The sequence below is a fragment of the Dechloromonas sp. HYN0024 genome (genome assembly GCF_003441615.1).
GTDB lineage: Bacteria > Pseudomonadota > Gammaproteobacteria > Burkholderiales > Rhodocyclaceae > Azonexus.
In genome coordinates this window covers 398,832-456,502 of the sequence record NZ_CP031842.1, presented here as the reverse complement: position 1 = coordinate 456,502, position 57,671 = coordinate 398,832, and the positions used below count along the sequence as shown (strand labels likewise).

The following is a 57,671-nucleotide window of genomic DNA, read 5'->3' as shown; positions in this document are numbered from 1 at the left end:
GGCCGGTCTGCTTCATCGCCTTCAGCGACTTCTTGACCAGCACCTCAACAATGGCTTCCTGAAAGGCCCGCGCCGCATCGGCCTTGAATTCGTCGCTCATGGCATCGGCGTGTTCGCGGACCAGCGTCAGCACCGCTGTCTTCAAGCCGGAAAAACTGAAACTCAGGTCGCCGGAATGCAGCATCGGGCGAGGCAGTTCGTAAACACCTGAATTTCCCTGCTCGGCCAGTTTCGACAGGAGCGCGCCACCCGGATAGGGCAGGCCGAGCAATTTGGCGCTCTTGTCGAAGGCTTCGCCGGCTGCATCGTCGAGCGTTTCGCCCAGCAATTCGTACTCGCCGACGGCGGTAACCCGCATCAGTTGGGTATGCCCGCCCGAGACGAGTAGCGCAACGAACGGAAAGCTCGGCGGCGTCGACGACAACAACGGCGATAGCAGATGCCCCTCAAGGTGATGGACCGGGATGGTCGGCTTGTCGATGGCCAGTGCCAGCGCCTCGGCAAAGGCACAGCCGACAAGGAGCGCGCCGGCGAGGCCGGGGCCGCGCGTGTAGGCAACCGCATCGACATCGTCCAGGCGGCGCCCCCCTTGAGCCAGGGTCTCGCGCAACAGCGGCACGACACGCCGGATGTGATCGCGCGAAGCGAGTTCGGGGACGACGCCGCCGTACTCGGCATGCATCACCACCTGCGAATGCAGGGCATGGGATAACAGACCGGCTTCGCTGTCGTAGAGCGCAATACCGGTTTCGTCGCAGGAGGATTCGATGCCAAGAACTAACATGGGCACGAATTTTAACACTTGGAACGATAAGGTTTTTTCGCTTATACTATTTGGCTACCCGCAAAATCTGCGGAACAAAATTTGCGCGCACTGCCTTTTACTTGACCTGGCAGGCGCCTAACGGAAGGGGGTGATTTATATGCCGAACATTCGTGTCAAGGAAAATGAGCCGTTCGAAGTTGCTATCCGCCGCTTCAAGCGCACGGTCGAAAAGACTGGTTTGCTGACCGAGCTGCGTGCCCGTGAGTTTTACGAAAAGCCCACCGCCGAACGCAAGCGTAAGGCTGCCGCTGCTGTCAAACGCCAGCACAAGCGCCTCCGTAGCCTGACCCTGCCGCCGAAACTTTTCTAATTCAGAAAATTTCGCTGCACAAAAGAGCCGCCCGCCTCAACAGCCGGCGGCTTTTTTCTTTGAATTTCTGAAAAGATCGACCATGAGCCTCAAAGCACGCATCACCGAAGACATGAAAACGGCCATGAAGGCCAAAGAGACCGCCAAGCTGAACGCGATTCGTCTGCTGCTCGCGGCGCTCAAGCAGAAGGAAGTTGACGAGCGGATCGAACTCGATGACAACGCCGTCATCGCCGTTATCGAGAAGCTGACCAAGCAGCGCAAGGACAGCGTCACCCAGTACGAAGCCGCCGGGCGCCAGGAGCTGGCCGATGCCGAAAAATTCGAAATCGCCGTCCTCGCCGTCTACCTGCCGGAAAAAATGAGCGCCGCCGATACGGTTGCCGCCGTCGCAGCGGCCGTTGCCGAAACTGGCGCCAAGGGCCCGGCCGACATGGGCAAGCTGATGGCCGTCCTCAAGCCACGACTGGCCGGCAAGGCCGACATGGCGGAAGTCTCGAAACTGGTCAAGGCTGCGCTGGCTGGTTAAACAGGCATGATCCCGGATTCGTTTATCCAGGATTTGCTCGCCCGGGTCGACATCGTCGAGCTGGTGGATGGCTACGTTCCGCTCAAGAAAGCCGGGGCCAACTACGCCGCCTGCTGCCCCTTCCACAACGAAAAGTCCCCGTCCTTTACGGTCAGCCCGACCAAACAGTTCTATCACTGCTTCGGTTGCGGCGCCCATGGCACGGCGATCAGCTTCGTCATGGAATACCAGGGGCTGGGCTTCGTTGATGCCGTCAAGGATCTCGCCATGCGCGCCGGCATGCAGGTGCCGGAAAGCGAAGGACGCGGCTTCAAGGATGAAAAGCCGGGCCAGACCAGAACGCTGATCGAGATCATGGCGCGCGCCGCCCAGTACTACAAGGATCAGCTCAAGGCTTCACCGCGGGCCATCGAATACTGCAAGAAACGAGGCCTGACCGGGGAAGTCGCGGCCCGCTTTGGCATGGGCTACGCCCCGGACGGCTGGCAGAATCTGCAGGAAGTTTTCCCCGACTACAACGCCGAAGAACTCAAGCTGGCCGGACTGGTCATTGAAAACGAGGCAGGTCGGCGCTACGACCGATTCCGTGATCGCCTGATGATTCCCATCATCAATCCCAAGGGCGACATCATCGCCTTCGGCGGGCGCATCATCGACCAGGGCGAACCGAAATATCTCAATTCGCCGGAAACCCCTCTTTTCGAAAAGGGCCGCGAACTGTTTGGCCTGCCACAGGCCCGCCAGGCCCTGCGCGAGACCGACACGGCCATTGTCACTGAAGGCTACATGGACGTCATCGCCCTGTCCCAGAACGGTGTCGGCAATGCCGTCGCGACGCTGGGCACGGCGACAACAGCGACCCACGTTACCAAACTGCTGCGCCAGGTTGACCGCATCGTCTTCTGTTTTGACGGCGACAACGCCGGGCGCAAGGCGGCGTGGCGGGCGCTCGAAAACTCCCTCGAGGCCCTCGCCGACAACAAGCGTCTCGGCTTCATCTTCCTGCCCCAGGAGGACGACCCGGACAGCTATATCCGCGCCCACGGCAAGGAAGCCTTCGACCGCCTGGTGGTCCAGGCCATGCCGCTTTCCGACTTCCTTCTGCGCGAACTGGCTCAACGCTGCGACCTGACCAGTTCCGAAGGCAAGGCACAATTGATCTACGAAGCCAAGCCGCTACTGATCAAGCTGCCAACGCCACTGCTCCGCCTGCAGCTGGTCAAGCGCCTGGCCGAAGCCAGTGGCTTTGCCCAGGGCGAAGTCGAGCGCCTGTGCGAGTTGCGCTCCTACACGCCGGCCGCGCCAGCCCGGGCGAAACGCACGGCACCGTCGCTGACCCGCAACCTGCTGCGCATCGTGTTGCACAAACCGCAACTGGCCAGCCAGCTCCCCATCGAACTGCTGCCCGATACGCCGGAACGCCCAGCCCTGCTGATCCTGCACCAGCTCGTCAGCACCAACCCCGACGCCAGCAGCTATGCCGGCCTGCGCGAACAGCTGCGCGGCCAGCCGGAGGAAAGCATGATTGAAAACGCCGCCTCGGAACTTCTCGGCCAACCGTTTGACGAAGATGAAGCCGACGAAGAGTTTCGCGACACGCTGGAAAAGTTGCAGGAAGGCGGCCAGAAACGCGCCTTTGCCGAGCTACAGACGAAAGCCCAGCAATTCGGCGTAGCCGGACTCAGCGCGGCAGAAAAACTGGCCTACATACAGCTGCTCAGCAAACAAGCTGGACGTAGCTAAGTTGTGGTAAAATCTACGGTTTTCTCGAATTCTATGGATCGTGTTCATGGCTAAGGCAAAAGACCCCGTCAAGGAAGCCCCGAAGGCTCGCACCAGCAAGGCCAAGGAAAAGGCAGCCGAAAAGGCGCTACTGCAAGGCCAGATGGCAGAAACGCCGGAACCCCTTGATGCCGAAGCGCGCAAGATGCGTCTCAAGGCCCTGATCAAGCTGGGCAAGGAGCGTGGCTACCTGACCTACGCCGAAATCAACGACCACCTGCCGGACGACGTCGTCGACGCGGAAAGTATCGAAGCGATCATTTCCACCTTCAGCGAAATGAGCATCCAGGTTTTCGACGAAGCCCCGGCTGCCGAAGACCTGCTGATGTCGGACACCGCCGCCGTTGCCGCCGACGACGAAGAAGTCGAAGCGCAGGCCGAGCAGGCGCTGTCCACCGTCGACTCCGAATTTGGCCGGACGACCGACCCGGTGCGCATGTACATGCGCGAAATGGGCACGGTTGAACTCCTCACCCGCGAAGGCGAAATCGAGATCGCCAAGCGTATCGAGGAAGGCCTGAAGCACATGATCCAGGCGATCTCCGCCTGCCCGACGACGATCACCGACATCCTCGACATGGCCGCCAAGGTCGAGACTGACGAAATGCGCATCGACGAACTGGTCGACGGCCTGATCGATCCGAACGCCACCGAAGTGGTTGCCGCCGCCCCGGAAATGCCGGAAGCCGAGGAAGAGGACGAGGATGACGAGGGCGAAGATGAAGAGGGTGGCGCTGCCGGCGCAGCCTCCGCTTCGCTGCTCCAACTTAAGACCGACGCCCTGGAGCGCTTCAAGACCATCAAGGGCATTCATGCCAAGATGCAGAAGCTGCTCTCAAGCAAGGGTCCGCACGACAAGGCCTACCTCAAGCTGCAACAGCAGATTTCCGACGAGCTGCTCAATATTCGCTTCACCTCGCGCTCCATCGAGCGCCTGTGCGACAGCGTACGTGGCATGGTCGAACAGGTCCGTGGCTCCGAGCGCAAGATTCAGCAAATCTGTGTCGAACGCGTCAAGATGCCGCGTCCGCACTTCATCCAGTCCTTCCCCGGCAAGGAAACGACGCTGGAATGGGTCGATGGCGAAATCGCCGCCGCGCCCAAGACCTACCTCGCCATCCTGACCCGCTGCGCGCCGGACATCAAGGAAGAGCAGAAGAAGCTGATCGCCCTCCAGGATCGCATCGGCATTCCGCTCAAGGATCTCAAGGACATCAACAAGCAGATGTCGACCGGCGAAGCCAAGGCCCGTCGCGCCAAACGCGAAATGACCGAAGCCAACCTGCGTCTCGTCATCTCCATCGCCAAGAAATACACCAACCGCGGCCTGCAGTTCCTCGACCTCATCCAGGAAGGCAACATCGGCCTCATGAAGGCCGTGGACAAGTTCGAATACCGCCGTGGCTACAAGTTCTCCACCTACGCCACGTGGTGGATCCGTCAGGCCATCACCCGCTCCATCGCCGACCAGGCGCGGACCATCCGCATCCCGGTTCACATGATCGAAACGATCAACAAGATGAACCGGATCAGCCGCCAGATCCTGCAGGAAACCGGCCTCGAGCCGGATCCCGCCACCCTGGCCAAGAAGATGGACATGCCGGAAGACAAGATCCGCAAGATCATGAAGATTTCCAAGGAGCCGATCTCCATGGAAACCCCGATCGGCGACGACGACGACTCTCACCTCGGCGACTTCATTGAAGACCAGCTCACCCTGGCCCCGGCCGATGCCGCCATGTACTCCAGCCTGCGCGGCGTCACAAAGGAAATTCTCGACACCCTGACGACGAGGGAAGCCAAGGTCCTGCGCATGCGCTTCGGTATCGAAATGAACACCGATCACACGCTGGAAGAAGTCGGCAAGCAGTTCGACGTCACCCGCGAGCGCATTCGACAGATAGAAGCCAAGGCGCTGCGCAAGCTGCGTCACCCGACACGCTCCGACAAGCTGCGCAGCTTCCTGGACCAGAACGGCAACTAAGGTTTCCGGGCCCGTAGCTCAGTTGGTTAGAGCAGAGGACTCATAATCCTTTGGTCCACGGTTCAAGTCCGTGCGGGCCCACCAATTTGGCAGTTTGGCGACCGACCCTCCAGGGTTGGACGCATGATTTTTGCAGCACCTGGTAAGCACTTCAATGAAGGCATCGTTGCCGACTTGAAGTGGCAGCTTAATTTTTAGGCATTTTTTGTAAAGGCATTCGACATGAATACAGAATCCATCCTCACGCACCTGAAGAAGCACGGCCAATTGCTCGATGCCGATATTGCCAAGGGCACGGGCATTGCGTTGGCGGATGTTCGTACGTCACTGCTCGAACTATCCGCACAAAAAGCCATTTCGATGTGCAGCATGACCACCTTCAAGAACGGTACGCCGGTCGAAGGCATGTTCTGCCGCGTTTCCGGTTACATGCCATCCGCTGCGCCGGGCCGCAAGCCGGGCGTCAAGACCTGAGACCTGGCCCGGTCACGAGTGACCGGGCGCATTGAAGCTATTCGCTGACGCGGCCGCGTTGTAGTTTGACCTGGCCGCGTTTTATTTTGCTCTCGATACGTTTGCGCTGAGCGCTTCGACTCGGCTTGGTCGGACGTCGAATGGCCGGCACAAAAGCAGCAGCGGCAATCAGTTCGCTCAGGCGAACCAGCCCATCCTCCCGATTGCGCTCCAGGCTGCGATGTTTTTGCGCCTTGATGACGATAATGCCGTCACTGTTGATGCGCTGGTCACGCATCGCGCACAACTTTTCCTTGATGTCATCGGGCAGGCTCGAAGCAGCGACGTCAAAACGCAGATGCACGGCATTCGACACCTTGTTGACGTTCTGCCCACCTGCTCCCTGGGCGCGGATGGCGGTAAATTCAACTTCGCTTTCGTTGAGAATCAGATGGCTCATGATGAAGCTGTATTGACCAGCGAATCGTCCGGAGTATTAGGCTATCCGGGCATCTTACCCTCCGACAACGGCATGCGCTGCTTTCCCGGAAAATCACTGCCAGACGGCTCTCCACACTGTTGATTTGAAATACAAATTTATTTTGTGTATAATTTTGGCCTAATTTGGCAAACCCGTGCGAAAGCCGGGGACGCAAAGCCACCGGGCTCAGTGATGAACAGATTTTAACCATCACTTGCTAGCGGGGTTGCCGGGCAGCAGTTCCTGCGCCTGACCGTCTCCTGACTTGCGTGCGATCGTACTCCGGAGACTCGTAATGCAATGCAAAACCCTGAATCACCCACAGCTTTTCAAGCATGCCTCGATGACCCTGCTCGTCGCCATGGCCTGCGCAACCTATAGCCACCAGTCCTCGGCGCAGACCTACGCCCCCTGGCTGCGTCAGATCGGCATCACCAGCACCATCGAGTCAGCCGCCAATTGGGGCAAGGGTCAGCTCCTTGGTGTGGTCGACACCGGCATCAACGCCACCCACCCGCAATTCGCCGTTGGCCAAGTTTCCCAAGCACTAAGCTCCTGCGCCGCCGTATCCTTCGGCTGCAGCAGCGGCTACGCCGATGATAACGGCCACGGCACAGCGGTTGCCAGCATTGCGGCAGGCAACCGGACCTCCCAATTCAGCACCATCACGGCAGGCGGATATACGACAGTTGCCGGCAATTTCATCGGCGTCGCACCGAGTGCCAACATTTTCTCGGAAAAAGTCCTGAACGCCGCCGGCTCGGGCTATTCGACCGACGTCGCCAATGGCGTCAAGAAAGCCGCCGATGCCGGCGCAGGCGTCATCAACGTCTCGATCACCTACGGCAATGATGCCGCCACTGTCGCTGCCATCAATTACGCCACTGCCAAGGGTGCCTTCATTGTATGGGCCGGTGGCAACAGCGCGCAGAACCTGTTGAACAATCTCAATACCACCGGCCTGACACAATCCGCCATCCAGCATCTGGTATTTGCCGGCTCGGTGAATAGCGTCAATGTTGCCTCCAGCTTCACCAACAAGCCGGGCACCGGTTCTCTGGTCAATACCGCAGCGGCCAAAACAAGCTACGCCACGCGCTGGATCATGGCTCCGGGTGAAGCCATCCTGGCGCCGCAGACAACCGCCGGGAACGGCGCCTACGCCCTGTGGTCGGGCACCTCGATGGCGGCACCGGTCATCAGCGGTTCCCTGATGCTGTTGCAGAATGCCTGGCCTATCCTGAAAACCAAGGGAACCACCGCTGATCTTCTCCTCGCCACAACCACCGACCTCGGTACCGCTGGCGTCGATGCCACCTATGGTCGCGGACTGGCCAACCTGACGACGGCCTTCGCCCCCTACGGCACCTTGATGGTGACCAAACCGAACGGCCAGACAATTGCTGTCAGTTCGCTGACCGGCAGCCTGCTGTCGAGTGGTGCGCTCGGTTCTCTTAGCTCGATCCAGTCACTGCTCGCCAATTACACCGCCTTTGACGGCTACGCCCGCAACTTCACGGTCAACCTTTCCGGCCTGATTAAGGCCCCCACCAGCAAGGCCACCCTAAACCCCCTGCCGACCAATACCTATTCCGGCCCCAAAGTCATGAAGTTCGCCGGTGGCGAACTGGCCTATGCTCTCGAATCGACCGGCAGTAGCCTTCAGCATCTCGGCGACTTCGCCTACAACGCGGAGCAGTCGCCCAATCTGATGACCGGCTACACACTGTTCACCACCCAGACCGGAGGCGTCTCCGCCTTCGGTTACGGCACGTCGTCCTCCTACCCCTTCGCTAAGGCGCTGTACAACGATGACCTGATCGCCCGCCAAATGAGCGACTTTGACAGCAGCAACACCGGTAGCCTGGCCCAGGGCGGCTACCAGTTCAGTTACGGTGCCAATATCTCGCCGAACCTGCGTCTCGCCGCGTCTTATACCGCTACCACTGGCGCTACGGCGATGGCGCCAGAAGCGCCGCAGACCAGCCAGATCAAGATTGGCGCGGCCTACCGCTTCAACAATCGCCTGACGGCTGGCGCCACCTATAGCAATGTCGCCGAACGCAACTCCCTGCTTGGTGCAGCCTATAACAATGGCAGCGTGCTGGCCCTCGGCAGCAATGCCAGCGATGTCATCGGACTCTCCCTCGCCCTGCGCATGGACCGCGACAGCAGCCTGCTCTTCAATGGCGAACTGGCCTACACCAAAGCCAACAACAGCAATGCCGGCAGCCTGTTGAGTGCCACCTCCAACCTTCAGTCTCAATCCTGGGGGATGACCTACCTGCGCCAGAATATCTGGAAGAACAACGACCAGTTCGCCGCATCGGTAAAGCAACCGCTGCGCTTGAGTTCGGGCAGTGCCGCACTGAGCCTGGCCAGCGTCGATGAGCAGGGTTACGCCGTGTATGAAAAGCACTGGGCCAGCCTGGTGCCGAATGCCCGGGAAATCGATGTCACCCTGAGCTACAGGATGCCGACCAGCAAGACAGATGCGCTCACCGTGCAGGCTGCCTACCAGAAAGATGCCGCCAATCTGGCCGGCAACAACAACGCCCAGCTCGGCCTGATCTGGAGCAAATCCTTCTAAGTTTTCAGCAGGCGGGACACACCCCCTGGACCCGCCCTGCGATGAGCGCCCCGGCTAAAGCCGGTGGCGCTCATTTTTTTGCTTCGAGCTGATCGTAGACGGCCGTCGCCACTTTCGCCAATTCGCTCTTGTCCACCCCTGCCGACAGGGCATAGCCAAATTTCCCGTCGATCCAGTAGAAAACATTGACCGCCCCTTCGCGGGCGAAACGGAAACCGGTTTCCATCTTCTCTGCGTTGTCGGTCGTGACATACAGCGTCAGGCGCTGGCCACTAGCATCCTGATACATGAACTGGGCAACCGGCCCGACGTTACCGGGGAGCAGTCGACCGCCGACCAGCTCAAAGCCAAGCGTGCCGAGTTTGGGCGGACTGACCGGCGTACCGAGACGCTTGGTCAGCCATTTGACCAGCGCCTCCTCCTGATCGGCAGCAACCTCGACCGGACGGCGGGCATCCGGGCTGTATACGACATGGGCGACTGCGGCTTGCCGGAACAGCGGCACCGGCTGGGCCAAACGTTCGGCTGCCTGGTACTGGCCATGTCCGAACCACCCGCCAATCCCGCCCAGAACGGCAACCAGGAGGCCTGCGGCGATTCGTTGCAGCGACCAAAGATTGAACCTCGCTGCCTCCCCCTCTGCTTCAATACGTGCCATATGCAAAGGGTGCACCGCCAGTGCTTGCAAGCTATCCGGCAGCGGTTCGTCAAGCACCGGATTGAACAGCGCCTTGAGTGCCTGGTTTTGCCTCTGATAGACCGCAACGCGCTCGGCATCTTCCGAAGATTCGGCCAGCCAGGCCTCAATTTCCAGCCGACGCGACGGGGTAAGCGCACCGTCGACATAAGCGTGCAGTTCATTTTCAGTCATATTGAGCGGGCTCATCGGACGACCCTCAATGTTGAAGCTGGCTGCCGGCCATCCATGATCAGGCGCAAGCGTCCACGTCCGCGCGACAGGCGGGACATGACGGTACCGATCGGAATGCCCAAGGCAGCGGCGATTTCGGCATAAGTCATTTCTTCGAGCGCAACCAGCAGGAGGACCTCTCGCATCTCATCCGGCAATTGGCGAAGGGCGGATTCAATATCCATCACTTCCAGCCGGTCGCTTTGGGTTGGGCGCGTCGGCACCTCATAGGCATCGTCATCCAGTGAATGCGTGGACAAACTGCCACGCCGCAATTGATCGACGCGCAGGTTGTGCATGATGCCGAACAGCCACGCCCGCAGGTCACTACCGGCCCGCCATTGGGCAAAACGACTCCAGGCACGCTCCAGGGTGTCCTGCACAAGGTCATCCGCCGCCGCCCGGTCGCCCAGCATCGCCCGCGCATAGCGGCGCAGGCGAGGCATTTCGGCGAGAATGGCTTGGCTGTCCACTGGCTGATCAGGGTTTGGCGACGTGCCAGAGATTATTGAAACCATCACCGGTCTTGTCACCGGCCTTGGCATCCTTGACCCAGAAATATAGCGGCTTGCCCCTGAAGGCCCACTGCTTCTTGCCATCGTCACGGGTGACGATGCTGTAATCGCCATTCGCCGTGTCGCCATCAACAGCCATCAGCGGCGGCCAGTTCGTGGCGCATGGGCCGTTGCAGACGCTCTTGCCACTGCCTGCCGTGTCTTTATCGAAAGTATAAAGGGTCATGCCGTTGCTCCCGGTCAGCACGCCATCAGCCACCAAGGCGGGCGACGCGGCACGCATGCCGGCACCGGAACAGGCGACCAGCATGGCCGAGACGAACAGCGCGACAAACAGGTTTTTCGTTTTCATGAGGCTCTCCGTTGATTGTGGGGACTACACCGAGGTATACGGAAAACCCCTTCAATTTATTCCGCCGGCCCGACCCAATCGCCACAGCGAGGTCACTTCAGCCGCCCGCGCCGCGTGTAGCGGATCGCTGGCATCCTGAGCCTTGCAATGCGTTGGCCGGGTATCCAGTCGTTCGATGACGATCAGCCCGGCCATCGCGATCCAGTCGAGCAGTTTCTGCCGCGAGCGCAGGCCGAGATGTTCGGCAATATCCGAAATAATCAGCCAGCCCTCGCCATCGGCCGTCAGATGTGCCGCCAGCCGGCCAAGAAAGCCGCGCAGCATGCGCGAATCGGGATCATAGACCGCATACTCGACCGGTGATGTCGGCTGAGCCGGCAGCCACGGCGGATTGCAGACGATCAACCGGGCCAGGCCCTCGGGAAAAAGATCCGTCTTCACCAAACTGATCGCCGCCCCCAGGCCCAGCCTTTCGGCATTTTCCGAGGCACAGGCCAGCGCCCGATCATCCATATCGGTCGCAATAACCCGCCCGACACCACGGCGCGCCAGAATGGCCGCGAGGATGCCGGAACCGGTGCCGATGTCGAAGGCAAGGTCGCAGTTGGCCGGCAAGGTGGCCTTCGCCACCAGGTCGACATACTCTCCACGCACCGGTGAAAACACCCCGAAATGGGGATAGATGCGCCCCTCTACCGCCGGCACCGGGACACCTTTCTTGCGCCATTCATGGGCACTGATTACCGCCAGCAGTTCGCGCAACGAGACAATCGAGTCCTCGCCGGTGGACGGCCCGTAGGCCTCACTGCATGCCAGGCGAACATCCTGCGCCCGGCGCAGGGGAACGCCATAATCCGGCCCCAGCGGGACCAGCAACATGGCGAGCAATTGCGCCCTTCGCCCCTGATTGCGGCGATGCAGCTCGAATGCCTCACCCGGCGTCCCCGGCTTTTTCTGGCTCCCCGAACGCGGCTGACGATCAGCCCGGCGACTCAAACCCTGCAACAGGTTGCGGGCATTCTGCCAATCGCCGCGCCAGAGCATCGCTGTGCCCTCGCTGGCCAGTTTCCAGGCGGCATCGACACCGAGTCGGTCATCGACAACGACCAACTGGGCGTGCGGCGGCAAGGCAGCTTCGGAGCGCCAGCGGGCCGACCGGGTCTGGCCACTCTCAAGCCAGGTGATTACGGGAAATTTGAGCGCAGTCATGCCGCGCATTGTAGGACAGAAGTGGAAAGCCGGCCGATAAGCCGGGTTCTGTTCCCCCCTTGCGGGGTTCGGCAATCATTCCTCTAGGCCTGCCATTACTGACAGGCTCAAGCAACCTACCCGGAAGCAGCGCGGGCCACGCCTCAGCTTCCCTATTTGGTCTTGCTCCGGATGGGGTTTACCGTGCCGCTGAACGTTACCGCCAGCGCGGTGAGCTCTTACCTCGCCGTTTCACCCTTACCGTTTCAGGCGAACCTGAACTTAGGCGGTCTATTCTCTGTTGCACTTTCCGTTGCCTTGGGCCACACAACTTTCGTCATGCGACTTATAGCACCCAGCCGTTAACTGGCATCCCGCCCAATGGAGCCCGGACTTTCCTCCCGACGCCGAAGTTACCTTCGGACATCCAGCGATTGCCTGGCCGACTTTCCGCTGCAGATTATACGCGTTTGGCTGCTCCCCTCGCGGGGCATTACGCAACTCCGCAGCCAGCCGTCGTATGCCCGGAAACAGATGTGAAGAAAAGTTAACAGTGTGGACGACTCATAATCGCTACGCTCCCGCCCTGAGCATCAACAAATGCCAAAGGGATACTCACGTATTCGGGAGAACGATTCATGTCCACGCACAACTCACCCCCGCGAACTGGCGAACAGTGGTCAACCACGCCCTCTTTTGACCGGCGAGCCCGCCTCGAGCGCAGGGATGCCGACCTCGGCCCACCCGGCGGCGTGCCGGAAAGACGGGAAGGACATTAGCGCCGGGGCATGAGCGTCAGCGAAGTACGCCTCAGCGATGCGGAGTGGGAGCAATACTTCGCCCAGGCTCCGCAAAGATAACAACCCTTCGTCGCGCAGCCCTCGCCTACGCTGGCAGCGTCGTACGATCGATGACCCGGCGCAGGACAAAGCTGGTATGAACACCGGTAACACCCTGAATTCGCGTAATTTTGTTGAGCAATAGGTCCTGATAGGCCTCCATGTCGCGGACCACCACCTTCAACTGGTAGTCCGACTGCTGGCCGGTAATCAACAGGCACTCCAGGACTTCCGGTATATCGCCAATCGCCGCCTCCAGGTTGGCAAAGCGCTCTGGCGTATGCTGATCCATCGAAATGCCGATCAGGGCCATCAGGGTCAAACCCAGCTTTTTGGCATCGAGCATAGCCCGATAGCCGGTAATCAGGCCCGACTCCTCAAGCACGCGGACGCGGCGCAGGCAGGGTGAAGGCGACAAGCCGATGCGGTCAGCCAGATCCTGATTGCTGATCCGACCATCAGCTTGCAGGATGGCAAGAATTTGCCGGTCGTAACGATCGATATCCATAATATTTCCAATACGGTTATATATGCGCAATTTTATGCCAATTTTTTCAAAATTGCGGCATCGATTCGCAATCGCCTGCCGGGCTGTTTGACCTAATATTTCGTCATCGCAAAACATTTCCGGATGCCACCATGATCACCCAGCCCGCCAGCAAATACACCGCCTTCCCCCCGGTCCGCCTTGCCGACCGTCAGTGGCCGAGCCGCGTCATCGAGAAGCCGCCGATCTGGATGAGCACCGATCTTCGCGACGGTAACCAGGCGCTTTTCGAGCCGATGAATGGCGAAAAAAAGATGCGCATGTTCAAAACCCTTTGCGCCATCGGCTTCAAGGAAATTGAAATCGCCTTCCCGTCCGCCTCGGAAACCGAATTCGGTTTCGTGCGCAACCTCATCGAAGGCGGCCACATTCCCGACGATGTCACCATCGAAGTTCTCACCCAGGCCCGTGAGCACCTCATCCGTCGGACCCTTGAGTCACTCAAGGGGGCAAAGCAGGCCATCGTCCACGTCTATAACGCCACCAGCAAGACCTTCCGCGACAACGTCTTCGGCATGAGCAAGGACGAAGTGGTCAGCATGGCTGTCGAGGCTGTCCGCCTCATCCGCCAATTGGCCGACGAAATGCCGGAAACGAAGATCACGCTTCAGTACAGCCCGGAACTCTTCACCGCCACCGAACTCGATTTCGCCCTCGAAGTCTGCGATGCGGTCACCGCCGCCTGGGGTGCCACACCTGAGCGCAAGGTTATCCTCAACCTCCCGACCACCGTCGAAATCGCCACGCCCAACATCTACGCCGACCAGATTGAATGGATGCACAAGAACCTCGCCCGCCGCGACAGCGTGCTCATCAGCCTCCACCCGCACAATGACCGCGGCACGGCGGTTGCCGCCGCCGAACTCGGTCTCATGGCCGGGGCCGACCGCGTCGAGGGCTGCCTCTTCGGCAACGGCGAACGCACCGGCAATGTCGATCTCGTCACGCTCGCCCTCAACATGTACACCCAGGGTGTCCATCCCGACCTCGATTTCTCCGACATCAACGCCGTCGCCCGTACCGTCGAACACTGCACCCAGCTCCCGATCCATCCGCGCCACCCGTACGTCGGGGATCTCGTTTTCACGGCCTTCTCAGGCTCCCACCAGGACGCCATCAAGAAGGGGTTCTCAGCGCAAGAGGCTGATGAACAGTGGGCCGTGCCCTATCTCCCGATCGACCCGGCTGATGTCGGCCGCAGTTACGATTCGGTCATCCGGGTCAACAGCCAGTCGGGCAAGGGCGGCATCGCCTACCTCATGGAAACCGAGCATGGTGTGGTCATGCCGCGCCGCCTGCAGGTCGAGTTCTCCGGCGTCGTCCAGCAACACACCGACGCCCACGGCGGCGAAGTGAGCGCTGACGGCATCTGGGCCATGTTTGCCAAGACCTACCTCGAGACAAGCACGCCGATCCATTACCGCGAGCATCATCTCTTCGAGCACGGCAGCGCCCAGGGCATCCGCCTCAAGATTGACATCGACGGCACGCCGCACATCCTGACCGGCGAAGGCAACGGCCCGATCAATGCGGCCGTGCATGCCTTGCAAAGCGCCGGCATCAACATTCAGGTGCGCAGCTACGAGGAACGCTCGATGGTTCCCATGGGCGAAGACGGTAACGCCCGCGCCTGCGCCTTTATGGAAATCGCCGGCAAGAATAGCGGCGAATGCTACGGGGTCGGCGTTGACAGCAACATTGTTACGGCATCGATCAAGGCCTTGCTCAGTGGTGTCAATAGACTGGGTGCCATGCAGATGCGCGGAGAGCACCCACAGGCCGCCTGAGGCCGCTTCAATCCCTGGCCAAAACATCGGCAAGGGATTGAATATTCGGCGCTTTTCTGGATATATCCTTGCCACGCCGGGGATCGGCGCGTAAGATGCTGCCTGCGTCGGGTCAATTCTGCCCGGCTTCAACGTTCTGCCCGCGTAAATGCCGTTCCTCTGCCGCCCCGTCCATCGACGATTTCCGGCACGCCGAAGTCACCATTTCCCCGTCGCAAAGCGCTCTTTCATTGCTCGCCCGGTCTCCGGAATCCCGGAGACCGGGCGGTCATCACCTTCGGGGAATAAATGGTCCGCATCCAGTTCGCTATCGATCTTCACTATGAACTGGGTTTTCAGGGCGCCGATTTCGTCTTCAATATTCATGCCGCCAAGACGACCAGCCAGACCATCGTCAACGAGCAGCTGCTGATCAGCCAGCATGTTCCGCACACCCTGCAGACCGACCCCGCCACCTGCACCCGCTACCTGCGCCTGACCGGCGCCCCCGGCCCGCTCCACATCAGCTACAAGGCGATGGTCGACATCAAGCAGCAGGTCGATCTTCCCGACCTGATCCAGGAAACGCCGATCGCCCGCCTGCCGCTGTCGGCCCTGACCTATATCTACCCCAGCCGCTATTGCCAGTCCGACCGACTGGCCGCTCTGGCGATGAACGAATTCGGTCATCTGCCCAAAGGCTATCGCCGCGTCGAAGCGATTCGCAACTGGGTGAACCAGCACGTTTCGTTCAAGGGCAACACCACCAACTCGGCGACTTCCGCCCTGGACACGCTGATCGACCGCGTCGGCGTCTGTCGCGATTTCGCCCACCTGATGATCGCCATCTGCCGCGCCCTGAACATTCCGGCCCGCTTTACCACCGGCATCGACTACGGCGCCGACCCCTTGCTCGGCCCCACCGACTTCCATGCTTATGTCGAGGTTTTTCTGGGCGACCGCTGGTATCTGTTCGACCCTTCCGGCACGGCCATACCCATGGGCTTCATTCGCCTCGCTACCGGCCGGGATGCCGCCGACGTTTCGTTTGCCACCATCTTCGGGGGGGTCATCTCGCCGCCCCCGGTGATCACCATCAATGCCGTTACCGAAGCCGGTCAGCCTTGGGAATTGCCCCGGCACCGGCACGAAGCACTATCCACCGACGATGCACTGGTTGCCGTCGCCACCCACTGAACACTGTTATCGAAATCTGGAGAACAACACTTGGCCAAAGAAGAACTACTTGAAATGCAAGGCGTCGTCGAAGACGTGCTTCCGGACGGTCGTTTCCGCGTCACCCTGGAAAACGGTCATGTCATGATCGCCTACACGGCTGGCAAGATGAAGAAAAACCACATCCGCATCCTGCTTGGTGACAAGGTAACGCTTGAATTGTCGCCCTACGATCTGACCAAGGGTCGCATCACCTTCCGTCACATCGAGAACCGCGGCTCCCCGGCGCCGCAGCAACGCCGCCGTTACTAAGCCGCAGCCGTTGTCGCAGACCGACGTCCTGGCCTGAACTGCCAGGTATCGTCGTAGTACGCCGGATCTTCGCTATCCGGCGTAACACCGGGAATACCGAGCAGGGGCAGCGGCTGAAAGTCGCGTGGCCGGGTATATCGGCCGCTGGTCAAATCGGCGGCCAGCTTGTCGTCGACCGCCGCCCGCAGTGCCGTGCCGTCCAGTTGCAGCCAATCTGCAGTCACCTCGTAGAGCACCGCCTTGGCTGTCAGCCCGCGGAATGGTTTGAGCAACTGCTCGTACATCGCATGGCCGAAAATCACGAAACGCATGCAGCCAATCACCTCGGCCCGCCGCTCGACGAACAGTTCCCGCCAGCGAAAATCCCTCAACAGATCAAGCAGTTCCGGCTCAGTCGACAGCACGACGATGCCGCATTCGTCAAAATGCGTCAGCGCATCGCGGACCGTCCCGCGTGCCTCGCCCGGTGCTTGCATGGCGCGAACATGGGCGGCACTGACGGCATTCTTGGTTTTCGGAAAACTCAGCCAGACCAGGGCATTGAAGAAGTCGTGCCAGTTGTCCGGGCGGGTTTCGACTTCACCGCTCTCCCAGATGCGACACTCGTAGATTTGCCCATCGGGGCGTGGCGGCACGAAACGGATTGGCTGACCATGGTCGGTCTCTATCGGGTAGCGCACGGCAAGTTCGGCGACGGCCCGCGCATCGGGCGCCGGCGGCAGGTGATCAAGCCAGGGGCGCAGCGGCTCGAACAGCGGCGAGCCATAAAGCGAAACGGAACTCACTCGTCCGCCGCGTCGGCGCCTTTCTCTTCCTTGACGAAAACCAGCTCACCCTTCTTGACACGGAAAGTCCCCATCAAAGTGCCCATGCCCTCGGGCGGCTCCTCGTCCATCTTGGCGAAACTCTCGCAGGTCTGCGTCTCGGTGGCGAACATTTTCTTGCCCGCCTTGACGATGAAAGCACCGGACGGCACCTGGTAGATTTCAACCTTGGTATTGGCCGGCACCGAACCAATGCTGTGCCGGCGCATACAGGCCGGCATGCGCGAGACGATCAGGTAGAAATTGGCCTTGCTGTCCCAGAAATACGGCTGCTCCCGGATCAGCGACAGGACGTGCTCGCGGGTATCGTCGATCTTGTACGTCGCGCCGTCATTGACGCAGGCAGTGAGCAGTGGCGCAGCCAGCAGGGGCAGGAGCAATTGACGCAGACGCATGATGGTTTTCCTCAGAGCACTTTCCAGGACAGCGTTTCACCGGCACGCAAGGGAACAATGGTATCCGAACTGATATAGGGATAATCGGCCGGAACGGTCCATTCCTGTTTGGCCAGCGTGATCTTGCCACTGTTGCGCGGCAGGCCATACCAGTCGGGACCATGGAAGCTGGCAAAGGCTTCGAGCCTGTCGAGGGCGCCGGCCTGTTCGAAAGCCTCGGCATACAACTCAATGGCCGCATACGCGGTGTAGCAGCCAGCGCAGCCGCAGGCGGCTTCTTTGGTCATTTTGGCATGCGGTGCCGAATCAGTGCCAAGGAAGAATTTCGGATTGGCCGAAACAGCCGCCGCGACCAGTGCCTCACGATGCGTTTCGCGCTTGAGTACCGGCAGGCAGTACCAGTGCGGTCGGACGCCTCCCTGAAAAATGGCATTGCGGTTGTAAAGCAGATGATGGGCAGTAATCGTCGCCGCGACATTCGGCCCGGAAGTGGCGACGAACTCGGCGGCATCCTTGGTAGTGATGTGCTCCATGACCACCTTGAGCCGAGGGAAACGTGAGGTGAGCGGCAGCAGCACCGTATCAATGAAGACTTTCTCGCGATCGAAGAGATCAATCTTCGGATCGGTCACTTCACCGTGAACGAGTAGCGGCAAACCGACGCGCTCCATTTCGGCCAGCGTATCGTAAGCCTTGGCGATGTCGGTCAGGCCAGCATCCGAATTGGTCGTCGCCCCGGCCGGGTAGAGCTTGATGGCCTTGACGAAGCCGGAAGCCGCTGCCTGTGCAACCTCACTGGCCGGCGTGTTATCGGTCAGATAGAGCGTCATTAGCGGTGCGAAGCTGGCTCCGTCAGGGAGCGCGGCAACGATGCGGTCGCGATAGGCAGCCGCCTGGCCGACCGTCGTTACCGGCGGCTTGAGATTGGGCATGACGATGGCCCGGGCAAACTGGGCGGCCGTATGGGCGAGCACCGCGGACAGGGCTTCGCCATCGCGCAGGTGAAGATGCCAGTCGTCGGGACGGGTAATAGTGATCTGCATGTTGATTCTCTGGGCAATTTTTCAGATTTTAACAGGGCGCCCGAAAACATCGGGGAGGATTGCTCAATCATCTACTTGGGCGCGGGGATTTGCTCGCTGTTTGCCGGCGATGGCCACTATGATGCAAAGCTTAGAGTCTGAATGACGAGACAACGAATGGACGCCCATAACCTCCTGCTCATGGCCATCCCGGCCGTAGTCGCCCTGACCGGCGGCGGGCTCGCCGCGCTCTGGCGTCCGAGCCAGCAAACCCGCAGCCTGATCCAGCACTTCGCCGCCGGCGTCGTTCTGGCCGCATTGGCCGTTGAACTGCTGCCCGAAATCGAGCGCGAGCATGCGCCCGGCGTCATTCTCATCGGCGCCTTCGCTCTCGGCAGTCTGTTCATGTACGGATTGAAACTATGGACCATGAAACTCGAACATCAGGCCGAAACAACAAGCATCGCGGGCAAACTGAACCGTGGCTTGTTGCTGGCCACCTTCATTGATGTCGCCATGGACGGTTTCATCATTGGCGCCGGCTTCGCGGCCGGCGGTAACACCGGCATGATTCTCGCCCTCGGCCTGTCGGTCGAATTGCTCTTCCTTGGCCTGGCCCTGGCCTCGGAGGCGATGGCCGGCTGGCGGATCGTCGCCGTCTCTGGTGCGCTGGGCGGCACTGTCCTGTGCTTTGCGGTACTGGGCAATACCCTGCTGGCGGGCGCATCGCCAGCCATCATCGGCGGCGTTCTCGCTTTCAGCGCGGCCGCACTGCTCTATCTGGTGACCGAAGAGTTGCTCATGGAAGCCCACATCATCGAAGAAAAGCCAGTCTCGACGCTGGTCCTCTTTAGCGGCTTCCTGGCTTTCTGGAGCATCCAGCTACTCGGCCAATAGGCTGACTATTCGTTTTTGAGCACCAGGGCGCGTTCATACAGCGCATTTTTTGCCATGCCGGTGATCTGCGCCGCCAGTTTGGCCGCCTGCTTGACGGGCAGGCCTTCCGCCAGCAGCAACTTGAGAACGCGTTCCCCTTCGCCATTGTCGGCATCGGCCGGAGCACCGGAGAGGATCAGGACGAATTCTCCGCGCTGACGGTTGGCGTCATCCTTGAGCCAGGCCAGCGCCTCGCCCAAAGGCAGGGCATGGATCGATTCGAACAATTTGGTCAATTCCCGGGCAATGACCAGGGTGCGCTGACCGAAAACTGTCGCCATGTCTTCAACCGTTTCCAGCACACGGTGGGGCGCCTCATAAAAAACCAGAGCACAGGGCTGTTCACGCAACGCTTCCAGGGCTTGGCGCCGCTGGCCGCCCTTGGAGGGCAAAAAACCGTAGAACAGGAAGTGTTCATCGAGCAGCCCGGAAGCCGACAGCGCCGTGGTCGCCGCACACGCTCCGGGCAAGGGAACCACCTTGCAACCGGCCGCACGAACGGCAGCGACGATGCGGGCACCGGGATCGGAAATACCCGGCGTACCGGCATCCGAGATCAAAGCCACCGACTCACCCGCTTGCAGTTTTTCGATGATGCGCGCCGCGGCTTCGTGTTCGTTGTGCTGATGGGCCGGAATGGTCCGGGCCTGAGCGCCGATCTGCTTGAGCAGCGGTCCGCTGTGACGGGTGTCCTCGGCAGCCACCCAGGGCACGGTGCGGAGGATTTCCTCGGCGCGGCGGGTCAGGTCGGCAAGATTCCCGAGCGGCGTCGGAACAACATACAATGTAGCATATTCATCTGTCATTTTTATCAGCATGCAGGCAAAGACCAACAATACCACCACGACACGCGGCCGCGAAGCCGAAGCGCAGGCCGCGACCTATCTGGCCGGACAGGGCCTGCCGGAAATCACCCCCAACTTCCGCATTCGGGGCGGCGAGATAGACCTCATCTGCCACGATGGCAAGGCGCTGGTTTTTGTCGAGGTCCGCCTGCGCAGCCACAGCACATTCGGCGGCGCCGGAGCCAGCATCACCACCGCCAAACGCCAGCGCATCATTCTCGCCGCCCGCCATTATCTGTTGGGCAAGCCGGACAGCGACTGCCGGTTCGACTGCGTACTGATCGACGGCAATCACCTGGAATGGATCAGGGATGCGTTTTCTGCTGACGATTAGTCTCGCCTTCTGGCTGAACACTGCCCATGCCGACAGTATCCGGATACTGGTTCAGAACTCCCCGCTTGCCGGCAGCCAGTATTACGCATTGGGCGATTTCTGGACCAGGATCAAGTTGGGTGACCGCCTCGAACTGATCCGTGAAGCCAATAACCGGCACGACCGCAACGCCATCCGCGTCAATTGGAATGGCCACCAACTCGGATACGTACCACTCGCCGAAAACCCCGCCCTTGCCGCGGCAATGGATGCCGGGGAGCGACTGAGCGGCCGCGTGTCGGGCCTGAGCGACAACAAAAATCCGTGGCAACGACTGGCGTTCGAAGTGTTCATCGAGCTGTGAGGTAGAATGCCTGCACTTACAGCCCCAACCCCTTGAACGATATGGATTTGATCGCCCGCGTTGCCAAACACTTCGAAGACAGCGCCCAAACCAAGCTGAACGCCGTCGACCTGATGGCCGCCCCCATCGCTGCCGCTATCGAAACGATGACCAATTGCCTGATCAACGGCGGCAAGATACTTGCCTGCGGCAACGGCGGCTCGGCCGGCGATGCCCAGCACTTTGCCGCTGAACTGATCGGCCGCTTCGAGGCCGAGCGTCAGGAGCTGGCCGCCATCGCGCTGACCACCGATACCTCGATCATTACGGCGGTGGCCAACGATTACTCGTTCAGCCAGATTTTCTCCCGCCAGGTACGGGGTCTCGGCCATGCCGGCGACGTCCTGCTGGCCATTTCGACATCCGGCAACTCCGCCAACGTCATCGAAGCGATCAAGTCGGCGCATGAGCACGACATGCACATCGTCGCCCTGACCGGCAAAGGCGGCGGCCAGATCGCCGACATGCTACGCGACGACGACATTCATCTTTGCGTACCGGCCGACCGGACGGCACGTATCCAGGAAACCCACCTGCTCGTCATCCACTGCCTGTGTGATGGCATCGACGCACTTTTACTGGGAGTCGAATAATGCAAAAAGCCAAACTCACCCTCACCGCAGTTGCCCTGCTTACCCTCCTGCCCATCCTTCAGGGCTGCGTTCCGGCCATCATCGGCGGCGCTGCCGTCGGCGTCATGTCGGCCCACGACCGCCGCTCGACCGGCACCCAAGCCGACGACGAAACTACCGAATGGAAAGCCGGGCGCCATGTTCCCGAGCAATACAAGGCGGCATCCCACGTCAATTTCACCTCCTACAACCGGCGCGTATTGATTACCGGCGAAGTGCCGAGCGAAGAGGCGAAGTCGGTGATCGAGGCGGAAACCCGAAAAATCGAGGGCGTCCGCGAGGTATACAACGAACTCGGCGTCGGCCCGGCTTCGTCCCTGGGTAGCCGCAGTACCGACTCTTACATCGATTCCAAGGTCAAGGCCCGCCTGGTCGATTCGAACCAGATATCGGCCAATCACATCAAGGTCATCACCGAGCGCGCCATCGTTCACCTGATGGGCATGGTCAATGCGCGCGAAGCCAAAGTGGCCATCGACGTCGCGCGCACCACGGCCGGTGTCAAGAAAGTGGTCAATGTACTGGAAGTCATTGCCGACGAAGATGCCCGCCGCCTGGATAACCAGATGCTCGGCGCGCGCACCCCGCCACCGGCCACTGCGCCGGTCGAAAGTCGCTGAACGACCGGGCGATCATGGCCGCGCCATGATCCGGCTGGCGGCCAGTACAGGGCGAACCACGGTTCGCCCTTTTTATTTTCCGATAAAGCGCGCCATCAGGTCACGTCGGTTCAACGCCCCGGTCTTGGTAAAAATCTGCTCGATATGACTGCGCACCGTCCAGTAGGAAATACCAAGATCACGGGCAATCTGTTTGTCGGACGAACCAGCAAGAATCTGGGCCGCTATCTCCCGCTCACGCGGTGAAAGCGCATGCATGAAATCATGCCCCATTGCCTCGGAAACCAAGGGCAGCGCCGTTTCACGTCGATCATGACCGGCATAGGAGCGCAGCACCTTTTTGACCCGCCAGACGAACTCCTCTGGCGAGAAGGGCTTGCTGATGAAGTCGTCCGCCCCACTCTTCAGGGCCAGCAAGCGACGCGGCAAGTCGTCGTAACCGGACATCACGAGAATGGGCTGGCGACTCTGGTGATTCTGGCGGATCCGCCGAACCAGAGTGATGCCACTCTGGATGTCATTCAGCACGACATCGACAATCGCCAGCTGGTATTTACGCGGCCGGTAAAGGTTGAGCGCTGTCTGTACATCCTTGCACTTTTCAACATGCAGACCGAGCATTGCGCACAAGTGTGCGACGTATTCGGCATGCGACTCGGAATCCTCGACCAGCAGAACCGTGCCACCCGACTCAAAACTTTCGAGCGGGGCGCCGGCACAGCCAGCGATGAATTCGTCGAGGGCAGAAAGGTCATCACGCATGAACACTTCGGTCGCCCCGGCATTCATCGCGTTGTAGGCCAGCGCGCGATCGACGCTACCGGAGATGAAGGCAATCGGCAGGGTGGCATGCTCGAGCGACAGGCGCACCGACTCGATCAGCTGGAAACTATCGCCATCCTGCAGCTCGTTGGCCACCAGCATGACGCAGAACTGCTGGTCAAGAAGGCTCAGCGCCTCAGCCTCACCCTTGCAGACAATGACTTCAAGTTGATGCCGGCCGGCAATCCCCCGAATGATCGCCTGCTGGGTCGCCGATGGCTCGACGCATAACAATTTTGGCAAGGCTGGAGGCATAGGTCCGACAATATATTAGTTTTAGCTACTTTATTATTTTTAATCCGCAAACACCCCCTAATGTTAGCGGTATGCAGCACACGGAGAAGTCTGACAATAATAAAACAAGCAACCTCGGCCACCTCCCTGAATGTACCGTCCCCTGAATGCCGCCTTTCTCGAACTGGAGCGAACCAGAGACCTGGTCGCCGATTCCTGTTCGCTGGCCGAACTGCATCGGGTGGTCAACCAGCTGATGCGGGACGCCCTGGCCTGCAGCAGGGCAAAAGCGGAAATCTCGCGACAGTCCTTCGAAGACGGCATCGACACGTCGCTCGATGAACTGATCGAGACCCTGACCAACATCTGCATCGCACTGTTCGACAGCCATGACATCCCGCGCGAGCGAATACTCATGTTGGTCGACAAGGTACTGGCCCAGCAGTTACCTGCCGCTGCCTATACCAGTCACTGACCGACCAGGGCCGGCAGCCAGGTCGCCAGAGACGGCAGCTCCGAAATCAGCAAGGCCCCGAGCAACATCGCCACCACTGCCGGCAGCACCGATGCCGCGACATAGCGGATCGGCTTGTCAAACATCGCCGAGGCAAAGTAGATGTTCATGCCCGCCGGCGGGCACAAAAATCCCATTTCGATATTGGCGAGGAAAATGATCCCGAAGTGCACCGGATCAACTCCATAGGCCATGGCAACAGGCAGGAGCAGCGGCACCAGAACGACAATCGCCGCGTAGATTTCCATGAGCGCGCCGGCCACCAGCAGGAACAGGTTTAGCGCAATAAGGAAAGCAAACTTGTTGGGGAGTACCGATTGCACCCAATCGATGGCAGCATCCGGAATGCCTGCATCGATCAGATAGTTGGTCAGCCCGAGGGCCATGCCGAGAATCAGCATGATGCCGCCAATGATCTCCCCGCAATCGGCAAGGGCCTGGCGCAGACGCGGCCAATCCACCTCGCGATGGGCCAGCGACTGTGTAAGAAGGGCGTAAATCGCTGTCAATGCGGCGCTCTCGGTCGGCGTCGCGATGCCCCCGACGAGCGAACCGACAGCGACGACTGGCGCCAACAACTCCCATTTGGCAAGCCACAGGGCTCGGCCAACCGAAGGCACCACCGGCCGATCCTGTGACACACAATCGCCCACTGACTGCACAGCACCGGTCACCGTGCCACCCCGCCGCAGATAGCCACCAACCAGTAATAGGCAACCAACCATGACGACGGCCGGAAAAATTCCCGCCAGGAACATGGTGTTGATCGGCACGCGGGCGATGATGGCCACCATGATCAGCGGCACCGATGGCGCCAGCAAGACGCCAAGCGCACTGGCGCTGGTTACCAGACTGATGCCGCGCTGCTCGGGAAAGCCGGCCCTGGTCAACAGTGGCAGCAAGAGGCCGCCCAAAGCGAGAATGGTCACCCCGCTCCCGCCTGTAAATGCGGTAAAGAAGGAGCAGAGTACGGCTGTCGCAATCGCTGTACCGGTGACGCCGTGGCCGAAGGCGGCGGTGAACACATTGCCGAGCCGGGCTGCCGCACCGGTCCGGGCGAAGAGCAAGCCCGCCAAGGTAAACAAGGGAAGCGCTGGCAACGACGGATTGACGGTAATCTGGTAATGACTGAGCGGCACCGAGGCAAGCGGCTGCCCTTCACTCCAGAAGAGGGCGAGGGCCAGCCCTCCCAGCACGGCAAAGATCGGCGCACCGGACAAGAGAATCAGCGTCAGCCACACGGCAAATGGCCAGATCGGCAGGGTGCTGCCATCGAAATGCCGGGCAAAGAAGTAACCTGCCACCGGCAGTACCAACGCCAGCACGGCACGGCCAAGCAGATGGAGCGTCAGGCGCGAGGCGAGCTTCATGCCGAGCAAGCCGAAGCCGATGGGCATGGCAATTTCGAACATCCAGCCGGTGATACCGTAGGCAATGTCGCGCGGCACCTCCATTTCACTGGCCGCAAAGGTCCAGCTGGCTTGAGCCAGCATGCCGCACAGCACCGCCGAGCTCGCCTTGCCGAAGGCCGTTGCAGCGTTGCGGACAAATCGATTGGTCGAGGCGGCAAGACCGGCGCCAAGCGCGCTGAGGTGCTGCCCGCGCTCGGCAAGCAGCGCACCGAACATGGCAAGGAGAAGACCGCAATGCTGGACCAGCACCGGCGCATTGTCTATGCCGGCACCCAGAAGCGGACGCAGGGCAATTTCAAGCAGCGGTACCAGCAACATGACAAGCAGTGCAGCACTGGTCATCACCCGATCAAACTCACCCAGGCGGCACAAGTAATTCATCACTTCTTTCACTTTATTGGATGGGCGTGGATCGGCTGCGGACACCCCATCGCAGACGATCACCCGACCTATTTCCGAGTAGCGCGGAAGGTCTTGAGATGACCAACGACCTCGTCAAACTGCTCAGCCGGCACCAGCTTGCCGCGAATGCGCGGGTAGAGGCCGTCAGCCAGAGCACTCCACTCCTTCATCTGTTCGGGATTGGGTCGATTAACCGTCAGGCCCCGTTTTTTCATCGCCTCGACCGCCTCATCAACCTCCTGCCGTGCCTTGGCGCGCAACTGCACACCCGCCTTGCTGCCAGCCTCGCGAACGCTGGCCTGACCTTCCGGGGTCAGTTCGTCCCAGGCCTTCTTGGTAATGATCAGCGCCCCGACCACGGGGGCCCAGTTCAGGTCCAGCATGTTGCCGGCGGTGGTGTAAACCTGCGTCGCCAGCGCAAAGTAGGGCGTCGATGGCACGGCATTGATCATCCCGGTCTGGATGGCCGGCAGAATGTCTGCCGTTTCCAGCGGCACCGGCGTATAGCCGAGGCTCTTCATGATTTCCTGCTGGTCGGCTTCTGCCCCCCAGGCAAAAAATTTCATCTTCTTGAAGTCGTTCGGTGCGAAGGCAGCTTCCTTGCTGAAGAAGCGAACCCAGCCGGCATCCCCCCAGGCCAGGACGATGAAGCCTTTGTCGAGGAAGCGCTTTTCCATGGCCGGACGCATCTTCTCCCGGACATAGTCGACCTCCTCCCAACTCCGGAACATCATCGGCATGTTCTGCAGCGCGGCTATCGATGGCTCGATCTCGCGCAGGCCAACCACCGAAAGCAGGCCGCCCTGCAACTGGCCGATGCGCATCCGGCGCACCATGTCCGTCTCACCGCCCTGGCTGCCATCCGGGTACACCAGATATTTGGCACTGCCGCCCTGGGCCGTACGCCAGGCTTCACCCAGGTCCATCAACTGACGGTGGTAAAGCGAATTTTTCGGGGCCAGCGTACCAATCCGCAATTGCTTGTCGGCAGCCACTGCAGTCACGGCAAACATCGCACCGAGCAGGAATGCGGCCAGTTTGATCTTCATTTTTCTCTCCGGGAATTCTCGTCGTTCAAAACAGATCTGGTGACTGCTCAAGCAGCCATGCCGCACGTCGGCGCATGACCTCGTTGGCCAGTGCCTGCTGGCTATCCGGGGCATCCTTGATGGCCACTGCCTGATTGAGCAGGCTGTCGAACAAGACACGATCGCCTGTCGGCAGGGCATGCCCTTCCGCCTTGCCGACCAGAGCACCGGCATTGCTCCCGCCCCCCTGGCTGATCGCCTGATCAAACCAGGCCAATGCCAGTTTCTGGTTTCCCCCTGGCCGGGCCGCCTCGAACGTCGCCAGCAAGCCGGTCAGCGACCCGCCGCCCCAGGCTGGATCGACCTGCCAGGCAAGGTTAGCCAGGCGGACCGCCTGCGGCAGGTCAGCCACCACCTCCGGATCATCCTTGGACAATGAAATCCAGCCTCCCCACGCGGCGGCCGCCCAGTAGGCAAGGCCCACCTGGCCCGGGAGCAACTTTGGCTGGTCAGCCCCCGGCGCGGCGTAGAGGGCGCGGGCAAAACCTGGCGAATTCTTTTCCAGGGCCATCATCGCATGCTGGTGCGCCCGGCGATAAAGCTGCGCAGCACGGCGTCGCAATCGCTCGGCCGCCCTGGCATCCTTCGCTTCGAGTCGATCGGCCTCGAAAGAAACGAAGGCATAGGCATATTGGGTGAACCCACCAGCCACCGACTCGGCCAGGGCACGATGGCCAGGATCGCTACGCAGCACTGACTCGGAGAGTTTCAGGTAGAAAGCACTGGCGTCACGGGCCAGATCAAGATCGCTTTCGCTGCCCCTCCCCTGCCCCGCCAGTTCATCGGCAAGGCTGCCGACCACCATCTGCCGGGGAGAACAGGCGGCCAGCGTGGCGACGACAAGAATCGGAAGGAGAATCGGGAGATTGCGATGCCGGAACGAGAGCAATTGAATTCCGTGGTAGCGATGCGGTGGCTGGCACACTAGCCAGCCGATGTTACAAGGCAATGACAGGCGATCCGAATGACAGTCCGGCAGCATCGGCCAACTGGCACTAAAATGGCACCCTGTTCTCCATCGACCGACTCGCCATGACCTACGCCGCCCCCGCTTTTGAAGCGAAAATCTGTCCGCCCGACCAGTTAGCCACCCGCGCCGCTCAACTCGCCCGGCCGCTGGTCTTCACCAATGGCTGCTTCGACATCCTGCACCGTGGCCATGTGACCTATCTGGCCCAGGCGGCGGCGCTCGGCACAACGATGATTGTGGCGCTCAACACCGATGCCTCAGTGAAGCGTTTGGGCAAGGGTGACGACCGGCCGGTCAATGCGCTGGCCGACCGGCTGGCCGTCATGGCTGCCCTCGAATGTGTCTCGCTGGTTACCTGGTTCGATGAGGATACCCCGTTGCAGCGCATCCTCGAATGCCGGCCCGAAATGCTGGTCAAAGGCGGCGATTGGCCGGTAGACAAGATTGTCGGCTGCAACGAAGTGCGCGGCTGGGGCGGCACCGTTCATTCGATCCCGTTCATTCACCAGAAATCAACAACCGCCCTGCTCGAAAAAATCCGCCGGCTTTAGGGCTGAATCAAGGATCGGCCAAGCGCCGCCTTTACTCGATCCTGAAAGCCAGGGGCTAAAGAACCACTTGCGTTCCCAGTTCGACCACCCGGTTACTCGGAATCTTGAAGAAGGCCGTGGCCGATCCGGCATTGCGGAACATGGCGATGAATAGCTTTTCACGCCAGAAGGCCATTTCCGAACCGAGACGCGGAATCAAGGTTTCGCGACCGATGAAATACGAGGTTTCGAGCGCGCTGAACTCGAGCCCGGCATCGGCGCACAAGGCCAGTGCCGCCGGCACATTGGGGTCATCCTTGAATCCGTACTGGACGATGACGCTCCAGAAATTCTCCTTGAGCTGGCGCACTTCGACCCGGTCGATATCGGGCACATAAGGGACATCGAAGAACTGTACCGAAAGCAGCACGACGCGTTCGTGCAGCACCTTGTTGTGCATCAGGTTGTGGAGCAGGGCATGCGGCACGCCCTTCGGATCGGCATTGAGAAAGACGGAAGTCCCGGCGACCCGGGTCGGCATCGACGAACCGAGTGAGTCGAGGAACATCGACAATTCGAGACGCTCGCCCTTGAGTCGCTCGGAGAGCAACTGGCGACCCCGCTTCCAGGTCATCATCAGGATGAAGACGCCCATCCCGGCGATCAGCGGGAACCACCCGCCATCGGGAATCTTGAGGATATTGGCGGCGAGAAAGACGAGTTCAACCGAGAGGAAACAGGCGAAGACCAGACCGGCCTTGACCCAGCCCCATTTCCAGACCTTGGCAACAACCACCGTGGCGAGAATCGAGGTGATCACCATGTCGCCAGTCACCGCAATGCCGTAGGCGGCGGCCAGATTATTCGACGACTTGAACCCGAGGACAAGGATCATCACGGCGACCATCAGGCCCCAGTTGACCGCCGGCAGGTAGATCTGGCCCTGCTCCCGGTCAGAGGTATGTTGCACCTCCATGCGCGGCACAAAACCGAGCTGCATGGCCTGCCGGGTCACCGAGAAGGCGCCCGAGATGACCGCCTGCGAGGCGATGACGGTAGCCACGGTGGCCAGCGCAACGAGGGGAATCAACGCCCACTCAGGGGCCGACAGGAAGAAGGGATTCTTGGCCGCCTCCGGGTCTACCAGGATCAGTGCACCCTGGCCAAAGTAATTGAGCACCAGCGCCGGCAGAACAAAAAAGAACCAGGCACGGGAAATCGGCTTGCGACCAAAATGGCCCATATCGGCATAGAGCGCCTCGGCCCCGGTCACAGCGAGTACCACATTACCCATGGCGACCAGCGACATCGCCTTGTTGTCGAGGAGAAATTCGACCCCGTAAATCGGGTTGATCGCCAACAGGATGGCCGGATGCTCGATGATGTTGTGCAAGCCGAGAAGAGCCAGCACGGCGAACCAGAGCAGCATGACCGGGCCAAAAAAGGCGCCGACCAGCGCCGTGCCCCGCCGTTGCACGAAGAACAGCACGAAGAGCACGACCATGGTGATCGGAATGACAAAGGATTTGAAGGCCGGCGTGATGATCTCCAGCCCCTCGACGGCCGACAGTACAGAAATGGCCGGGGTGACCATGCCGTCACCGTAGAACATGGCGGCCCCGAGGACGCCGAAGATCATGATCAGCTTGGTTTGTCGTGGCTTGTCTTGCGCCGTATGCAGGGCCAGCGCGATAAGCGCCATGATGCCCCCCTCGCCACGGTTGTCGGCGCGCATGATGAAGCTGACGTACTTGATCGACACGACAATGATGAGCGCCCAGAAGAAGAGCGACAGGCTGCCGTAGATATTGCCAATGGTGGCCGGAATCGGATGATTGCCGGCAAACACCTCCTTGACCGCATACAAGGGGCTGGTGCCGATATCACCATAAACCACGCCGAGGGCGGCCAAGGCCAGGGCGGCAAAACGCTGGCCGGAACCATCCCCTGTCGCTTGGTGACTGCTCATCTTCACTGCTCCCTGTCGATCCGGTGGCCTTTCGAGCGGGCCACTTCAAATAGTCGGGGTTAGCCCCCGAGTGCCGCCTTCAGCGAATGAACTTCTTCTTCCGACTCTTCGATGATCTCGGCCAGCGTCTCGGCATCAAACAAGGTGTCGAGCATCGAGGTATCGATCTCGCCATCCAGTTCGGCATCGCGCCAGCTGGACGTTCGATTGGCGATCTTGTTGGCGATGTAGAGCACATTGGAGAGGTTGTCGATAGCCTTGACTTCGCGCTCGGTCTCGTGATCCCTGACCGCCTCGAGTACTGATTCCGGCAAGCCCATTGCCGAGAGCAGGGCGTGACCGATGTTGTCGTGCCAGCCGACCAGAAGACCATGCAATTCAACCTTGTCGTTGGTCAACTCGGGGAAATTGGCGGCCCGCGACATCAGGTAGAAAACGCCGAGATCGTGCACCAGACCGGCAAACATCGCCTCGTCACCGTTGATCTTGGCCATCTTGCGAGCCAGTACGCGGCACAGGGCGGCGACGTGCGAGGTATGTTCCCAGAGCATATGGGACAGATTCTCGAAGGGCTGCATCTGCTTCGACTTGAGCAACTGCTCCATGGCCACGGCAAATGACACCGTACGCACCGCCTCCATGCCGACACGGACAATGGCGCTCTTCACGTCGGCGATCTCGCGACCGCTCGGGTTCATCGCCACCGAGTTGGCCATGCGGATGATCTTGGCGCTCATCAGTGGCTCGGCGCCAACCAGCTTCGACAACTGCTCGACATTGAGATTCGGGTCCTTCAGCGCAGCGCGCACCTGGAAGGTAATGTCGAGGAAGGTCGGAAAAGTGATTTCATTGCCGGAAAGATCGCGGGCGATGTCTTCGAGAATCTTGAAGGTGACGGCGCTGGCCATGCTCTTTTACCTCAGGTGAAAAGAAGTCGCGCCGCGTAAGCTGGGCGGCGCATGCAATACCACTGTCAGAACGGAATATCGTCGCCGAGATCGTCAAACGAGGGCTTCGGCTTGTTCTTGGCCGGGGCCGGCGAGTAATCGGTCGGCTCGCTGTCATAACCGCCGCCACCGCCAGCCGGTGCGCCCATCCCCTGGCGCGAGCCAAGCATCTTCATTTCGTCGCCACGGATTTCCGTGGTGTAACGTTCCTGGCCTTCCTTGTCGGTCCACTTGCGCGTGCGCAGGCTGCCTTCAACGTAGACCTGCGAACCCTTCTTCAGATACTGGCCGGCGATTTCCGCCAGCTTGCCAAAGAAAGACACACGATGCCATTCGGTCAGTTCTTTCTTCTCGCCAGTGGCCTTGTCCTTCCAGCTATCCGTCGTCGCCAGGCTGAAGTTGCACATTGCCTCGCCGCTGGCGGTGTAGCGGACTTCCGGATCCTTGCCCAGATTGCCGACGAGAATCACCTTGTTTACCGATGCCATTGTTATGTCTCCTGAACAGATTGTGTCGCCGCGGCGGTCACACGCCGTTGCGGAAAATTCATTGAGTTCGCCACCACCAGCCAGACCAGAACCAGCCCGGTGCATGCAGCAAATACCGCATTATCGCCGAAATGCTGCGCAATATAGCCACCCGCTGCACCACCGATAAACAGGCCAAGCGCCTGGGTCGTGTTGTACACCCCGAGGGCAGCGCCCTTGGCGCTGGGCGGGGCGGTACGCGAAACGAGCGAAGGCAGCGTGGCCTCGAGGACGTTGAAGGCGACAAAAAACAGGGTGAGCCAGAGGGCCAGGGCCCACAGACTTTCACTGTAGATCAGCAGGCCGGACTGGACGACGACGAGTAGCCCAACGGCGGCCAGGAAAATAGGCCGCATCTTGTCCTTGCGCTCGGCGGCAATAATGGCCGGAACCATGATGGCGAAGGAAAAGAGCACGGCCGGCAGATAAACCTGCCAGTGCGCTGCCGCTTCCAGCCCGCCGTGGTTGACCAGCGCATGGGGCAGGACGACGAACATGGCCATCTGCACCATGTGGAGGACAAAAATACCGACATTGAGGCGGATCAGATCGGGATCGAGCACCACCTGACGCAGCGGCAGCTTGGCATGACCATGCGGCGGCGGTGCCGGGGGTACCGCCTTGAGCAGCAGGATGATGGCAGCCAGCGCCAGAATGCCGGTCATGATGAATAGCCCGGCCATGCCGATCCAGCCATAAAGAATCGGGGCACCGACCAGCGACAGGGCAAAGACCAGACCAATTGACGAGCCGATCATCGCCATCACCTTGGTCCGGTGCTCCTCACGCGTCAGATCAGCCGCCAGTGCCGTCACCGCCGCCGAGATTGCCCCGGCTCCCTGGAGGACGCGGCCCACGATGATCCATGTCATGTCCGGTGCCCAGGCGGCGACAAAACTGCCCAGCGCGAAGATGAGCAGGCCGACGACAATGACCTGCTTGCGCCCGAAAATATCCGAGGCGATGCCATAGGGAATCTGGAACACCGCCTGGGTCAGGCCATAGGCACCCAGCGCGAAGCCGACCAGGGCAAGGTTATCGCCCCCGGGCAAGGTTTTCGCATAGACCGAGAACACCGGCAGGATGAGAAAAAGCCCGAGCATGCGGAGGGCGAAGATGGAAGCGAGGGAGGCGCCGGCGCGGCGTTCCTCGGGGCTCATGCGGTCAGTTGGGGGTGACATGGTCTTTTGTAATTGTTGCATCGCAGCGGAAAAGGAATATTAGCAGGTTTGCGCCATCCGACAGCGCGGCAGACGGTGTGCCAGCGCCCCCCGGAACCCCCAGCCCAAACCTCACTTGCCCTCGGACAAGGATCAAAACCCTGACGAACTGAGCTACACTGCCGGGGCCTAATTACCCATTTGTCATAATGCCAGACTTTAGCGTTTTATCCTGCCGGCCCCACCTCGGCCTGACCCTGCTCGTTATCGGACTGTCGCTAGCTGGCTGCGCCAGTTGGCGGGGAAGCTCGCGCCTTGACATACCGCCCCCGCCAGCCGCCCTCCACGACCTTGAAGAACCGGCAAGGCGCAGCCCACTACTTGCCTCACGCCTCGTCGAGCCACGCCATGTCAGCCCGGAAAAAGAATTACTCACGCTCTTCGAGCATTGGCATGAGGCCTGGATGATGCGTAATTTCGATGCCTACCTGACGCACTATGCCGCCGCCTTTTCGGGCAGTGGCACCCCGGCACTACGCTGGCAGACGCGACGCCTGCGCATGGTGCAGGGAAAAACCGACCAGGCAGTCCTCCGTTTCGGCCAGCCGAACATCGAACTCGAGAGCGACGGGCGGGCCGTAGTCAGCTTTTCGCAACACTTCGAAGACGGCGAACTGTCCGAAATCGGCACCAAGCAGTGGCAACTTCGCCAGATCAACGGCCGCTGGCTGATCGAGCAGGAAATCTTCGAGCGCGGCGCGCCATAGATCGCCGCCAGGATTGGTGCACAACAAATACTGTTTTTTTATCCAGCCAGTGCTGTACAAGGGCCGGCTTTTGAGTATAGTTTCCACCTCCCCAATCCTCCGGCCACAGCGATGGAATTCATCCGCATTCGCGGCGCGCGCACCCATAATTTAAAGAACATCAATCTCGACCTGCCGCGCAACCAGCTCATCGTCATCACCGGGCTGTCCGGCTCGGGCAAATCCTCGCTGGCGTTCGACACCCTTTACGCCGAGGGCCAGCGCCGTTACGTCGAATCGCTGTCGGCCTATGCCCGGCAGTTCCTGCAATTGATGGAAAAGCCCGATGTTGACCTGATCGAAGGCCTGAGTCCGGCCATTTCCATCGAGCAGAAGGCGACCTCGCACAATCCGCGATCGACCGTCGGCACCGTCACCGAGATCCACGACTACCTGCGCCTGCTCTTCGCCCGCGCCGGAACCCCCTACTGCCCGGAACACAACCTGCCGCTCGAAGCGCAGACGGTATCGCAGATGGTCGATTCGGTACTGGCCCTGCCTGCCGAAACGAAATTAATGATCCTTGCCCCGGTAGTCGCTAACCGCAAGGGTGAACAACTCGACCTCTTCGCCGAACTACGTGCCCAAGGCTTCGCCCGCGTTCGCGTCGACGGCAGCGTTTATGAACTCGATGCCGTGCCGAAGCTGAACAAGACGCAGAAGCACACGGTGGACGTTGTCGTCGACCGCCTCAAGGTACGCGATGACATGCGCCAGCGCCTGGCCGAATCGTTCGAGACCGCGCTGCGCCACGCCGAAGGCCGGGCCATCGCCCTCGAAATGGAGGATGGCAAGGAACACATGTTCTCTGCCAAGTTCGCCTGCCCGGTCTGTTCCTACGCCCTGCAGGAACTCGAACCGCGCCTCTTTTCCTTCAACAACCCGATGGGTGCCTGCCCGAAATGCGACGGGCTCGGTGTCATCCAGTTTTTCGATCCCAAACGCGTCGTCACCAACCCGGCGGCCTCGCTGGCTGCTGGCGCGATTCGTGGCTGGGACAAGAAAAACCAGTTCTACTTCCAGATCATCGAATCGCTGGCCGACCATTACGGTTTCTCGGTCGACACCCCCTTCGAGCAATTGACTGAAGCCGAACGCCAACTGGTCCTCTATGGCTCGGGCAAGACGGAAATCAATTTCCGCTACCTCAATGAGAAGGGCACCCGCTTCGACCGCAGCCATAGTTTCGAGGGCATCATTCCCAACCTCGAGCGGCGCTATCGTGGCAGCGACTCCAATGCGGTGCGCGAGGAGTTGTCAAAATACGTCAGCAGTTCGGCCTGCCCGACCTGCGCCGGCACCCGCCTGCGCACCGAAGCGCGACATGTTCGCGTCGGCGAAAAGACACTGCATGAAATCAGCCGCCAGCCGCTCGGCGAAACGCGCAATTATTTCAACTGTCTGACCCTGGCCGGCAACAAGGCGCAGGTCGCCGACAAAATCCTGAAAGAGATCACCGCCCGGCTCAGTTTCCTGATCAATGTCGGCCTCGATTATCTCTGCCTCGAGCGTTCGGCCGAAACCCTGTCCGGCGGTGAGGCGCAGCGCATTCGTCTGGCTTCGCAGATCGGTTCCGGCCTGACCGGCGTCATGTACGTCCTCGACGAACCGTCCATCGGCCTCCACCAGCGCGACAACGACCGCCTGCTGCAAACGCTCAAGAACCTGCGCGACATGGGCAATACCGTACTGGTCGTCGAACATGACGAGGATGCCATCCGTTCCGCCGATTACGTCGTCGATATCGGCCCCGGCGCGGGTGTCCATGGCGGGGCTATCGTCGCTCAGGGCACGCCGGCGGAAGTCACCGCCAACCCGCTGTCGATGACTGGCGACTACCTGTCCGGCCGTAAATCGATCTCGGCCCCCAAGACCCGGCGCGTGGCGGACCCCAACAAACAACTCAAGGTGGTCGGTGCCTGCGGCAACAACCTCAAGGACGTCACCCTGGAAATTCCCGGCGGCCTCCTGACCTGCATCACCGGCGTCTCCGGTTCAGGCAAGTCGACCCTGATCAACGATACGCTCTACGCGGCCGCCGCCCGTCACCTTTACGGATCAACGACCGAACCGGCGCCGTATCAGGAAATCGTCGGCCTCGACCTGTTCGACAAAGTCATCAACGTTGATCAGGCGCCGATTGGCCGCACCCCCCGCTCCAACCCGGCGACCTACACTGGCCTGCTGACCCCGATCCGCGAACTGTTCTCGCAAGTGCCGGAGTCACGTGTCCGTGGCTACGGGCCGGGCCGCTTCAGCTTCAACGTCAAGGGCGGCCGCTGCGAAGCCTGTCAGGGTGACGGCATGATCAAGGTCGAGATGCACTTCCTGCCCGACATCTATGTCCCCTGCGACGTCTGCCACGGCAAGCGCTACAACCGCGAGACGCTGGAAGTCCAGTACAAGGGCAAGACCATCCATGACATCCTCGGCATGACGGTCGAACAGGCCCGGGAATTCTTCGATGCCGTGCCGGTCATCGCCCGCAAGCTGCAAACGCTCGTCGATGTCGGCCTCAGCTACATCACCCTCGGCCAGAGCGCGACCACGCTGTCGGGCGGCGAAGCCCAGCGCGTCAAGCTGGCCCTCGAACTATCCAAGCGAGATACCGGACGGACCCTGTATATCCTCGACGAACCAACCACCGGCCTGCATTTCCAGGATATCGAAATGCTCCTGGCCGTCTTGCAACGCCTGGCCGAACACGGCAACACCATCGTCGTCATCGAGCATAACCTTGATGTCATCAAGACCGCCGACTGGATCGTCGATCTCGGACCGGAAGGCGGCGACGGCGGCGGCCGCATTCTGGTCAGCGGCACACCGGAACAGGTGGCCAAATGCAAGGCCAGCCACACCGGGCGTTTTCTCAAGCCCCTGCTGGATAGAAAGCTGTGAGCGGCGCGGCCGACTTCAAGGGCAAGAAAGGCATTACCCGGCTGATCAACGCCCTCGCTTATTCCCGCGATGGGCTCCACGCGGCGTGGCGGCATGAGGCGGCTTTCCGCGAGGAAATCCTGCTCGCTGCCGTGACCATTCCGCTCGCCCTGCTATTGGCAAAATCGGGGGTGGAGCGCGCCTTGCTGATCGGCAGCATCCTGCTCATCCTGCTCGTTGAAATCCTTAATTCGGCGCTCGAAGCGGTTGTCGACAAGGCCTCGCCGGAAATGAACGAACTGGCCAAGCGTGCCAAGGACATGGGCAGCGCCGCTGTCCTCCTCAGCCTGCTCAACGCCGCCGCCATCTGGCTCTGCGTGCTGTGGCGCTGACTCAGCGCACCCTGGCCATATTCTGACGGCGTTCCATTTCGCCGATCAGGGCAGAAAACTGTTCGGCCAGTTCATGCCCCATGAAATTCACCCCGAGACTGGACGGAATCCATCGGTCCGGCACCATCTCGATCTGATAATCGACATGGGCACCGCCGGTCACCGAATGCACCCTGAGCTCGCTGCGCATGTACTTGGTTGTGCCGCTCAGGGCGTGGGCGAGGATGCGCCCATCGGCATGCACCTCGATCTGGCGCACGGACTCGAAGGGGAAGGAAAAGGGGCCAAAACTCGCCCGGCCACGTTGCCTGACCACATAGACGTTGTCCCGACGCGAGACGATCTGGCTTGACTCAAGATTGGGAACAACCCCGGCCATATGATTGAAGTCGGTCAGCACCTCGATGGCGACGGCCGGCGACGCGGCCACAAAAAAACCGAGACGGGCAAAATAGGTGCCATTGCGATAATCAACTTCGACCGTTTCGGCCGACAAACGGGCCGCGGCCACATCAGCCGAAAAGGCGGGCATTGCGAGCAGGGTCAGCAGGCAGAAGAGCGTACGGCAAAGGGAGTTGAGCAACAGCATGGCAGCATCCAGACACTGGGCCGGAAAGCCCAGCTTGCCACAAAAGCACCGGTTCAACCAGTCAGAACAGGTGACCCGTCAGCGAATCCGGCTCAGGGCTGGAAGCCGGCAGCAAACACTGCGGGCCGGCCAGTACTACCTGGTTGCGGCCAAGGTGCTTGGCCTCGTAGAGCGCCTCGTCAGCCTGCTTGAAAGCGATGTCAATGGGGCACTCGCTGGCATCGGCCAGGCCAATGCTGACCGTAGCCTTGACGGCGCGACCATCGGGCAGGGCCACTTCCATATCGGCGCAGCGGACGCGCAGACGTTCAGCCAGCCTTTCCGTCTCGGCCGGCCCGATTTCCGGGAATAGGAAGGCAAACTCTTCGCCCCCGTAGCGGCAGACCAGATCAGACTGGCGCAAAGTATCCTGGACCAGATCGGCAAAGGCGCGCAGCACGGCATCGCCAGCGGCATGGCCGTAGGTATCGTTGAGTTTCTTGAAAAAATCCAGATCGGCCATGGCCACCGTCACCGGTCGCCGATAGCGCTGGGCACGCTGCAATTCAACTTCTGCCGACTGCATGAAATGACGACGGTTCATGAGCCCGGTCAAACCATCCTTGTTGGCCAGCCTTTCCAAAACCTGCCGGCTGGCATCATTCTGGATCAGCAAGGCATGGTGTTCGCAGATGGCGTTCTCGACTGCCTGGATTTCCAGCATGGTCGATGCCGCGAACTCCGGGGCCGGGCGATCGGCACTCAGCGTCGACAAGGCGAGATTGATTCGCTGCAGCGGATAAATCAGGTGGCGGCGCACCAGCACCATGAATACCAGCAGGAACACACCGACCAGAAGAAGGACCAGCATCAGTTTGTAACGGGCCAGTTGCATGGCCTTGGTCGCCACATTGAGATCCTTGTTGGCGAGGTTTATGCCTTCGACCAGCACCTCGTCAACGGCGGATCCGAGGCGCTTGGCAAGGCGCTGCCACTCATCGTAGCGGGTGGCCGGACGGCGCTCGTCGAGCTTGGCCTGACGCACAACATCGCCCAGAAACTGTTCAGTTTCGCGGGCCAGGGTCGCCGCCGCGGGATGTTCGAGAATACTGGGGTGACTTGCGACCAGGGTCACGACGAACATCGACTGCTGCCGCGCGGTATGTGAACTGACGGCAAAAACGCGCTCACCTTCCTGGCGTAATTGTTCGAGATTCCGGGCCAGACGCTGAAAACGGATGATCTCGGGGACGGTTTGCTCCTGCAGCCGGCTGGTCGCTTCGATGACGCGTTGCTGATCGAGCGCAAGGCGCATCACGGCCACCCCGAAGGCCAGCACAAAAATCGCCGCCAGCAGTGCAAAGGCCCGACCGGCCTGAATCGCCCGAAGTGGCTTGATCACGGCAAGCAGGCGAACGCCCGAGGGCGAACTGGAATTTGATTGATAGCTGACACCACCCCATCCGAACGGGCAAAAAAACGGCAACAAATCCGGCAATTTACCCCAACGCTTGATTCGCCCGGGCGAGAGCCAAACCCTCTCTGCCATTGCGGCAGAATAGCATTATAGTCGCTGTGGATATATGACCGATAAACACTTTACCCTCTAGGCATGCGCAGCATCTCGAACGAAGCAGCGTGCAGGCTAGGTCAAGGAGCGGCAGATCACTTAGCACCGTCGAGTTCAACCAGGCATCCCTGGCAGGGAAAGAAAATTGCCCGCCTGACCGGCAACCCCGCTCCGGCGAACAGGCTGGCATAGCGATCAAGCTGCCCCCGATGGCTGGCGGCACGCTGCGGCAATTCGCTATCCGCCCCTCTGACGGTCTTGTAGTCGATGATCCAGCGGCAGCCATCGACCACAAAAACCCGGTCGATCACGTGATTGACCGCCAGCTCTCCCTCGCGGTTGCTCCATGCCTGCTCGGCTGCCGCCTCGGGATGCCTGGCCAGCACCCAGCGGCCACTCTCTGAGCCGATCGTTGTCTGCAGCGCAGCGATGACTTCGGCCGCACCACTGGCCGCCATCTCCGCGGCGTGACCCTGCCCGGCCAGCCAGCGCTGGCAGACCGGCAGCAGCGCCGCGACGCGCTCCATTGACCAGTGTTCAAGGCCACTCCGGGCGATCAATTCGAGATAACGATGAACCAGCGTTCCAACCGAGGCTTCCAGCGACAGTGACGTTTCCACCTCGTCAACACCAAGGGGATTGTCCGCCGGGCGCAGCCCTTCGGGCAGGACGGCCAGACTATCCGGCAGTGTGGCCTGACGCAGGCGGACAAGTGACGAAACGAAGGTGGCCGGGTCGATCCCGCCGACCTCGGCAGCCGCCCCGTCGTCCCTCGCCAGCGCCGCCACAAACACCGGCTGGGCGATTCCCGGCCACAGCAAGTCAAGGAGCGTTCCGGCTGGCGGCGGCTTGAGCCCGTCGTCCTTCTGATCATCGGCCACGGCGACGCCGACCAGATGCAGCTGACGGATGGCGCGGGTGGCAGCCACATAGAGGAGGCGCTCCGCCTCATGGGCCGCGCGCTCGGCTTCGAACTTTTTGAGGTAATCGTAGGCCGTCGGCTCACCGTTGCCGGCGCCCTTCTGCTTGATCGGGGCAACCAGCAGATGTTCCTCTCCGTCGGCCCCGGCCACTTCATCCCAGAGCAGCAGGCTGCTCTCGTTGCCGCCGGTTTCGCGATGCAGGCCGGGCAGGATCACGGTATCGAATTCAAGGCCCTTGGATTTGTGCACGGTCATCAACTGCACCGCGTGGCCAAGCGGATCAGCCGGCGCATACAGTTCGGCAGCGTGGGCAGCCAGCGTCTCGGCAGTGAGTTGACGTGCCGACGCCAGCTTGTCCACCAAGGCAAAGAAAGCATCGACGTCTTTCAGCGCATCCGGCGCATCAAGACAGCGCGGGCCGCCGAGCATCAGCCAGACACCTTCCAGCCAGCGGCGCGGATGCTGCCGGGCGCGCCCCGCAAAAGCCAGTTGCAGCACCTCGCGCAGATGCCCCAGCCGTTGCCGGCCATCAGCCGACAGACGGGCGAGGCGAGCCTCGTCCTGCATCAGTTGCCAGATCGTCGATTTCCGATCGTCAGCGGCCAGCCCGTGCAGATCAGCCAGTTTCAGGCCGCACCAAGGGGCGCGCAGCAAGGCCAGCCAGTGCACACGGTCAGCGCGGTGATGCAGGGCGCGGAATAGCGTCAGCAAGTCCTGAACATGCTGGCGACCGTCCAGCCCTTCAATGTCGACCGCCTGAAAACGCAGGTCCGGTGCACAACGGCGGATTTCCGCGACGAGCCCATCGAGATGACTGCGGGCGCGGACCAGGACAGCGATACGCTCATCCGGCGCCGCCCGCCGTGCCTGACGGATGAGGGACAGGATGCAGCGGGCCTCGTCACCAGCCGAATCACTGCCGGTCCGCTCGATAACGGGATGTATAACAACTGCCGCATCATGACGCGGCGGCCGGGTCGCCGCCGATTCGGCATAGCGCACGGCCCCTGCTTCAGGACTGTCAGCGACAGGAAAGATGCCGGGAAAGGCGGCATTCACCCAATCAACAATGGCCGGAAAGGAGCGGTTGTTGCGGAACAGGCGCAGATGGTGGAGACGGATATCGCCGATACCGCGTTCGCGGACGCGCAGGAACAGGCCGACATCAGCCTTGCGGAAGCGATAGATCGACTGCATCGGGTCGCCGACCACGAACAGCGTCCGGCCGTCGTCGGGCATCCAGCCCCGGGTGAGCTTTTCGATGAGACCGACCTGGCTCGGGCTGGTGTCCTGAAACTCGTCAACCAGCAGGTGACGGATGCGGTAATCGAGGGCCTGCGCCAGATCGGTCGGCGCTTCGTCATCGCCAAGGGCCAGTCCGGCCCGCGCTGAAATCTCGATGAAATCAACCTCACCGGCTTCCTGGAAGGCCAGCCATAGTTGTCCGGCAGCCAGCCGCAAGAGGCGCGAGAAACACTCGACGGTGGACCATTCGGCCTCGCTCAGTTCCGGCTGTGGCAGCTTGACCAGCATGGCCAGCACCGCTTCCAGTCCGGCCACGCCACGCAGCTCACCAAGCAGTTCGAGCATGGCTTTTTTCTGGTCGGCGAATGACTTGTCGGCCGGGAAGCCAATGCGTTTATCGACCGTCTTGCGCAAGGTTCCTGTGCCGGTCAGCAACAGCCCCGCCACCGCCTGCCAGCGCGACAGATCGGTGATGCTCGAACGCAGGTGTTCATGCCAGTCGGCAATCGGCGCATGACCATCCGCCACATTGGCTGCAGCGAAGCGCGCCAGCGGCATGAGCAGGGTTTGCATCCGGACATTGAACAAAGCACCGACGGCCGCCAGATCGCGCTCGATGAGTGCCGAAAAACCCGCCTCGACCTCACCTTTCATCGCCCCACTCTCAATACGGGAAGCGTGGTGCAGCCATTGGTCGCGCCGGCCGAGCATGGCGATCAACAGCTTTTCCAATCGCCCCGCATTGTTGTCCATGAAGGCCAGCGCCTCGGCCACGATGTCGGCATCAGCCCCGCCCGACTCGACCATTTCCAGCGTCCGCCGTGCCGCCGTCGCATAATGCGCCTCGGCATCCTCACTGACCCCGGGCTGCGCCCCGAAACGGCTGAGATAGGGCATCTGCCGGGCCAGACTGGCGCACAGCGCATCGAGCGTTGTGATGCGCAGGCGGCCGGGATGACCCAGCAGTTGCCAGCCCTGCGCCGCATCGTGGGCCAATACCTGCTGCGCCAGGCCGAAGGTCAGCTGCTTATGCGCCTCGACCGGCATCTCACCGCGTGCGGCCCGTTCCAGACTGCCGAGAATACGATCGCGCATCTCGGTCGCCGCCTTGTTGGTGAAGGTCAGGGCCAACACCTCCTCGGGATGCTCGACCACCGCCAGCAGGCGCAGGGTGCGCTGCGTCAGCAACTCGGTCTTGCCTGCTCCGGCCGGGGCCTCGACAATGAAGGAGGCAAGGTCGAGCGCACGCTGCCGGGCAAGGCTGTCTTCGTCGAGTCGATTGATGACGCTATTCATGAATTGAGTTGCGCCAGCAAGCGACGCCTTTCCGGCAGGCGGAGCAAAGGCAGCACTTCACAGTATTGCAGTCCCTTTTCGTCGGCGAAGACGACACCTGCCTGCCCTTCCTTCACTTCCTTGGCCACTGCATGCAGCCGTTCGCGCCAGTGGGTGATGACTGCGACCCAGTCGGGAAATTCAGCCGGGTCGAAAATTTTCTGCTTGTCGTCGCCAATGCCCTGGACGCCGGGCAGGATGTCCTTTTCGTCGGCGACGCCGGCAAAGCCCGGCTTGTCGAGCAGAACCTTGGCGAAAACGACGGCGGCCACATCCTCATTGACCAAGGCCGCATAGATCGGCAGCTGCGGCTCGGTAATGCGCTGTCCGGCCCAGTTTTTCGTATCAATGGCCGCACCGGTCTTGTAGTCGATGATGATCTGCCGGCCATCGGCCAGTTGGTCGATACGGTCCACCACCATTTTGACCTTGATGTCCTCGATGTCGACTTCGGCCGCCTGCTCGCAGGCAAGCACGTCGAAGGCGAGCTCGCGCCTGTCCTCCACCTGCAGCCAGATGGCGATCAGTTTGGCCAGCCGGGCCGCCTCGAGCTGACGAAAACGGGCCGGCAGGGTAATGCGGCGATCCAGCTCGAAATTCTGCAAGGCCGTGGTGACCGCCCCTTCGATAGCCCCCGGTCGGCCCGTCTCGCCCAGCGCGGCAAGCCCTGCGGATGAGCCTACGGTCAGCCAGAAAGCCTCCAGCGCCTCGTGCACCAACGTGCCACGGGCGGCCGGATCAAGCCCTTCGACTGGCTCCTCCATCGCCGTAGCACCCAGCCGGAACTGGTAATAGGCCCAGGCCGGGCAGATGGCCTGGGCACGCAACACCCAACTGCCACCCGAGACCTTTTCGCCGGCCGCGACCGGCGGCGCTGTTGCGTCATCAATCAGTTCGATGGCTGCAACGGATTCCCCGGCCATCCGGAGAGCCAGCCGATCGATTGTCACCGGGGCACAAGCAGCGGCCGGAATCCCGGCGATCAGCGGACTCGGCCGCAAGACGCGATTGCCATCGGCCTGGGCGAAGGAAAAAGTCACTTCCGGGGCGGAATTTGCCAAGCGGGCATGCACCCGCCGAGCGAAATCAAGCTCAACCTCGGCGCTGGCATGCGCCGCCCCGGCTTCCCGCAGCAGTTCGGCGGGCAGCAGTGGATTAGGACGTGGCGGTGGCGGCCACAGGTCATCGTTCATGCCCATCACCCACAGGGCATCGAAGGCGAGGCCGGCACTTTCCAGCACGCCCAGCACCTGAATCGCCGGCTGGCCTCGCGTTTCGGGCTGAAACAGGCGCTGCCGGCAGAGTTGCGCCAGACGCCGTACCGCTTCGGCGAAGGCCAGCGGACCGAGCAAGCCATCGAGCCGACCGAAGCTGTCGAGGACTTCAGCGAAGGCACGGCGTGCCTGGAATTCGTGACTGGAAAGCGAACGGTCACCGGGCCAGCCGGCCGCTTTCAGACATTGGCGAAAGACCCCAGCCCACTGCCCCGGTGGCACCTTGCGACTGGCGGCAGCAGCCGTTACGGCCAAGGCATCGAGCCCATCCACCGTCAGCGGGCATAGCGGCGCCTCACTCTCGGCCAGACGCCGGGCCAGACGAACCAAGGCTGGCAGCGTGGTGAAATAGGGCAGATCGCGGCGCATCGCAGCATCGAGCCGCGCCCGCCCATCCGCCTCGCCATCACTGGCCGCCCAGCCACCAGCCAGGAGCAAGGCGGACAACCGGCTTTGCTCAACCTTGGCCCGGCCACTACCGAGCGCCAGCAGGTCGAGTGCCACACGGATCAGCGGCAAATCAGCCAGGGCTCGACCGAGGGAAAAATTGAAACAGCGCGGCACTTCGGCTGCATCGGGGCGGATGAACGCGGGATGCAGAGCATCATCGAGGCGGAATTCCAGCCGGTCTCGCACACCAGCCAGGTCGGGCGCCACGATACCGAGGCGGCAGGCCGGGTTAGCCGCCAGCCGAGCCTGCGCCCAGGCGACCACGGCACTGCATTCGGCATCGCTGTCGGCGCAGGCGACCACCGCGTGCGCGCTGCGATCAAAGGGAAACCCCGGCGCGGCATCAACCTCGACACCCCGCCCGGTCAGTGCCGCCATGAGGTCACGCTCAAGCGGCGTGGTGCGATCAAAACCGACAAAGGCAACGCTGTCCGGCAAGCTGAAGTAGCCGGCTTCAATCAAGGCGATCACTTGCCGGTGGAGCCCGGCCTGATCGATCCAGCCCTTGCTCCGGCAACGCTTTTCAAACTCCGCCTGCCAGCCGATGAACAGCCGGGCCTCATCGGACAGTCCGCTCCCTTGCGGACTGATCTTACAGATGCGGGTCAGAGCCTGCGCCTCGGCTGCAGCCCCCGCCATACCCTGCAAATCAAAGAGCGGTGAAGCCTCGGACAAGGAGGCAACAATCACTTTTTCCCAAAGCAATCGCTCGGAAAATGCATCGAGCCCCAGAGGCAGATCGGCAATGCCGCTGAGCAGTGCCTCGTCGGCCAGCGTCGCCAGCCATTGCCCGGCCGTCAGCGCCTGACGGGTCCGCCATACCGACTGGCCGCCCGGCACTTCGCTACGCAGGGTTTGCGCCAGCCGGTTCGTGGCGCAGAGGAAAAGACACTCGCTCAAGAAAGCCTCAACCGTTTATCGCGACGGTCAGTTGAGCCCGGCTGGCCGGGCTGGTCTGGCCGGCTGTGCAGGCACGGCCGGAGCGGCAGGCGATGCCGGGTGCGCCGGCGGCACATCGGGTACCGCAGGTGCCTCCCGCGATGCGGCGGGAACCGCCGGCTTGCCCGGCATCGCCGGGCGGGCTGGAACACCGGACTTCGGAGAAGCCGCCGGCACCATCGGGGCGGCCGGCTTGACTATGGCCGGGACGGCCGGTGCGGCAGGTGCGGCCGGCGAGTCGGACGCAGGCCGGGCCGGCATGGCGGGCGAGGCAGGTCGAGCCACCTCACGGGTAAGCGATGGCGGCATCCGCTCTGCCGAGACGGCAGCCGGCCCTATGGCCGGGCGCTCCCTGGCCGGTGCGGCCGGCGAATTGGCGGTGCCGCCAACAGTGATCTTCTTGCCCAGTTTGCCGACCAACGAATCAGGGAAGTTCGGAATATTTTTCAGCTCACCAACCGACTTGAAGGGCCCGTGCTCCTGGCGATACTTGATGATGGCATTGGCCCTGGCCTCGCCAATGCCTTTAAGCGCATCGAGTTCTTCCCGCGTGGCCGTATTGATATTGACCTGGGCCAGTGCGACGCCGGCCCACAACAGGCAGGCGGCGGCGACCATGAAAAAGCGTGATTGCATGATTTTTATCCCGACAGGCAAGGCTTGCAGTATGCCATTCGTTATTGCCGCAGACAGCGCGACGAGGATTCTCCGGACAAAAAAAAGCCCTGCCGAAGCAGGGCTCTCCTTGAAGTGCCGGCCGATTACTTGGTGCCGATGACTTCGATATCAACGCGACGATCCGGCTGCAGGCAGTCGATCAGGGCCTTGGTCTTGGCGTTGCCCTTGCACTTGTCGCCGGTAACCGGCTGCTTCTCGCCCTTGCCTTCGGTGTAAACACGGTTGGCTTCGATACCCTTGGCAACCAGATATTCCTTGACAGCGGCAGCGCGCTTCTCGGACAGTTTCTGGTTGTAGGCGTCACCACCGATACGGTCGGTGTGGCCAACGGCCAGGATCACTTCCAGCTTGATGGCCTTGGCCTTGGAGACCAGCTCGTCGAGCTTGGCCTTGCCGGCCGGACGCAGGACAGCCTTGTTGAAGTCGAACAGGGCGTCAGCAGCGACGGTGATCTTCTCACCCGACGGCTTCACGCCAGCGGCAGCAGCGGCAGCAGCCGGAGCGGCGGCGGTCTTCGGCTCGCAGGCTTCCTTCGGCAGCAGGTCCTTGTCGCACTCGCAACCGGCCTTGTCGGCAGCAGCAGCAGCCGGGGTCCAGTAGCCATCACGCCAGCACAGGCCGAAACCCGACTTGGCGACGACGTCGCGCTGGTCGATCAGGTAGACGCGTTCCTGGGCAACAGCGGAGAAACCGATACCGGCCAGCAGGGCCAGAGCGAGAGATTTTTTGACGATATTCATGTTCAGCAGTCCCGGAGTAGAAATTAGGATAGAAGATTATTTTAGTTACTTACCAATTCTATTACGAATAGTGAGAATTCAACTGCTTCTTGGCCAGCCAGAACGGATTTTATCTCCGTCCAGACGGGTTTAACGCTCGTTTTCCCGATCTCGCCGCTTGCCGCGCGACTCGCCCTTGCCATCGCCACGTGAACGCTCATCACGCTGTGCCGGAGCGGGTGCCGCCGCCGGTGCGGCGACCGGGGCTGGACGTGACTCCGGCCGCGGCACCGGGCTGGATGCCGGACGAGGAGGCGGACTCGCTTCTGGCGGCCGACGGCTGTCGCGCTGTTCGTAATGGGGGGCCGGACGCGGCTCGTCCCGCCATTCCCGACGCGGCTCGGGCTGCGGGGCCGGGCGCACCTCGATATGAGGTGCCGGCGACCGGTGCTGTCGGGCATCCTCCTCCCAGCGACCACCGTGCTGACGCCAATGATCCCCGTCACGCTCCCAACGATGCGGCACCCAGATGTGACCATGGCGCGGCGCCTCCCAGCGCCCCGGCATCCACTCATAGCGCGACCCGCCCCAGCCCCAGTAGCCGGATACCCAGACATAGTCAGGGGCCGGCGCATAGCCGGGGTATTCATGGCGCATGGGCGGCGGCGGCAGGCGGACCGGCTGGTCGTAATAGGGCGCGACCGGCGTCACGACGCAGGCGCTGAGCAGTGCCGCCACGGCCAACGCCAGAACCGGCAATCTGTAGTGTTTCATGGAAGTGCTTCCTTGATAGCGGAGTTGAATGATACGGCCGTCTTGATCAATGTGGCTTCAGTCCGAATCTTGCACGGACCAGCCCGATCAGGTCGTCGACGTAGGTAAACACCACGGGAATAACCAGCAGACTGAGGAAGGTCGAGGTGATCAGTCCGCCGATCACGACAATCGCCATCGGTGCGCGGAAGCTCGGATCGGTACCAATACCCAGGGCAATCGGCATCATGCCGGCACCCATCGCGACGGTGGTCATGACGATCGGCCGGGCCCGCTTGCGACAGGCATCGAGCAGGGCATCCCAGCGGTTCAGGCCATGCTCGCGGCGAGCGAGTACAACGTAATCGATGAGCAGAATGGAGTTCTTGGTGGCGATGCCCATAAGCATGATGAGGCCGATCATCGACGGCATCGACAGTGCCGTGTGCGTAACGAACAGGGCCAGGAATGCGCCGGGCACGGAAAGCACCAAGGCAGCGAGAATGGTCACCGGCTGAACGAAATCCTTGAAGAGCAGGACCAGCACGATGTAAATACACAGTACCCCGGTCGCCATCGCCAGGGCAAAACTGGCGAACAGTTCGCCCATCGCCTCGGCATCGCCGACCGTGGTCTGGATGATGCCGGGCGGCAGTTGGGCAAGGCTGGGCAGGCGCAAGGCCTTGGCCTCAACTTCGCCAAGCTGCTCGCCGTTCAGTTCGATTTCAAAGTTGATATTGCGCAAACGGTCATAGCGGTCGATTTCCGCCGGACCGCCGCCAATACTGACCGAGGCAACATTGGCAAGGACCACCGGGCCGTGCTTGCCGGGCACGGTCAGGCGTTCGAGCAGGGCCAGATCGGACCGGGCGGCAGGTGGCAATTTGACGATAATCGGCACCTGACGCTGGGCGAGATTGAGCTTGGCCAGCCCCTGGTCATAGTCGCCTGCTGTGGCAATACGCAGGGTGTCGGCGATGGCCGCCGACGTCACGCCAAGATCGGCCATGCGGGCAAAATCGGGGCGAATGACCAGTTCGGGACGAACCAGGCTCGCCGTCGTGGTGATGTTGCCGATTCCCGGAATGGTGCGCAGGTCGCGTTCGACCAGGCGGGCATGCTCGGCCAGCAAGGGGCCATTTTCGCTGGCCAGGACAAGAACGTACTTGGCGTTACCCGAGGCCAGCCCGACCTTGACCTGGACGCCGGGAATCATCGTCAGTGCATCGCGCAACTGGCCTTCGATAAATTGCTTGCCGACCCCGGAACGCTCGCTGCGCGGGGTCAGGTTGAGCGTCAGCGTGGCCTTGCGCACCTCGGCCGCACCTGCCGGCGCAAAGGGGTCACTGCCGGCCTTGCCGCCACCGATCGCGGTATATACCAGTTTGACGTGCGGGTTGTGTTGCGCGATGCGGCGCGCCTGCTCGGCCGCCGAAAGGGTTTCAGTAAAGGTCGCACCGGGCGGCAGTGAAAGGTAGATCTGCGTCTGCGAAACATCATCAGGTGGCACAAAGCCAGTTGGCAGAAGCGGCACGAGCATGAATGAGCCGACAAAAAAGAACGCTGCCCCGAGCATGGTCATGATGCGATGCTTCAGGCACCACGTCGCCCAGCCCTCATACATAGCAAGCCAGCCCGGCGTCGGTTCATCGTGCATAACCGGACGCAGGATGTAGGCCGCCATCATGGGCGTCAGCATACGCGCCACGACCAGTGAGAAAAACACGGCAATCGCTGCTGTCCACCCGAACTGGACAAAAAACTTTCCGGGAACACCGCCCATGAAGGCAGTCGGCAAAAAAACGGCAATCAGCGTGAAGGTTGTCGCGATGACCGCCAGTCCAATCTCGTCGGCTGCCTCCATGGCGGCCTGATAGGGCGTCTTGCCCATGCGCAGATGGCGCATGATGTTTTCGATTTCGACAATGGCGTCATCGACCAGAATCCCGACCACCAGCGACATGGAGAGCAGGGTCACGACATTGAGCGTGAAGCCCATCAGGTACATCGCCGCGAAAGTCGGCACCGCCGACAAGGGCAAAGCGGCCGCCGAAACGAAGGTGGCCCGGCCATCGCGCAGGAATAGCCAGACGACCAGAACGGCCAGCAGGGCGCCTTCAATCAGCAGTTTCATCGAGCCTTCATAGTTCTCGATAACCGGATCGACAAAATTGAACGCCTCGGTGATTTCGATATCGGGATGCTCGGCTTTGAGCTTTTCCAGGACACCCTTGACGTTGTCGGCAACTTCAACCTCTCCGGCCCCCTTGCTGCGCGTGATTTCAAAGCCGACGACGGGTTTGCCGTTGAGCAAGGCAGCCGTCCGCTGTTCGCCAACGGTATCGCTGATCGTCGCCACCTGACCGAGGCGTATGCGGCGACCATCAGAGAGCGTGATGTCCATGTCACCGAGTTGATCGGCGCTGTTGACCGTGGCGATGGTACGTACCGACTGCTCGACCCCTCCGACATCGGCCCGCCCCCCGGACGCCTCCTGCTGTATCTGCCGAAGCTGGCGCGAGATATCGGCGGCCGTGACCTGAAGCGCGAGCATCCGGGCCGGGTCAAGCTCGATGCGGATTTCCCGCGTCACGCCACCGACCCGGGAGACCGCACCAACACCGCGCGCCGAGAGCAGGGCCTTGGTCACTGTGTTGTCCACGAACCATGACAGCGCCTCGTCGTCCATCCGGCCGGATGCCACGGTGTAGGTCAGGATCGGTGCGCCGGACAGGTTCACCTTGCTGATCACCGGATCCTTGATGTCGCCCGGCAGGTCGGCACGAATCCGCGAAACGGCGTCGCGGACATCGTCCACAGCTTCCTGTGTCGACTTTTCCAGACGGAACTCGACAGTCACCGTCGCCACCCCGTCCTGCACCTTGGTATAGATGTGCTTGATACCCTGCAGCGTCGCCACCGAATTTTCGATCTTGCGCGCCACTTCGGTTTCCATTTGCGCTGGCGCCGCGCCGGGCAGGCTGGCCGTGACGGTCACGGTCGGCAAGTCGATATCCATGAACTGCTGGATCTTCATGGCCTTGAAACCCATGACGCCAGCCAGCGTCAGCAGCAGAAAAAGCAGGACGGCCGGGGTCGGATTCCGGATTGACCAGGACGAGACGTTCACGGTGCAACGACCTTGACGACATCACCATCGGCCAGGAAGCCAGCGCCGGCAGCAACGACTCGCGCCGCGGCATCGAGGCCGGAAACGATCTCGATGCGCTCGCCAAGCCGGCGACCCAGACTGACCTTAACCTGGGCGACACGGTCTTCGCCCTCAATCCGGAAGACATAGGCAAAGCCTTCACGCTGAACAACCGCCGATTGCGGCAGGGTCAGCGCCGGGTGACGGGCCAACTCGAATACACCGCGGGCAAACATGCCGGCGCGTACCGCCGATGACACCGGCAGATCGACATAGATGAGTCCGTTGCGGGTTTGCGGATCGACACTCGGCGACACAGCCCGCACCTTACCCTTGACGCTTTCACCGCCGGGCGCGGTCAGAACCGCCACCGCCCCGGCTGGCACCTTGCCGAGATCGGCCGACGGCACTTCAGCCCGCCATTCCAGCCGCCCGCCGCGAATCAGGCGGAACAGTTCCTGCCCGGTCTGGGTCAGCGAACCGACGGTCGCGCTGCGCGCCGAGATCACGCCATCATCCGGTGCCACCACCCCGGTCTTGCCCATTTTCAGGTCGGCCCCCTGCTGTCGCGCCCGCGCCGCAGCCAGCCGCGCCTGGGCCGTGTTCTGCGCGGTCTGGTACTGGGTGTTCAGCTGGGTGCTGTAGAAACCCTTTTCCTTGAGTTCCCTGGCCCGCTCGGCATTGCTCTTCGCCTCAACGGCGCTGGCTTCCAGTTCAGCGACCGAGGCCGTCGCTTCGGCAAGTTCACTGGCCACTGTATCGCTGGCGATACGAGCCAGCACCTGGCCTTTTTTGACCACATCGCCAACCTGGACGCGCACCTCGGTGATCCGGTAATTGGCGATTTCAGCGCCGATCACCGCCTCCTGCCAGGCCACGACATTGCCGTTGGCCGGCAGGGCCAGCGGCCAGTCCTGCATTTGTGGTGCGATCAGGCTGACCGTCAGGGCCGGCCGCGTAGCGGCGGCCTTGACTGGCTCGCTTGGTTTCGGCTCACCCGAGCGCAACAAAAACCAAGTGCCAGCCACGGCGATCGCAGCAACAGCCAGCGCCAAGCGCGTCTTGCGCCCGGCAAGCGGGCCCGGAAAAATCGATTTCATGCCAATACCTGTATCGAGCGCGGGATGACGAATGATACCGCGCTCGAACACAATGTCACATCCTTAATGACCCTTCGGTCATCACTGCTTTGCCAGGTGAACCTCGGCTTCGTCGGCACTTTCATAGAGATGCGGAGCAATCTGCTGCTTGGCCAGCGCCTCGCCGAGTTTCATGCGCAGGAAGGTGTTCGAGGTGTAGCGCGTGACGTCGTGGTAATGCCGCTCCATGATGCCCTTGACGACACCGATATAGTCATCGACCAGTTCCGGCACGATGGAGAAGCGGTCGTAATTGACGATGGCGTTAACCTTGTGGCCAATCGGCGCCAGTTCACTCTCGACAGCCTCGAGGATGCGGCTGATGTCGCCTTCGCTACGCACGTTCAGCCCGGCAAAATCGACAAAGAACAGGTTTTGCGCCGGATCGTAGGAAAGCCGCTCGGCCAGCGGCCGCTCCAGCATTTCGGCCCGGATGTTCATCGGCTCATCGGAAAAAATACGGGCATCCATGAGCTTCGGTTCGTGGCGCATGATCGGCCTGAATTCCATCTTGTCGAGGATGTCCTTCTGCACATCGACACCGGGTGCAATTTCGACCAGCTCCAGCCCGTCAGCGCACAGTTTGAAGACACAGCGCTCGGTGATGTAAAGCACGGTCTTTCCCCACTTGGCGGCTTGGGGGCCGCTAAAGGTTCGATGCTCGACGGTATCGACAAATTTCACCGCTTTGCCATCCTCGCGAATGAGGAGCTTGCCGGCCTCGACCGCAACGTCGAGATTGCCGGCAGTAAACGTCCCGACAAACACGACCTTCTTGGCGTTCTGCGAAATGTTGATGAAGCCGCCCGCCCCGGCCAGGCGCGGGCCGAACTTGGAGACATTTAGATTGCCCTGCTTGTCGGCCTGAGCGAGACCGAGAAAGGCGATATCGAGGCCACCGCCGTCGTAGAAATCGAACTGGCTGGGCTGGTCGATGATCGCCTGGGCGTTGGTCGCCGCCCCGAAACTCAGACCGCCAGCCGGCACGCCGCCGATGACGCCGGGTTCGGCGGTGAGGGTCATGAGGTCGATGATCTGTTCCTCGGCCGCGACATTGGCGACGCCTTCCGGCATACCGATGCCAAGGTTCACCACGGCATTGGCTTTCAGTTCCAGCGCAGCGCGGCGGGCGATGATCTTGCGTTCGCTCATGCCCATGGCGGCGATGGCCGACATCGGGACCTTGATCTCGCCGGCATAGGCCGGGCTGTATTGCTCGATGAAGGTCTGCATGTGATATTCGGGCTTTTCGGCGACCACGACGCAATCGACCAGAATGCCGGGAATCTTGACCTGACGCGGATTGAGTGTGCCGCGCTCGGCGATGCGTTCGACCTGAACGATGACAATCCCACCCGAGTTGCGCGCCGCCATGGCGATAGCCTGCGCCTCCAAGGTCAAGGCTTCCTTCTCCATGGTGATATTGCCGTCCGGGTCGGCCGTCGTGCCCCGGATGATGCCGACGTTGATCGGCAATGCCTTGTAGAACAGGTATTCCTCGCCATCGATTTCCATCAGACGGACGAGGTCATCCTTGGTCATCTCGTTCAGTTTACCGCCGCCAAAACGCGGATCGACAAAAGTGCCGAGCCCGACCCGGGTGAGCGTCCCCGGCTTGCCCGCCGCAATGTCGCGAAAGAGGTGAGTGATCACCCCCTGCGGCAGATTGTAGGCCTCAATACGATTGGCCACGGCCAGCGCCTGAACCTTCGGGACCAGGCCCCAATGGCCGCCGATCACCCGGCGGATCAGCCCATCATGGCCGAGGTGATTCAAACCACGGTCCTTGCCGTCACCCTGCCCGGCCGCATAGACCAGGGTCAGATTGCGCGGCCGGCCAAGGCCATGCACATCGGCCTCCTCGCCTTCGAGAAAGAGCGACTCAAGGGCGACGGCGATGTTCTCGGCAAAACCGATGCCGACAAAGCCACCGGTGGCGACGGTGTCGCCATCCTTGATCAGGCGGACGGCATCGCGCGCCGAGACCACCTTGCCGGTATCGGAGGCGCGCAGCGATGCAGCCATCGGGTGACGGGACAGGGCCATGGTTTATCTCCTCGTTGTTTTTATTGGATTATCAAACAATACCGGTCGCGTAGAACACCCCAATCACGACAAAGACAGCCATCGTCTTGATACAGGTAATGGCGAAGATATCCTTGTAAGACTGGCGATGGGTCAAACCGGTAACCGCCAGCAGGGTGATTACCGCGCCGTTATGCGGCAGGGTATCCATGCCGCCGGAAGCCATCGAGGCAACGCGGTGGAAGACTTCGAGCGGAATCCCGGCAGCGTTGGCATTGGCAATGAAGGTTTCGGCCATGGCGGCGAGCGCGATACCCATGCCACCGGAAGCAGAACCGGTGATACCGGCCAGCGAGGTGACGGTAATCGCTTCGTTGATGAGCGGATTCGGAATGGCGCTCAGTGCGTTGGCGACAACAAGGAAACCCGGCAAGGCAGCGATCACGGCGCCGAAACCGTACTCGGAGGCGGTATTCATGGTGGCCAGCAATGCCCCGCCAATGGCGCTCTTGCTGCCTTCACCGAACTTGCTGAACACCATCTTCCAGCCGAAGACAAACACAGTGGCGATACCGATCAGCAGGGCCCCTTCAACCGCCCAGATGGCTGCAACCGCCTTGGTCTGCTGGACGACTGGCGCCACCTTGCCGATGACGGCCGGGATGAAGGAAACCTTTTCGCCGTAGAGGGCGGGGATGGCAGTCGTGAACACCTTGTTCATGACCCCGACCATGATCAGCGGCAGGATGGCGATGGCGGGATGGACGAGCTTTTCGCTGGCGACGGCTTCCGGTTCGTTGATGTGGCCTTCGCCATAACCTTCGCCGGCCTTGGCGGCACGACGGCGGCAGCTTTCCAGATAAATCATGCCGACCACGAAAATGAACAGGCCACCAATCGTGCCCAGCCATGGCGCAGCGTAAATATCGGTCTTGAAAAAGGTGGTCGGAATGATGTTCTGGATCTGCGGCGTACCAGGCAGAGAATCCATCGTGAAGGTGAAGGCGCCAAGCGCGATGGTGCCGGGAATCAGACGCTTGGGAATGCCGCCCTGACGGAACATCTCGGCAGCAAACGGATAGACGGCGAAAACGACAACGAAGAGCGACACGCCACCGTAGGTGAGGACGCCGCAAACGATGACAATGGAGAGCATGGCCCGCTCGCTGCCGATCATCTTGATCACCGAGGCAACAATCGACTTGGAGAAACCGGAAAGCTCAATGACCTTGCCGAAGACGGCGCCGAGCAGGAATACCGGAAAGAAGTTTTTGACGAAGCCGACCATCTTGTCCATGAACAAGCCGGTAAACATCGGCGCAACCATGGTCGGGTCGATGAAGAGCACCGCGCCCATGGCGGCGATTGGTGCAAAAAGGATGACGCTGTAGCCCCGATAGGCGACGAACATCAGAAAGGCCAAGGCCCCTAAAACGATGAGGAAGTCCACTGTTGTCTCCTGAATAATTATTGCGGAGCTTTCTCTATCGCACACCCCATGCCAGATCGCGCAACTCATTGAACATGATGGAATTCATCGCTTTTGGCAATGCGCCAGGAACGGCCCGGGCGTCTGCCTCGGCAGACATGCTGTCCAGCCCGGCAGACACCTCACGCCAGTTCGGCATCAACGCCCAGGGCAGCAATCTTTTCGTAGAGCGCAGCCCGCGAAATGCCGAGCAGGCGCGCTGCCTGCGCCTTGTTTCCGGCGCAGATGCGCAGGGCCGCGAGGATCGCCTGACGCTCGGCCTGGGCGACGACCTCGGCGATACCCAGGGCGTTGGCCAGCGCGGGGACGAGCGAAGCCTTGATCTTGGGCATGACCCGATCAAGATCAGCGCTGTCGAGCATTTCACCATCGCTCATCAGTAGGGCGCGCTCAAGGACATTGGCCAGTTCCCGAACGTTGCCGGGCCAGTCGTGCTGCAACAGGCGATTAAGCCCGGCCGTGCTGATCCCGTGCAAGGTAATGCCTTGCTGTCGGCAAATCTGCTCAATCAGAAAATCGGCGAGCAGGCCCATATCTTCCGGACGCTCGCGCAAAGCCGGGGTGTTCAGGGTGATGACATTCAAGCGATAGTACAGATCAGCCCGGAACTGGCCGTCGGCAACCATCTTCTCCAGATCGCGACTGGTCGCAGCGATGATCCGCACATCAACGGCCATCAGGCGGTTGGAACCAACCGGCTCGAATTCACGTTCCTGCAGCACCCGCAGCAGCTTGGCCTGAAGCGCCAGCGACATGTCGCCAATTTCATCGAGAAACAGCGTGCCACCATCGGCCAGTTTGAACTTTCCATCGCGCCCCCGTTTGTCTGCCCCGGTATAAGCGCCGGCAGCCACCCCGAAGAACTCGGCTTCAAGCAGCGTCTCGGGCACGGCGGCGATATTGACTGCCACGAATGGCGCATTGGCGCGCGGACTGGCGGCATGGATGGCCTGAGCCAGCAACTCCTTGCCGGTCCCCGTTTCACCCAGGATCAGCACCGACGATGAAGTACGCGCAGCCCGTCGGGCTGCCTGCTTCAACTCGGCACAGGCGGTCCCGGAGCCGACAAAGCTGGAAAAGGTATATTTGGTCCGCCGGGCATCCGCCAGCCGACGCTCGGCATCGGCCAGATCGGCCCGCAGGCGCTGGTAGCGCGAAACGACCGGCAGCAAATGACGCGGATCGTCGTAAAGCATAAAGCCGACAGCGCCGACCACTTTCCCCTCTGCATCCCGCAACGGCAAACGGGTAACAACAAAAGACTCCTGCCCGAAATCCATGATATCGAGCATGATCGGCTGGCCACTATGCACCACCTGACGCATCAGGCTGTTGGGGATGACCTCCTCGACCGGCCGGCCAATGGTCGCTGCCAGATCTCGAATTTTCAGATGGGCTGGATATTGATCGTTCATCCAGACGACATTGGCGTCGGCATCAACGATGACCGCCCCCTCACAAAGATCGGCAAAATGCGAGAGCAGTGATTGCGAGGCCAGCTCGCGAAGATCGTCGGACGTCATGCTAATGGACCAATGCCAACTCGATTTCAGCGCAGAAACTGGCCTGACCAAAGCCAGACAGAAGGCCGCCGAGCCTGGCGAAACAGGTGATCAGCGGGGTATTTCCGGAAGTTTGGCGTGGCTGCACCATGGTCAGCAAACACATGCCTCGATCCTCCGAACAAAATGATTTTGCAAAAAAACGTCGCTGATTCAGGTCTCGCCTGAAGGCTCGGAGTATTCGTCGAATTCCTCTAGAAAACAAGCACACCAAGGGAAACCCCTAACTCGGCGACCAACCACCAGGGCTGAATGGGCCTTCTCAGGATTCCTGGCTCGCGCTAACCGCCCAAAAGAAAAAAGCCCTGATTTCTCAGGGCTTTAATTCCGGCATCGATGGTGGAGAGGATGAGGATCGAACTCACGACCTCCTGATTGCGAACCAGGCGCTCTCCCAACTGAGCTACCCCCCCAATGTGCGGTGATTCTAGCGCACCCAATTTACAGATCAAAGCGGCTTTTGCGGCCCGATGCAGGCGAAACAGGGTTTCACCACCACGCCAGCACTAGCCTTGACCGGCCCCGGCAACGGCGCGACGCAGGCGGTCGGCGACGGCGGCCCAGGCAGGGTCGTCGGGCAAGGCTTCGACGGCAATAAGGTCGACGCCAGCATGATCCATGTTACGCAGGGCGGCGTAGAGGTCGTGGGCA

At 61.2% G+C, this 57,671-nt stretch carries 52 protein-coding genes, 2 tRNA genes, 1 other RNA gene and 1 riboswitch (2 of these 56 cut by a window edge); of the genes, 20 read left to right on the top strand and 35 right to left on the bottom strand.

All coding sequences use genetic code 11. From position 1 onward, the window contains the following. Window positions 1–784: the 5' portion of a tRNA (adenosine(37)-N6)-threonylcarbamoyltransferase complex transferase subunit TsaD gene (gene tsaD, locus HYN24_RS02255; protein ID WP_117607761.1), read on the bottom strand. It extends 239 nt beyond the left edge of the window; the window shows 784 of its 1,023 coding nt (coding positions 1–784); the start codon lies at window positions 782–784; its stop codon lies beyond the left edge, outside the window. A gap of 139 nt (window positions 785–923) precedes the next feature. Between tsaD and rpsU the strand changes: the two genes are divergently transcribed. The 6 genes from rpsU to HYN24_RS02225 all read left to right on the top strand — a co-directional run bounded on the left by rpsU (window position 924) and on the right by HYN24_RS02225 (window position 5,905). Further along, a complete protein-coding gene (rpsU, locus tag HYN24_RS02250; protein WP_117607760.1) occupies window positions 924–1,136 on the top strand; it encodes a 30S ribosomal protein S21 in 213 nt (70 codons plus the stop codon). Window positions 1,137–1,218: 82 nt separating this feature from the next. After that, on the top strand, window positions 1,219–1,665 hold the full coding sequence (locus HYN24_RS02245; RefSeq protein WP_117607759.1) for a GatB/YqeY domain-containing protein: 447 nt from the start codon (window positions 1,219–1,221) through the stop codon (window positions 1,663–1,665). Window positions 1,666–1,671: 6 nt separating this feature from the next. Beyond that, complete coding sequence (dnaG, locus tag HYN24_RS02240; protein WP_117607758.1) at window positions 1,672–3,408, top strand: DNA primase; 1,737 nt, start codon at window positions 1,672–1,674, stop codon at window positions 3,406–3,408. Between the two features lie 46 nt (window positions 3,409–3,454). Next, the gene (gene rpoD, locus HYN24_RS02235; RefSeq protein WP_371413222.1) at window positions 3,455–5,431 is read left to right on the top strand and encodes an RNA polymerase sigma factor RpoD; all 1,977 of its coding nucleotides are present in this window, start codon (window positions 3,455–3,457) and stop codon (window positions 5,429–5,431) included. A gap of 7 nt (window positions 5,432–5,438) precedes the next feature. Continuing rightward, window positions 5,439–5,515 (top strand) — tRNA-Ile (locus HYN24_RS02230). A 138-nt stretch (window positions 5,516–5,653) separates the two neighbouring features. Continuing rightward, window positions 5,654–5,905, top strand: a complete 252-nt coding sequence (locus tag HYN24_RS02225; protein WP_117607756.1) for a transcriptional regulator — start codon at window positions 5,654–5,656, stop codon at window positions 5,903–5,905. A 37-nt stretch (window positions 5,906–5,942) separates the two neighbouring features. On the opposite strand, the gene arfB is transcribed toward HYN24_RS02225, so the two are convergent. Next, on the bottom strand, window positions 5,943–6,344 hold the full coding sequence (arfB, locus tag HYN24_RS02220; protein ID WP_117607755.1) for an alternative ribosome rescue aminoacyl-tRNA hydrolase ArfB: 402 nt from the start codon (window positions 6,342–6,344) through the stop codon (window positions 5,943–5,945). 156 nt (window positions 6,345–6,500) lie between these two features. Continuing rightward, a riboswitch (cyclic di-GMP riboswitch) is annotated at window positions 6,501–6,599 on the top strand. A 61-nt stretch (window positions 6,600–6,660) separates the two neighbouring features. On the opposite strand from arfB, the gene HYN24_RS02215 reads away from it, so the two are divergent. Beyond that, entirely contained in the window at window positions 6,661–8,955 is a 2,295-nt protein-coding gene (locus HYN24_RS02215; protein WP_117607754.1) for a S8 family serine peptidase, read from the top strand. A 70-nt stretch (window positions 8,956–9,025) separates the two neighbouring features. Here HYN24_RS02215 and HYN24_RS02210 read toward each other — a convergent pair whose 3' ends face one another. The 6 genes from HYN24_RS02210 to HYN24_RS02185 form a co-directional block, all read right to left on the bottom strand. Beyond that, window positions 9,026–9,826: an anti-sigma factor gene (locus HYN24_RS02210; protein WP_240327709.1), complete on the bottom strand. Its 801-nt coding sequence runs from the start codon at window positions 9,824–9,826 to the stop codon at window positions 9,026–9,028. A gap of 11 nt (window positions 9,827–9,837) precedes the next feature. Continuing rightward, window positions 9,838–10,338, bottom strand: coding sequence for an RNA polymerase sigma factor (locus HYN24_RS02205; RefSeq protein WP_205421424.1), 501 nt, complete (start codon window positions 10,336–10,338; stop codon window positions 9,838–9,840). A 7-nt stretch (window positions 10,339–10,345) separates the two neighbouring features. Next, on the bottom strand, window positions 10,346–10,732 hold the full coding sequence (locus HYN24_RS02200; protein WP_117607751.1) for a hypothetical protein: 387 nt from the start codon (window positions 10,730–10,732) through the stop codon (window positions 10,346–10,348). A 51-nt stretch (window positions 10,733–10,783) separates the two neighbouring features. Next, a complete protein-coding gene (locus HYN24_RS02195) occupies window positions 10,784–11,950 on the bottom strand; it encodes a class I SAM-dependent methyltransferase (protein ID WP_205421423.1) in 1,167 nt (388 codons plus the stop codon). Window positions 11,951–11,962: 12 nt separating this feature from the next. Beyond that, window positions 11,963–12,370, bottom strand: an RNA gene (rnpB, locus tag HYN24_RS02190) — RNase P RNA component class A. Between the two features lie 435 nt (window positions 12,371–12,805). Continuing rightward, window positions 12,806–13,267: an Lrp/AsnC family transcriptional regulator gene (locus tag HYN24_RS02185; RefSeq protein WP_117607750.1), complete on the bottom strand. Its 462-nt coding sequence runs from the start codon at window positions 13,265–13,267 to the stop codon at window positions 12,806–12,808. 131 nt (window positions 13,268–13,398) lie between these two features. Here HYN24_RS02185 and leuA point away from each other — a divergent pair, with 131 nt between their 5' ends. The 3 genes from leuA (at window position 13,399) to infA (ending at window position 16,560) form a co-directional block, all read left to right on the top strand. Beyond that, a complete protein-coding gene (gene leuA, locus HYN24_RS02180) occupies window positions 13,399–15,093 on the top strand; it encodes a 2-isopropylmalate synthase (RefSeq protein ID WP_117607749.1) in 1,695 nt (564 codons plus the stop codon). Window positions 15,094–15,381: 288 nt separating this feature from the next. After that, window positions 15,382–16,269, top strand: a complete 888-nt coding sequence (locus HYN24_RS02175) for a transglutaminase family protein (protein WP_117607748.1) — start codon at window positions 15,382–15,384, stop codon at window positions 16,267–16,269. 30 nt (window positions 16,270–16,299) lie between these two features. Then, the gene (gene infA, locus HYN24_RS02170; protein WP_117607747.1) at window positions 16,300–16,560 is read left to right on the top strand and encodes a translation initiation factor IF-1; all 261 of its coding nucleotides are present in this window, start codon (window positions 16,300–16,302) and stop codon (window positions 16,558–16,560) included. Here infA and HYN24_RS02165 read toward each other — a convergent pair. The 3 genes from HYN24_RS02165 to pyrC are packed head-to-tail and all read right to left on the bottom strand — an operon-like array spanning window position 16,557 to window position 18,822. Further along, on the bottom strand, window positions 16,557–17,345 hold the full coding sequence (locus HYN24_RS02165; RefSeq protein WP_117607746.1) for a DUF3025 domain-containing protein: 789 nt from the start codon (window positions 17,343–17,345) through the stop codon (window positions 16,557–16,559). The genes infA and HYN24_RS02165 overlap by 4 nt on opposite strands. Next, entirely contained in the window at window positions 17,342–17,779 is a 438-nt protein-coding gene (locus HYN24_RS02160) for a hypothetical protein (RefSeq protein ID WP_117607745.1), read from the bottom strand. The genes HYN24_RS02165 and HYN24_RS02160 overlap by 4 nt, the downstream gene beginning before the upstream one ends. 11 nt (window positions 17,780–17,790) lie before the next feature. Continuing rightward, window positions 17,791–18,822 (bottom strand): dihydroorotase, encoded by a 1,032-nt coding sequence (pyrC, locus tag HYN24_RS02155; protein WP_205421422.1) that lies wholly within the window; start codon window positions 18,820–18,822, stop codon window positions 17,791–17,793. A 156-nt stretch (window positions 18,823–18,978) separates the two neighbouring features. On the opposite strand from pyrC, the gene HYN24_RS02150 reads away from it, so the two are divergent. Then, window positions 18,979–19,698, top strand: a complete 720-nt coding sequence (locus HYN24_RS02150) for a ZIP family metal transporter (RefSeq protein ID WP_117607743.1) — start codon at window positions 18,979–18,981, stop codon at window positions 19,696–19,698. 5 nt (window positions 19,699–19,703) lie between these two features. On the opposite strand, the gene rsmI is transcribed toward HYN24_RS02150, so the two are convergent. Beyond that, window positions 19,704–20,543: a 16S rRNA (cytidine(1402)-2'-O)-methyltransferase gene (gene rsmI / locus HYN24_RS02145; protein WP_117610168.1), complete on the bottom strand. Its 840-nt coding sequence runs from the start codon at window positions 20,541–20,543 to the stop codon at window positions 19,704–19,706. A 10-nt stretch (window positions 20,544–20,553) separates the two neighbouring features. On the opposite strand from rsmI, the gene HYN24_RS02140 reads away from it, so the two are divergent. The 4 genes from HYN24_RS02140 to HYN24_RS02125 are packed head-to-tail and all read left to right on the top strand — an operon-like array spanning window position 20,554 to window position 22,550. Continuing rightward, window positions 20,554–20,916, top strand: coding sequence for a YraN family protein (locus tag HYN24_RS02140; RefSeq protein WP_117607742.1), 363 nt, complete (start codon window positions 20,554–20,556; stop codon window positions 20,914–20,916). Continuing rightward, window positions 20,894–21,259, top strand: a complete 366-nt coding sequence (locus tag HYN24_RS02135; protein ID WP_117607741.1) for an HIRAN domain-containing protein — start codon at window positions 20,894–20,896, stop codon at window positions 21,257–21,259. The genes HYN24_RS02140 and HYN24_RS02135 overlap by 23 nt, the downstream gene beginning before the upstream one ends. A 41-nt stretch (window positions 21,260–21,300) precedes the next feature. Then, window positions 21,301–21,891: a phosphoheptose isomerase gene (locus HYN24_RS02130; protein ID WP_117607740.1), complete on the top strand. Its 591-nt coding sequence runs from the start codon at window positions 21,301–21,303 to the stop codon at window positions 21,889–21,891. After that, complete coding sequence (locus HYN24_RS02125; RefSeq protein ID WP_162888570.1) at window positions 21,891–22,550, top strand: BON domain-containing protein; 660 nt, start codon at window positions 21,891–21,893, stop codon at window positions 22,548–22,550. Before HYN24_RS02130 ends, HYN24_RS02125 begins: the two co-directional genes overlap by 1 nt. A gap of 72 nt (window positions 22,551–22,622) precedes the next feature. On the opposite strand, the gene HYN24_RS02120 is transcribed toward HYN24_RS02125, so the two are convergent. Next, complete coding sequence (locus HYN24_RS02120) at window positions 22,623–23,615, bottom strand: response regulator (RefSeq protein WP_162888569.1); 993 nt, start codon at window positions 23,613–23,615, stop codon at window positions 22,623–22,625. Between the two features lie 142 nt (window positions 23,616–23,757). Here HYN24_RS02120 and HYN24_RS02115 point away from each other — a divergent pair, with 142 nt between their 5' ends. Beyond that, window positions 23,758–24,081 carry a hypothetical protein gene (locus HYN24_RS02115; protein ID WP_117607737.1) on the top strand — a complete coding sequence of 108 codons (324 nt, stop codon included), beginning with the start codon at window positions 23,758–23,760 and terminating at the stop codon, window positions 24,079–24,081. On the opposite strand, the gene HYN24_RS02110 is transcribed toward HYN24_RS02115, so the two are convergent. The 3 genes from HYN24_RS02110 to HYN24_RS02100 all read right to left on the bottom strand — a co-directional run bounded on the left by HYN24_RS02110 (window position 24,075) and on the right by HYN24_RS02100 (window position 27,911). Next, window positions 24,075–25,913, bottom strand: a complete 1,839-nt coding sequence (locus HYN24_RS02110) for a TRAP transporter large permease (RefSeq protein ID WP_117607736.1) — start codon at window positions 25,911–25,913, stop codon at window positions 24,075–24,077. The two genes, HYN24_RS02115 and HYN24_RS02110, sit on opposite strands and share 7 nt — an antisense overlap. Window positions 25,914–25,981: 68 nt before the next feature. Next, window positions 25,982–26,983 (bottom strand): TRAP transporter substrate-binding protein DctP, encoded by a 1,002-nt coding sequence (gene dctP, locus HYN24_RS02105; protein ID WP_117607735.1) that lies wholly within the window; start codon window positions 26,981–26,983, stop codon window positions 25,982–25,984. 25 nt (window positions 26,984–27,008) lie between these two features. After that, window positions 27,009–27,911, bottom strand: coding sequence for a TRAP transporter TatT component family protein (locus HYN24_RS02100; RefSeq protein WP_240327708.1), 903 nt, complete (start codon window positions 27,909–27,911; stop codon window positions 27,009–27,011). Window positions 27,912–28,054: 143 nt separating this feature from the next. On the opposite strand from HYN24_RS02100, the gene HYN24_RS02095 reads away from it, so the two are divergent. Continuing rightward, window positions 28,055–28,543, top strand: coding sequence for an adenylyltransferase/cytidyltransferase family protein (locus HYN24_RS02095; protein WP_117607733.1), 489 nt, complete (start codon window positions 28,055–28,057; stop codon window positions 28,541–28,543). Between the two features lie 55 nt (window positions 28,544–28,598). Here HYN24_RS02095 and HYN24_RS02090 read toward each other — a convergent pair whose 3' ends face one another. From HYN24_RS02090 to HYN24_RS02075, 4 genes are all read right to left on the bottom strand, one after another. Further along, entirely contained in the window at window positions 28,599–30,491 is a 1,893-nt protein-coding gene (locus HYN24_RS02090; RefSeq protein WP_117607732.1) for a potassium transporter Kup, read from the bottom strand. 59 nt (window positions 30,492–30,550) lie between these two features. After that, window positions 30,551–31,399: an HDOD domain-containing protein gene (locus tag HYN24_RS02085; RefSeq protein WP_117607731.1), complete on the bottom strand. Its 849-nt coding sequence runs from the start codon at window positions 31,397–31,399 to the stop codon at window positions 30,551–30,553. Window positions 31,400–31,464: 65 nt separating this feature from the next. After that, entirely contained in the window at window positions 31,465–31,926 is a 462-nt protein-coding gene (gene ssb / locus HYN24_RS02080; protein ID WP_117607730.1) for a single-stranded DNA-binding protein, read from the bottom strand. Between the two features lie 2 nt (window positions 31,927–31,928). Further along, window positions 31,929–33,146, bottom strand: coding sequence for an MFS transporter (locus HYN24_RS02075; RefSeq protein WP_117607729.1), 1,218 nt, complete (start codon window positions 33,144–33,146; stop codon window positions 31,929–31,931). A 188-nt stretch (window positions 33,147–33,334) separates the two neighbouring features. On the opposite strand from HYN24_RS02075, the gene HYN24_RS15745 reads away from it, so the two are divergent. From HYN24_RS15745 to HYN24_RS02060, 3 genes are all read left to right on the top strand, one after another. Continuing rightward, on the top strand, window positions 33,335–33,892 hold the full coding sequence (locus HYN24_RS15745) for a hypothetical protein (protein WP_162888568.1): 558 nt from the start codon (window positions 33,335–33,337) through the stop codon (window positions 33,890–33,892). Window positions 33,893–34,003: 111 nt separating this feature from the next. Next, complete coding sequence (gene uvrA / locus HYN24_RS02065) at window positions 34,004–36,829, top strand: excinuclease ABC subunit UvrA (RefSeq protein ID WP_117607727.1); 2,826 nt, start codon at window positions 34,004–34,006, stop codon at window positions 36,827–36,829. Beyond that, complete coding sequence (locus HYN24_RS02060) at window positions 36,826–37,200, top strand: diacylglycerol kinase (protein ID WP_117607726.1); 375 nt, start codon at window positions 36,826–36,828, stop codon at window positions 37,198–37,200. Before uvrA ends, HYN24_RS02060 begins: the two co-directional genes overlap by 4 nt. Before the next feature lies 1 nt (window position 37,201). Here the strand turns inward: HYN24_RS02060 and HYN24_RS02055 are convergent, their stop codons facing one another. From HYN24_RS02055 to HYN24_RS01990, 15 genes are all read right to left on the bottom strand, one after another. Beyond that, window positions 37,202–37,789: an SRPBCC family protein gene (locus HYN24_RS02055; RefSeq protein ID WP_162888567.1), complete on the bottom strand. Its 588-nt coding sequence runs from the start codon at window positions 37,787–37,789 to the stop codon at window positions 37,202–37,204. 61 nt (window positions 37,790–37,850) lie between these two features. Further along, entirely contained in the window at window positions 37,851–39,170 is a 1,320-nt protein-coding gene (locus tag HYN24_RS02050; protein ID WP_162888566.1) for a diguanylate cyclase, read from the bottom strand. Window positions 39,171–39,433: 263 nt separating this feature from the next. After that, complete coding sequence (locus HYN24_RS02045; RefSeq protein ID WP_117607723.1) at window positions 39,434–42,802, bottom strand: exodeoxyribonuclease V subunit beta; 3,369 nt, start codon at window positions 42,800–42,802, stop codon at window positions 39,434–39,436. After that, entirely contained in the window at window positions 42,799–45,465 is a 2,667-nt protein-coding gene (locus HYN24_RS02040) for a PD-(D/E)XK nuclease family protein (RefSeq protein WP_117607722.1), read from the bottom strand. The genes HYN24_RS02045 and HYN24_RS02040 overlap by 4 nt, the downstream gene beginning before the upstream one ends. A gap of 27 nt (window positions 45,466–45,492) precedes the next feature. Next, window positions 45,493–46,140, bottom strand: a complete 648-nt coding sequence (locus tag HYN24_RS02035; RefSeq protein ID WP_117607721.1) for a ComEA family DNA-binding protein — start codon at window positions 46,138–46,140, stop codon at window positions 45,493–45,495. Window positions 46,141–46,265: 125 nt separating this feature from the next. Then, a complete protein-coding gene (locus HYN24_RS02030) occupies window positions 46,266–46,922 on the bottom strand; it encodes an OmpA family protein (RefSeq protein WP_117607720.1) in 657 nt (218 codons plus the stop codon). A gap of 129 nt (window positions 46,923–47,051) precedes the next feature. Next, complete coding sequence (locus HYN24_RS02025; protein ID WP_117607719.1) at window positions 47,052–47,675, bottom strand: YXWGXW repeat-containing protein; 624 nt, start codon at window positions 47,673–47,675, stop codon at window positions 47,052–47,054. A gap of 46 nt (window positions 47,676–47,721) precedes the next feature. Then, window positions 47,722–50,784, bottom strand: a complete 3,063-nt coding sequence (locus HYN24_RS02020; protein ID WP_117607718.1) for an efflux RND transporter permease subunit — start codon at window positions 50,782–50,784, stop codon at window positions 47,722–47,724. Further along, on the bottom strand, window positions 50,781–51,905 hold the full coding sequence (locus tag HYN24_RS02015) for an efflux RND transporter periplasmic adaptor subunit (protein ID WP_117610167.1): 1,125 nt from the start codon (window positions 51,903–51,905) through the stop codon (window positions 50,781–50,783). The genes HYN24_RS02020 and HYN24_RS02015 overlap by 4 nt, the downstream gene beginning before the upstream one ends. Before the next feature lie 81 nt (window positions 51,906–51,986). Further along, window positions 51,987–53,990: an acyl CoA:acetate/3-ketoacid CoA transferase gene (locus HYN24_RS02010; RefSeq protein ID WP_117607717.1), complete on the bottom strand. Its 2,004-nt coding sequence runs from the start codon at window positions 53,988–53,990 to the stop codon at window positions 51,987–51,989. A 31-nt stretch (window positions 53,991–54,021) separates the two neighbouring features. Beyond that, window positions 54,022–55,419, bottom strand: coding sequence for a GntP family permease (locus HYN24_RS02005; protein ID WP_117607716.1), 1,398 nt, complete (start codon window positions 55,417–55,419; stop codon window positions 54,022–54,024). Window positions 55,420–55,580: 161 nt separating this feature from the next. Beyond that, window positions 55,581–56,981 carry a sigma-54-dependent Fis family transcriptional regulator gene (locus tag HYN24_RS02000; RefSeq protein WP_117607715.1) on the bottom strand — a complete coding sequence of 467 codons (1,401 nt, stop codon included), beginning with the start codon at window positions 56,979–56,981 and terminating at the stop codon, window positions 55,581–55,583. A gap of 1 nt (window position 56,982) precedes the next feature. Continuing rightward, window positions 56,983–57,126 (bottom strand): hypothetical protein, encoded by a 144-nt coding sequence (locus HYN24_RS15740; protein ID WP_162888565.1) that lies wholly within the window; start codon window positions 57,124–57,126, stop codon window positions 56,983–56,985. 231 nt (window positions 57,127–57,357) lie between these two features. Next, a tRNA-Ala gene (locus tag HYN24_RS01995) sits at window positions 57,358–57,433 on the bottom strand. A 93-nt stretch (window positions 57,434–57,526) separates the two neighbouring features. Continuing rightward, a protein-coding gene (locus HYN24_RS01990) for an L-threonylcarbamoyladenylate synthase (RefSeq protein WP_117607714.1) crosses the window boundary here: on the bottom strand, window positions 57,527–57,671 show its 3' end. The gene runs 842 nt beyond the window's last position; only the last 145 of its 987 coding nucleotides appear in the window; the start codon falls outside the window, past its right edge; it ends in the stop codon at window positions 57,527–57,529.

Coding starts and splice junctions, on each gene's coding strand:
- HYN24_RS02125 (WP_162888570.1), top strand. CDS start 21,891: ATGCAAAAAGCCAAACTCACCCTCACCGCAGTTGCCCTGCTTACCCTC.
- HYN24_RS02025 (WP_117607719.1), bottom strand. CDS start 47,675: ATGAAACACTACAGATTGCCGGTTCTGGCGTTGGCCGTGGCGGCACTG.
- leuA (WP_117607749.1), top strand. CDS start 13,399: ATGATCACCCAGCCCGCCAGCAAATACACCGCCTTCCCCCCGGTCCGC.
- dctP (WP_117607735.1), bottom strand. CDS start 26,983: ATGAAGATCAAACTGGCCGCATTCCTGCTCGGTGCGATGTTTGCCGTG.
- HYN24_RS02225 (WP_117607756.1), top strand. CDS start 5,654: ATGAATACAGAATCCATCCTCACGCACCTGAAGAAGCACGGCCAATTG.
- HYN24_RS02150 (WP_117607743.1), top strand. CDS start 18,979: ATGGACGCCCATAACCTCCTGCTCATGGCCATCCCGGCCGTAGTCGCC.
- HYN24_RS02035 (WP_117607721.1), bottom strand. CDS start 46,140: ATGCAATCACGCTTTTTCATGGTCGCCGCCGCCTGCCTGTTGTGGGCC.
- HYN24_RS02140 (WP_117607742.1), top strand. CDS start 20,554: ATGCAGGCAAAGACCAACAATACCACCACGACACGCGGCCGCGAAGCC.
- dnaG (WP_117607758.1), top strand. CDS start 1,672: ATGATCCCGGATTCGTTTATCCAGGATTTGCTCGCCCGGGTCGACATC.
- HYN24_RS02160 (WP_117607745.1), bottom strand. CDS start 17,779: ATGCGTCTGCGTCAATTGCTCCTGCCCCTGCTGGCTGCGCCACTGCTC.
- HYN24_RS02130 (WP_117607740.1), top strand. CDS start 21,301: ATGGATTTGATCGCCCGCGTTGCCAAACACTTCGAAGACAGCGCCCAA.
- HYN24_RS02195 (WP_205421423.1), bottom strand. CDS start 11,950: ATGCGCGGCATGACTGCGCTCAAATTTCCCGTAATCACCTGGCTTGAG.
- HYN24_RS15740 (WP_162888565.1), bottom strand. CDS start 57,126: ATGTGTTTGCTGACCATGGTGCAGCCACGCCAAACTTCCGGAAATACC.
- uvrA (WP_117607727.1), top strand. CDS start 34,004: ATGGAATTCATCCGCATTCGCGGCGCGCGCACCCATAATTTAAAGAAC.
- HYN24_RS02245 (WP_117607759.1), top strand. CDS start 1,219: ATGAGCCTCAAAGCACGCATCACCGAAGACATGAAAACGGCCATGAAG.
- HYN24_RS02015 (WP_117610167.1), bottom strand. CDS start 51,905: ATGAAATCGATTTTTCCGGGCCCGCTTGCCGGGCGCAAGACGCGCTTG.
- HYN24_RS02095 (WP_117607733.1), top strand. CDS start 28,055: ATGACCTACGCCGCCCCCGCTTTTGAAGCGAAAATCTGTCCGCCCGAC.
- HYN24_RS02030 (WP_117607720.1), bottom strand. CDS start 46,922: ATGAATATCGTCAAAAAATCTCTCGCTCTGGCCCTGCTGGCCGGTATC.
- HYN24_RS02185 (WP_117607750.1), bottom strand. CDS start 13,267: ATGGATATCGATCGTTACGACCGGCAAATTCTTGCCATCCTGCAAGCT.
- HYN24_RS02045 (WP_117607723.1), bottom strand. CDS start 42,802: ATGAATAGCGTCATCAATCGACTCGACGAAGACAGCCTTGCCCGGCAG.
- rpoD (WP_371413222.1), top strand. CDS start 3,455: ATGGCTAAGGCAAAAGACCCCGTCAAGGAAGCCCCGAAGGCTCGCACC.
- HYN24_RS02210 (WP_240327709.1), bottom strand. CDS start 9,826: ATGACTGAAAATGAACTGCACGCTTATGTCGACGGTGCGCTTACCCCG.
- rpsU (WP_117607760.1), top strand. CDS start 924: ATGCCGAACATTCGTGTCAAGGAAAATGAGCCGTTCGAAGTTGCTATC.
- HYN24_RS02075 (WP_117607729.1), bottom strand. CDS start 33,146: ATGTCACCCCCAACTGACCGCATGAGCCCCGAGGAACGCCGCGCCGGC.
- HYN24_RS02090 (WP_117607732.1), bottom strand. CDS start 30,491: ATGAGCAGTCACCAAGCGACAGGGGATGGTTCCGGCCAGCGTTTTGCC.
- HYN24_RS02175 (WP_117607748.1), top strand. CDS start 15,382: ATGGTCCGCATCCAGTTCGCTATCGATCTTCACTATGAACTGGGTTTT.
- HYN24_RS02000 (WP_117607715.1), bottom strand. CDS start 56,981: ATGACGTCCGACGATCTTCGCGAGCTGGCCTCGCAATCACTGCTCTCG.
- arfB (WP_117607755.1), bottom strand. CDS start 6,344: ATGAGCCATCTGATTCTCAACGAAAGCGAAGTTGAATTTACCGCCATC.
- HYN24_RS15745 (WP_162888568.1), top strand. CDS start 33,335: ATGCCAGACTTTAGCGTTTTATCCTGCCGGCCCCACCTCGGCCTGACC.
- pyrC (WP_205421422.1), bottom strand. CDS start 18,822: ATGCAGATCACTATTACCCGTCCCGACGACTGGCATCTTCACCTGCGC.
- HYN24_RS02135 (WP_117607741.1), top strand. CDS start 20,894: ATGCGTTTTCTGCTGACGATTAGTCTCGCCTTCTGGCTGAACACTGCC.
- HYN24_RS02110 (WP_117607736.1), bottom strand. CDS start 25,913: ATGAATTACTTGTGCCGCCTGGGTGAGTTTGATCGGGTGATGACCAGT.
- rsmI (WP_117610168.1), bottom strand. CDS start 20,543: ATGACAGATGAATATGCTACATTGTATGTTGTTCCGACGCCGCTCGGG.
- HYN24_RS02010 (WP_117607717.1), bottom strand. CDS start 53,990: ATGGCCCTGTCCCGTCACCCGATGGCTGCATCGCTGCGCGCCTCCGAT.
- HYN24_RS02055 (WP_162888567.1), bottom strand. CDS start 37,789: ATGCTGTTGCTCAACTCCCTTTGCCGTACGCTCTTCTGCCTGCTGACC.
- HYN24_RS02215 (WP_117607754.1), top strand. CDS start 6,661: ATGCAATGCAAAACCCTGAATCACCCACAGCTTTTCAAGCATGCCTCG.
- ssb (WP_117607730.1), bottom strand. CDS start 31,926: ATGGCATCGGTAAACAAGGTGATTCTCGTCGGCAATCTGGGCAAGGAT.
- HYN24_RS02085 (WP_117607731.1), bottom strand. CDS start 31,399: ATGGCCAGCGCCGTCACCTTCAAGATTCTCGAAGACATCGCCCGCGAT.
- HYN24_RS02200 (WP_117607751.1), bottom strand. CDS start 10,732: ATGAAAACGAAAAACCTGTTTGTCGCGCTGTTCGTCTCGGCCATGCTG.
- HYN24_RS02115 (WP_117607737.1), top strand. CDS start 23,758: ATGTACCGTCCCCTGAATGCCGCCTTTCTCGAACTGGAGCGAACCAGA.